At 63.5% G+C, this 56,957-nt stretch carries 53 protein-coding genes (2 of these 53 only partly in view); 15 read left to right on the top strand and 38 right to left on the bottom strand.

What is annotated here, in order from left to right:
- Positions 1–320, top strand: the 3' end of a protein-coding gene (locus CR919_RS18850; RefSeq protein WP_099821309.1) for an EAL domain-containing protein. The gene continues 1,621 nt to the left of window position 1, outside the view; the window shows 320 of its 1,941 coding nt (coding positions 1,622–1,941); its start codon lies beyond the left edge, outside the window; the stop codon is at positions 318–320.
- A gap of 7 nt (positions 321–327) precedes the next feature.
- Here the strand turns inward: CR919_RS18850 and CR919_RS18845 are convergent, their stop codons facing one another.
- Positions 328–987 (bottom strand): O-methyltransferase, encoded by a 660-nt coding sequence (locus tag CR919_RS18845; protein ID WP_099821308.1) that lies wholly within the window; start codon positions 985–987, stop codon positions 328–330.
- A 103-nt stretch (positions 988–1,090) separates the two neighbouring features.
- Between CR919_RS18845 and CR919_RS18840 the strand changes: the two genes are divergently transcribed.
- Positions 1,091–1,723, top strand: coding sequence for a TetR family transcriptional regulator (locus tag CR919_RS18840; RefSeq protein WP_099821307.1), 633 nt, complete (start codon positions 1,091–1,093; stop codon positions 1,721–1,723).
- Positions 1,724–1,739: 16 nt separating this feature from the next.
- On the opposite strand, the gene CR919_RS18835 is transcribed toward CR919_RS18840, so the two are convergent.
- Entirely contained in the window at positions 1,740–2,351 is a 612-nt protein-coding gene (locus CR919_RS18835) for a TetR/AcrR family transcriptional regulator (RefSeq protein WP_099821306.1), read from the bottom strand.
- 103 nt (positions 2,352–2,454) lie between these two features.
- On the opposite strand from CR919_RS18835, the gene CR919_RS18830 reads away from it, so the two are divergent.
- Complete coding sequence (locus tag CR919_RS18830) at positions 2,455–3,531, top strand: MBL fold metallo-hydrolase (protein WP_099821305.1); 1,077 nt, start codon at positions 2,455–2,457, stop codon at positions 3,529–3,531.
- A gap of 21 nt (positions 3,532–3,552) precedes the next feature.
- Here CR919_RS18830 and CR919_RS18825 read toward each other — a convergent pair whose 3' ends face one another.
- Both CR919_RS18825 and CR919_RS21460 read right to left on the bottom strand, forming a co-directional pair.
- Positions 3,553–4,053 carry a DNA-binding protein gene (locus CR919_RS18825; protein ID WP_099821323.1) on the bottom strand — a complete coding sequence of 167 codons (501 nt, stop codon included), beginning with the start codon at positions 4,051–4,053 and terminating at the stop codon, positions 3,553–3,555.
- A gap of 33 nt (positions 4,054–4,086) precedes the next feature.
- Positions 4,087–4,329: a hypothetical protein gene (locus CR919_RS21460; RefSeq protein ID WP_099821304.1), complete on the bottom strand. Its 243-nt coding sequence runs from the start codon at positions 4,327–4,329 to the stop codon at positions 4,087–4,089.
- Positions 4,330–4,635: 306 nt separating this feature from the next.
- On the opposite strand from CR919_RS21460, the gene CR919_RS18815 reads away from it, so the two are divergent.
- Positions 4,636–7,761 (top strand): discoidin domain-containing protein, encoded by a 3,126-nt coding sequence (locus CR919_RS18815; protein WP_099821303.1) that lies wholly within the window; start codon positions 4,636–4,638, stop codon positions 7,759–7,761.
- Complete coding sequence (locus CR919_RS18810; RefSeq protein ID WP_165787291.1) at positions 7,724–8,152, top strand: Imm1 family immunity protein; 429 nt, start codon at positions 7,724–7,726, stop codon at positions 8,150–8,152. The genes CR919_RS18815 and CR919_RS18810 overlap by 38 nt, the downstream gene beginning before the upstream one ends.
- 79 nt (positions 8,153–8,231) lie before the next feature.
- On the opposite strand, the gene CR919_RS18805 is transcribed toward CR919_RS18810, so the two are convergent.
- From CR919_RS18805 to CR919_RS18760, 10 genes are all read right to left on the bottom strand, one after another.
- Positions 8,232–9,206: an ABC transporter substrate-binding protein gene (locus tag CR919_RS18805; RefSeq protein WP_099821301.1), complete on the bottom strand. Its 975-nt coding sequence runs from the start codon at positions 9,204–9,206 to the stop codon at positions 8,232–8,234.
- Positions 9,207–9,224: 18 nt separating this feature from the next.
- Entirely contained in the window at positions 9,225–10,967 is a 1,743-nt protein-coding gene (locus CR919_RS21455) for an amino acid ABC transporter permease/ATP-binding protein (protein WP_099821300.1), read from the bottom strand.
- Positions 10,964–11,524 (bottom strand): GNAT family N-acetyltransferase, encoded by a 561-nt coding sequence (locus CR919_RS18795; protein WP_099821299.1) that lies wholly within the window; start codon positions 11,522–11,524, stop codon positions 10,964–10,966. Before CR919_RS18795 ends, CR919_RS21455 begins: the two co-directional genes overlap by 4 nt.
- Positions 11,521–12,741, bottom strand: a complete 1,221-nt coding sequence (locus CR919_RS18790; protein WP_099821298.1) for a M20 aminoacylase family protein — start codon at positions 12,739–12,741, stop codon at positions 11,521–11,523. The genes CR919_RS18795 and CR919_RS18790 overlap by 4 nt, the downstream gene beginning before the upstream one ends.
- 4 nt (positions 12,742–12,745) lie before the next feature.
- Positions 12,746–14,089 carry an LLM class flavin-dependent oxidoreductase gene (locus tag CR919_RS18785; protein WP_099821297.1) on the bottom strand — a complete coding sequence of 448 codons (1,344 nt, stop codon included), beginning with the start codon at positions 14,087–14,089 and terminating at the stop codon, positions 12,746–12,748.
- A 16-nt stretch (positions 14,090–14,105) separates the two neighbouring features.
- Complete coding sequence (locus CR919_RS18780) at positions 14,106–15,083, bottom strand: LLM class flavin-dependent oxidoreductase (RefSeq protein ID WP_099821296.1); 978 nt, start codon at positions 15,081–15,083, stop codon at positions 14,106–14,108.
- Positions 15,084–15,097: 14 nt separating this feature from the next.
- The gene (locus tag CR919_RS18775) at positions 15,098–15,460 is read right to left on the bottom strand and encodes a DUF3088 family protein (protein ID WP_089240600.1); all 363 of its coding nucleotides are present in this window, start codon (positions 15,458–15,460) and stop codon (positions 15,098–15,100) included.
- Positions 15,461–15,626: 166 nt separating this feature from the next.
- Positions 15,627–16,646 (bottom strand): LLM class flavin-dependent oxidoreductase, encoded by a 1,020-nt coding sequence (locus CR919_RS18770; RefSeq protein ID WP_099821322.1) that lies wholly within the window; start codon positions 16,644–16,646, stop codon positions 15,627–15,629.
- Positions 16,647–16,655: 9 nt separating this feature from the next.
- A complete protein-coding gene (gene msuE, locus CR919_RS18765) occupies positions 16,656–17,237 on the bottom strand; it encodes an FMN reductase (protein WP_089240595.1) in 582 nt (193 codons plus the stop codon).
- 52 nt (positions 17,238–17,289) lie between these two features.
- Complete coding sequence (locus tag CR919_RS18760; protein ID WP_099821295.1) at positions 17,290–19,866, bottom strand: TonB-dependent receptor; 2,577 nt, start codon at positions 19,864–19,866, stop codon at positions 17,290–17,292.
- Between the two features lie 340 nt (positions 19,867–20,206).
- On the opposite strand from CR919_RS18760, the gene CR919_RS18755 reads away from it, so the two are divergent.
- The gene (locus CR919_RS18755; protein WP_099821294.1) at positions 20,207–21,208 is read left to right on the top strand and encodes a helix-turn-helix domain-containing protein; all 1,002 of its coding nucleotides are present in this window, start codon (positions 20,207–20,209) and stop codon (positions 21,206–21,208) included.
- A gap of 27 nt (positions 21,209–21,235) precedes the next feature.
- Here CR919_RS18755 and CR919_RS18750 read toward each other — a convergent pair whose 3' ends face one another.
- The 3 genes from CR919_RS18750 to CR919_RS18740 all read right to left on the bottom strand — a co-directional run bounded on the left by CR919_RS18750 (position 21,236) and on the right by CR919_RS18740 (position 23,485).
- Positions 21,236–21,733: a hypothetical protein gene (locus tag CR919_RS18750; protein ID WP_099821293.1), complete on the bottom strand. Its 498-nt coding sequence runs from the start codon at positions 21,731–21,733 to the stop codon at positions 21,236–21,238.
- A 90-nt stretch (positions 21,734–21,823) separates the two neighbouring features.
- On the bottom strand, positions 21,824–22,411 hold the full coding sequence (locus tag CR919_RS18745) for a TetR/AcrR family transcriptional regulator (protein ID WP_099821292.1): 588 nt from the start codon (positions 22,409–22,411) through the stop codon (positions 21,824–21,826).
- Positions 22,412–22,531: 120 nt separating this feature from the next.
- Positions 22,532–23,485 (bottom strand): AraC family transcriptional regulator, encoded by a 954-nt coding sequence (locus CR919_RS18740; protein ID WP_207761052.1) that lies wholly within the window; start codon positions 23,483–23,485, stop codon positions 22,532–22,534.
- A 101-nt stretch (positions 23,486–23,586) separates the two neighbouring features.
- Between CR919_RS18740 and CR919_RS18735 the strand changes: the two genes are divergently transcribed.
- Positions 23,587–24,432 (top strand): oxidoreductase, encoded by an 846-nt coding sequence (locus tag CR919_RS18735; protein ID WP_099821291.1) that lies wholly within the window; start codon positions 23,587–23,589, stop codon positions 24,430–24,432.
- An 80-nt stretch (positions 24,433–24,512) separates the two neighbouring features.
- Here the strand turns inward: CR919_RS18735 and CR919_RS18730 are convergent, their stop codons facing one another.
- Positions 24,513–26,282, bottom strand: a complete 1,770-nt coding sequence (locus CR919_RS18730) for an oleate hydratase (RefSeq protein ID WP_099821290.1) — start codon at positions 26,280–26,282, stop codon at positions 24,513–24,515.
- Positions 26,283–26,400: 118 nt separating this feature from the next.
- Positions 26,401–27,495: an NAD(P)/FAD-dependent oxidoreductase gene (locus CR919_RS18725; protein ID WP_099821320.1), complete on the bottom strand. Its 1,095-nt coding sequence runs from the start codon at positions 27,493–27,495 to the stop codon at positions 26,401–26,403.
- An 82-nt stretch (positions 27,496–27,577) separates the two neighbouring features.
- Between CR919_RS18725 and CR919_RS18720 the strand changes: the two genes are divergently transcribed.
- Positions 27,578–28,033: a MarR family winged helix-turn-helix transcriptional regulator gene (locus CR919_RS18720; RefSeq protein WP_099821289.1), complete on the top strand. Its 456-nt coding sequence runs from the start codon at positions 27,578–27,580 to the stop codon at positions 28,031–28,033.
- A gap of 12 nt (positions 28,034–28,045) precedes the next feature.
- Here the strand turns inward: CR919_RS18720 and CR919_RS18715 are convergent, their stop codons facing one another.
- Positions 28,046–28,570, bottom strand: a complete 525-nt coding sequence (locus CR919_RS18715; RefSeq protein WP_099821288.1) for a GNAT family N-acetyltransferase — start codon at positions 28,568–28,570, stop codon at positions 28,046–28,048.
- A 165-nt stretch (positions 28,571–28,735) separates the two neighbouring features.
- Here CR919_RS18715 and CR919_RS18710 point away from each other — a divergent pair, with 165 nt between their 5' ends.
- The 5 genes from CR919_RS18710 to CR919_RS18690 all read left to right on the top strand — a co-directional run bounded on the left by CR919_RS18710 (position 28,736) and on the right by CR919_RS18690 (position 31,496).
- Entirely contained in the window at positions 28,736–29,191 is a 456-nt protein-coding gene (locus tag CR919_RS18710) for an SRPBCC domain-containing protein (protein ID WP_099821287.1), read from the top strand.
- Positions 29,192–29,199: 8 nt separating this feature from the next.
- Positions 29,200–29,514: a metalloregulator ArsR/SmtB family transcription factor gene (locus CR919_RS18705; protein ID WP_099821286.1), complete on the top strand. Its 315-nt coding sequence runs from the start codon at positions 29,200–29,202 to the stop codon at positions 29,512–29,514.
- Between the two features lie 2 nt (positions 29,515–29,516).
- On the top strand, positions 29,517–29,975 hold the full coding sequence (locus CR919_RS18700) for an SRPBCC family protein (RefSeq protein ID WP_033830924.1): 459 nt from the start codon (positions 29,517–29,519) through the stop codon (positions 29,973–29,975).
- A 171-nt stretch (positions 29,976–30,146) separates the two neighbouring features.
- Positions 30,147–30,593, top strand: a complete 447-nt coding sequence (locus CR919_RS18695) for a chemotaxis protein CheW (RefSeq protein WP_165787290.1) — start codon at positions 30,147–30,149, stop codon at positions 30,591–30,593.
- 135 nt (positions 30,594–30,728) lie between these two features.
- Complete coding sequence (locus CR919_RS18690) at positions 30,729–31,496, top strand: hypothetical protein (RefSeq protein WP_099821285.1); 768 nt, start codon at positions 30,729–30,731, stop codon at positions 31,494–31,496.
- Here CR919_RS18690 and CR919_RS18685 read toward each other — a convergent pair.
- From CR919_RS18685 to CR919_RS18670, 4 genes are all read right to left on the bottom strand, one after another.
- Positions 31,493–32,275 (bottom strand): 3-hydroxybutyrate dehydrogenase, encoded by a 783-nt coding sequence (locus CR919_RS18685; protein ID WP_099821284.1) that lies wholly within the window; start codon positions 32,273–32,275, stop codon positions 31,493–31,495. The two genes, CR919_RS18690 and CR919_RS18685, sit on opposite strands and share 4 nt — an antisense overlap.
- An 87-nt stretch (positions 32,276–32,362) precedes the next feature.
- Positions 32,363–32,842 carry a hypothetical protein gene (locus CR919_RS18680; protein WP_243380320.1) on the bottom strand — a complete coding sequence of 160 codons (480 nt, stop codon included), beginning with the start codon at positions 32,840–32,842 and terminating at the stop codon, positions 32,363–32,365.
- Positions 32,843–32,926: 84 nt separating this feature from the next.
- Complete coding sequence (locus tag CR919_RS18675; RefSeq protein ID WP_099821283.1) at positions 32,927–33,664, bottom strand: hypothetical protein; 738 nt, start codon at positions 33,662–33,664, stop codon at positions 32,927–32,929.
- 98 nt (positions 33,665–33,762) lie between these two features.
- Entirely contained in the window at positions 33,763–34,602 is an 840-nt protein-coding gene (locus CR919_RS18670; protein WP_099821282.1) for a type 1 glutamine amidotransferase domain-containing protein, read from the bottom strand.
- A gap of 96 nt (positions 34,603–34,698) precedes the next feature.
- Here CR919_RS18670 and CR919_RS18665 point away from each other — a divergent pair, with 96 nt between their 5' ends.
- A complete protein-coding gene (locus CR919_RS18665) occupies positions 34,699–35,622 on the top strand; it encodes a LysR family transcriptional regulator (RefSeq protein ID WP_099821281.1) in 924 nt (307 codons plus the stop codon).
- A gap of 555 nt (positions 35,623–36,177) precedes the next feature.
- Positions 36,178–36,534, top strand: a complete 357-nt coding sequence (locus CR919_RS18660) for a hypothetical protein (protein WP_099821280.1) — start codon at positions 36,178–36,180, stop codon at positions 36,532–36,534.
- A gap of 133 nt (positions 36,535–36,667) precedes the next feature.
- Here the strand turns inward: CR919_RS18660 and CR919_RS18655 are convergent, their stop codons facing one another.
- The 14 genes from CR919_RS18655 to CR919_RS18605 all read right to left on the bottom strand — a co-directional run.
- A complete protein-coding gene (locus CR919_RS18655; RefSeq protein ID WP_099821279.1) occupies positions 36,668–37,018 on the bottom strand; it encodes a hypothetical protein in 351 nt (116 codons plus the stop codon).
- A 70-nt stretch (positions 37,019–37,088) separates the two neighbouring features.
- Positions 37,089–37,658: a hypothetical protein gene (locus CR919_RS21130; protein WP_133119643.1), complete on the bottom strand. Its 570-nt coding sequence runs from the start codon at positions 37,656–37,658 to the stop codon at positions 37,089–37,091.
- 71 nt (positions 37,659–37,729) lie between these two features.
- Positions 37,730–38,047, bottom strand: a complete 318-nt coding sequence (locus CR919_RS21125) for a hypothetical protein (RefSeq protein WP_133119642.1) — start codon at positions 38,045–38,047, stop codon at positions 37,730–37,732.
- A 315-nt stretch (positions 38,048–38,362) separates the two neighbouring features.
- On the bottom strand, positions 38,363–38,659 hold the full coding sequence (locus CR919_RS18650; RefSeq protein WP_099821278.1) for a hypothetical protein: 297 nt from the start codon (positions 38,657–38,659) through the stop codon (positions 38,363–38,365).
- Positions 38,660–39,505: 846 nt separating this feature from the next.
- Entirely contained in the window at positions 39,506–40,852 is a 1,347-nt protein-coding gene (locus CR919_RS18645; RefSeq protein WP_099821277.1) for a hypothetical protein, read from the bottom strand.
- 201 nt (positions 40,853–41,053) lie between these two features.
- Positions 41,054–43,003 (bottom strand): UvrD-helicase domain-containing protein, encoded by a 1,950-nt coding sequence (locus CR919_RS18640; protein ID WP_099821276.1) that lies wholly within the window; start codon positions 43,001–43,003, stop codon positions 41,054–41,056.
- A complete protein-coding gene (locus CR919_RS18635) occupies positions 43,000–45,309 on the bottom strand; it encodes an AAA family ATPase (protein WP_099821275.1) in 2,310 nt (769 codons plus the stop codon). The genes CR919_RS18640 and CR919_RS18635 overlap by 4 nt, the downstream gene beginning before the upstream one ends.
- A 545-nt stretch (positions 45,310–45,854) precedes the next feature.
- Positions 45,855–46,628 (bottom strand): hypothetical protein, encoded by a 774-nt coding sequence (locus tag CR919_RS18630; protein WP_099821274.1) that lies wholly within the window; start codon positions 46,626–46,628, stop codon positions 45,855–45,857.
- A gap of 60 nt (positions 46,629–46,688) precedes the next feature.
- Positions 46,689–47,159: a hypothetical protein gene (locus tag CR919_RS21120; RefSeq protein ID WP_133119641.1), complete on the bottom strand. Its 471-nt coding sequence runs from the start codon at positions 47,157–47,159 to the stop codon at positions 46,689–46,691.
- Positions 47,160–47,184: 25 nt separating this feature from the next.
- Positions 47,185–50,004: a DNA methyltransferase gene (locus CR919_RS18625; protein ID WP_099821273.1), complete on the bottom strand. Its 2,820-nt coding sequence runs from the start codon at positions 50,002–50,004 to the stop codon at positions 47,185–47,187.
- Between the two features lie 950 nt (positions 50,005–50,954).
- Positions 50,955–52,520, bottom strand: a complete 1,566-nt coding sequence (gene guaA / locus CR919_RS18620; protein ID WP_099821272.1) for a glutamine-hydrolyzing GMP synthase — start codon at positions 52,518–52,520, stop codon at positions 50,955–50,957.
- Between the two features lie 108 nt (positions 52,521–52,628).
- On the bottom strand, positions 52,629–54,086 hold the full coding sequence (gene guaB / locus CR919_RS18615) for an IMP dehydrogenase (RefSeq protein WP_032976170.1): 1,458 nt from the start codon (positions 54,084–54,086) through the stop codon (positions 52,629–52,631).
- A gap of 535 nt (positions 54,087–54,621) precedes the next feature.
- Entirely contained in the window at positions 54,622–55,500 is an 879-nt protein-coding gene (folD, locus tag CR919_RS18610; protein ID WP_099821271.1) for a bifunctional methylenetetrahydrofolate dehydrogenase/methenyltetrahydrofolate cyclohydrolase FolD, read from the bottom strand.
- A 173-nt stretch (positions 55,501–55,673) separates the two neighbouring features.
- Positions 55,674–56,957 carry the 3' portion of a monovalent cation:proton antiporter-2 (CPA2) family protein gene (locus CR919_RS18605; protein WP_099821270.1) on the bottom strand. Its footprint extends 546 nt past the window's final position, so the window shows 1,284 of its 1,830 coding nt (coding positions 547–1,830); the start codon falls outside the window, past its right edge; the stop codon is at positions 55,674–55,676.

Below are 56,957 nucleotides of genomic sequence, written 5' to 3'. Positions count from 1 at the left end.
TCGTTCTATTGGCCGCTGGCATGAGCCTGTCACTGGACGACTTCGGCGCGGGCTATTCGACGCTGATCCTGCTGTCACAGCTGTCAGTGGCCGAGGTCAAGATCGAACGGGCACTGATCGCTACGTTGTCCGATGCCAAGTCGCAGTCCATCGTCCGCTTCATCGTGGAGGTGGCGCACCGCTGCGGCGCCGTCGTCGTCGCCGAAGGCACCGAAACCACCGCACAGGAACACCTGCTGCGTGCGCTGGGAGTGGATGTCGGCCAGGGCTATCTGTATGCACACGCCCTGCCGCCGGAACAGTTCCGGCAGCTGGCGTGAGCGTGCTTCAGGCAAGGCGCATCGACAGTTCCACATCCTCAGCGAACGGTAGCGACAGATAGCCGGCGCTCCCCGAGCGCATGCGCTGCTGGTAGCGCGGGCTGTCGTCTGCATTGTCGGCCACCACCAGCGCGCCCGGACGCAGCCGCTCCTGCAGCAGGTCCAGCACATCGTCGTACAGCACTTTGGCGCCATCGAGCAGCACCAGATCGATGGTATCGGGCAAGTCCACTGCCAGGGTCTCCAGTGCATCGCCCACACGGATCTCCACCAGGTCGTCCAGGCCCGCTTCACGCAGGTGGGCGGCGGCGCGGCGCGCCTTCTCCGGCTCGAACTCGGTGGTGATCAGCCGGCCACCGCCGTTGTCACGCAGCGCCGCGGCCAGATGGATGCTGGAGATGCCGAACGAGGTACCGAACTCGACGATGCTGCGCGCGCCACTGCTGCGCGCCAGGAGGTACAGCAGGTTGCCGGTTTGCGGCGACACCGGCAGCCACAGGTCCTTCAGCAGCTCGCCGTACAGGCGCCGGTATTCGGTGCGGCTGCCGAGCAGTCGCTGCCGCTCTTCGGCGGAAACGGGGGTCAGGCCCGGGCTGAGCGCGCTGTCGGCTTCGGTGAACAGGCGCGCCAGCAGGGGCGCGACCGGGGCGGAAATCAGGGTGGACATGGACGGATGTTCCTTTCGGTGGCGGGGTTAGAATGCGAATGATTCGTCGCAATCAAGAATACGGACCATCCCCCGTTCCGCCTATTCGCATTGGAAAACCGCCATGTCCGAGCGCCGCCCGCCGCAGATTTCCTCGAGAAAACAGCCTCGTCAGTCACGATCGAACGACTTGGTCGCGGCCATCCTCGAAGCCGCTGCTCAGGTTTTGAAGCATGAAGGCGCCCCTCGGTTCACCACCGCGCGGGTGGCCGAACGCGCCGGCGTCAGCGTCGGCTCGCTGTACCAGTACTTCCCCAACAAGGCGGCGATCCTGTTCCGCCTGCAGCACGACGAGTGGCAGCAGACCGGCGCGATGCTGCGCGGCATCCTGCAGGACGCGCGGCAACCGCACCTGCAGCGCCTGCGCACGCTGGTGCATGCGTTCATCGAGTCCGAATGCGAAGAAGCGCAGACCCGCGGCGCACTGAACGATGCGGCGCCGCTGTACCGCGATGCGCCGGAAGCGCAGGAAGCGCGCAGCGAAACCGACGATGCGATGCTCGCGTTCATCGCCGAGGTGCTGCCGCAGGCCCCGGCGGCCACCCGGCAGCTGGCGGTTGATCTGATCGACACCACGCTGGGTGCCACCGGCCGCGAATTTTCCAGTGAACCGCGCACCGCAGCGCAGATACGCAGCTATGCCGATGCGGTGGCCGACATGTTCTGCGCCTACCTCCGGCATCTGGGCGCGCACTGATCGCGCAATCCCGGATTTACACCGCGTAGAAGCCCAGGAACATCGCCACCGCCGACTCCGCAACGCGCGTGCGTTCGGCCGGTGCCAGCGGCGCCTGGCCCATCGTCACCTGCGGCCAGAACGCGAAGCTCTTCACCAGCCCCTGCAGCTGATGGCCGGCAAATTCCGGATCGACCTCGCGCAGCCGCCCATCGGCAATCGCCGCACGGATCCACGCGCTGACGCCACTCTCCTTCTCGCCCATGCGGCAGACGATCGCCTGCGCACGCTCGGGCGAATGGATGATCTCGGCCATCGCCACCCGCGCCAGATCGATGAAGTTGGCATCACCCAGCAGGTCCAGTTTCTGCCGCAGCAGCTGCAGCAGCTGCACCTCCAGCGGCTGGTCGGCGCGGTAAGGCAACTCGACGCTGGCCACGCTGCTGTGCCACAGCTCTTCCAGGATCAGCGCGAACAGTTCTTCTTTGCTGGGGAAGTGGTTGTAGACGGTGCGCTTGGAGACACCCGCCACCGCCGCGATGCGATCCATGCTGGTCGCCTCGTAGCCGGCCGAACGGAACTCCTCCACCGCCGCGCGGACGATGGCCTCGCGTTTGCGGTCGGTAAGGCGTTGCGGGGCACGGGACATGGCGGGACCAGACAGCTGAACGGATTCCCCTATTTTACACCCGCCAGTGTACTTTCCGAAATCTGGAAACTACACTGTGCAGTGTACCCTGCGGACGTCACCCATGAAGCGCCTGCTCCTTGTCCTCCTGCTCGGAATCCTCGCCGTGACCGCTTATACCTTCTGCAAATCCTGGTCCCTCCCCGACTTCCCCGATTCGCCGCAGTACCGCGAAGGCAAGTTCCGCAACGCCCTGCCGAAGCCGGCGATGGGCCTGCGCGACGGCCTGGAGATCTGGTGGACCTTCCTGTTCAACAAGCCCAAGGGCACCGTGCCCAACCACCCCATTCCGGTGCAGGCGCTGGACCGCGCCACGCTGGACGCGGCACCTGACCGCAGCCTGTTCCGCCTGGGCCATTCGACGATCCTCCTGAAGCTGCGTGGCCAGTACTGGCTGACCGATCCGGTGTTCTCCGAACGCGCCTCACCGGTGCAATGGATGGGCCCGGCGCGCTTCCATGCACCGCCGATCAGCATCGACGAACTGCCGCCGATTGCCGGCGTCATCCTCTCGCATAATCACTACGACCACCTCGACCACGCGGCCGTGATGAAGCTGGCCGGCAAGACCGCGCGCTTCATCGCGCCGCTGGGTGTGGGCGATCAGCTGATTGCCTGGGGCGTGGATGCGGCCAAGGTTGAACAACTGGACTGGTGGCAGTCCACCGAAGCCGCTGGCCTGCGCCTGACCGCCACGCCCGGCCAGCATTTTTCCGGCCGCGGTCTGGGTGACAGCGATCGCAGCCTGTGGGCCTCGTGGGTGATCCAGGACGGCGACTTCCGCATCTTCTTCAGCGGCGACACCGGCTACTTCGATGGCTTCAAGGCCATCGGCGAGAAGTACGGTCCGTTCGACCTGACGATGATCGAAACCGGCGCCTACGATCAGCGCTGGGCGTTCGTGCACATGCAGCCCGAACAGACCCTGCAGGCGCACCTGGACCTGCGCGGCAAGTGGCTGCTGCCGATCCACAACGGCACCTTCGACCTGGCCCTGCACGAGTGGCAGCAGCCGTTCGAACGCATCAGCGCATTGGCTGCGGCAAAGAACGTGCCGGTGGCCACGCCGATGATGGGCGAGGTATTGGACATGCAGGCACCGACCGCGGGAACGCGCTGGTGGGAACGGGTGGAACTGTAACGGCCTGTCGCGCAGCGACCCTCAGCCAGGATGGCTAATTAGCCGCTCCTGCTCCTTCGCCACATTAATCTGAAGCGCCGCAGCAGCGAGCTCCGCCAGCTCGCTGCTGACCTTCTGGCTGCCGCGCGCCTGCATCCACGAAAGAATATCGGCCAGGTGCCAGATCGACGCGCTGCCCTCGTGCACCGGTGCCGGAAACGTCTGCGGGTGCGCGAGCAGCAACTTGCGCATGTTCTGCCGTGACATGCCCAGCAGATCAGCAACGTCCGTCAGCCCTACCAGATCGGGACTGACTTCGATCAGCTCTGCATCGGGTACGGCACGCTGGACGTCTGCCAGCGCGGAAAGCACGGCCTCCCGCGCACTGGCCGCCTGGCGGCAGAATTCAAGCGCCAACCTGCCCGGCCTGCCAATGCCCAGCAGTGCATCATCACAGCCGGCATCGGCAAGGCGTTGCTCAAGCGAGCCAGCGTCGGTACCTGAATCCGGCAGACGATATTTGAGAATGAAGGTGAATTCCATCATCGACGTGTCCTTGGGAGGATGCCGGGTGCGTCATCGCTCACGGCTGCAGTTCTCGACAGCGCGACACAAGGCTCGCGCATGGTTCAAGGCATTCCGGGGCGTGCTCCATATGCTCACCACACAGAATTCGCCACATCGGCAGTCCTTGTCGTTGTAGGGACAGTACATTCGTCCCCAGGCATGACTGCCGCCGATCCGCAGCCTCCATCCACGCGATTCGGCGAAACGGAGAGCCGCTTCAATGTCTTTGTCTGGATGGCGCGAACGGGGCATTCCTTTCCCTCGAACTCTGGATGTGATTGCACAGGTTGTCAAGTGACAACCTATAATGGGTGAGCTTGGTCGCTTCGACCCTACAGCCTCTCCGCCCCGGTTCCAGAGCCATCCCCGTCAGGGCGTACACGCAGCGTGCATCGCGATCCGGCACATCGCTGGTTGCGCGAACGGATCTGTGCGCATTCATGAAACGTCGGGCCGGAACGCATCCGGGAAATATTGCGACGCGTCATGTAACCGGTTACATCCCTTGCTAGCGTAGGCCCGCCCGTTCCCGGGCCCTGCTGATGTGAGGCCTTCGCAATGACGTTGTGCGCTGACCGCTGGACCGCTCCCCGCCTGCCGGACCGGCGCCTTGCCGCGGCCCTGCTGCTCGGCCTCTCACTGGCCGCCACCGCCACCGCCACCGCACAGAACCTGCCACCGCGCGCACAATGGCAGGCCAGCGCGTCATCGCAGCAGGTTCCGGCGATGGCGATCAGCCACCTGATCGACAACGATCCGAAGACGGTGACCGGTGGAGCGTTCAGTCCCGGCCACTGGTTCCAGATCGATCTCGGCAAACCGGCGATGCTGGCCGGTGCCCGTCTCACCTGGGATGTCTCCAACCCCGAAGGCTATTCACTGCAGACCTCGCTCGATGGCAAGCAGTGGCAGACCGCCTATGTCATGGGCGATTCGCTGGGCGGCATCGAGACCCTGTATTTCGCACCGCGCCAGGCCCGCTATCTGCGCCTGGCCAGCCCGCAGCGCACCTCCGACTGGGGCGTCTCCATCTTCGAAATGGAACCGCTCGATACCGCGCTCACTGCACGCGTGACCGGGCTGGATGCCGCCCAGTCCGCGGCGCTGTGGCAGGGTAGCGGCTCGGTTGCCATCCCCGCGGGCAAAGCAGGCGTGCATACGCTCGACATCACCCTGCCCCGTGCACAGCCCAGCACCGGGCTGGCGGTGGACTGGGCCAACGCGCATGGCGCTGCACGCCTGCAGGCACAGGATGCGCAAGGCCGCTGGCACGAACTGGCCCGCGATGCACAGGCAGCGACCCGGCAGCAGAGCTGGCTGACGGCCGACGCGCCACTCGACCTGCAGGCACTGCGGTTGACCGTGGAAGGCGATGCCCCCCAGGTCAAACGCATCCGCCTGCTCGGCCCGAAGGCGGTGATGACGCCGATGAAGCGCTACCAGATCGCCGCCAGTGGCGCGCAGCGCGCGTTGTTCCCCGCGTCGTTGCACATGCAGCAGACCTACTGGACCGCAGTCGGCGTGCATGCGGGCCGGCAGAAATCGATCTTCGACGAATACGGCAACATCGAGGCCTACAAGGGTGCACCGCTGGTGCAGCCGATCTGGCGCAGTGCCGATGGCCGCGCGACCGGTGCCGCCGAACAACCGGTGCAGCACGCGCTTCGCGATGGTTGGAAGCCGATGCCATCGGCCACCTGGTCACCGCAACCGGGGCTGGAACTGCGCAGCGAGGCCTTCGCCATCGAGCGCGACGGGCAACCGGTCACCTTCGTGCGCCATCGCCTGCGCAACACCGGCAGCACGGCCGTCGAAGGCACGCTGACCCTCGCGGTGCGACCGATGCAGATGAACCCGCCGTGGCAGAACGGCGGGCTGTCGCCGATCCGCGAAGTGGCCGTTGCAGGCAACGCCGTGCGCGTCAATGGCCGCACGCTGCTGCAGTCACTCACTGCGGTGGATGCCGCCGGCGCCGCGCCCTTCGGCAACGAAGGCGACACCGAGATCACGTCGGCCATCGCCAGCGGGCAACTGCCTGCCGCACAACAGGCAAGCGATGCCGCAGGCCTGGCAGCGGCGGCGTTGAGCTATCGCGTCAGCCTGGCACCCGGTGCCAGCGATGCGGTGGTGGTGGCCTTCCCGCTCGGTACTGCCACCGCCGATGCCAATGGCGTGCTGCCGCAGGCAGCGGCCTTCGACCTCGCCTCGCTGCCGCGCGATGGCGACAAGGCCTTCGACACGCTGGCCAACCGTGCCTCCGCCGATTGGCAGGCACGCCTGGGCCAGGTCGGCCTGCGCCTGCCCGACCCGTCGCTGGTGGACATGCTGCGCGCGCAGGCCGCGTACATGCTGATCAACCAGACCGGCCCGGCGATGCAGCCCGGCCCACGCAACTACAACCGCTCCTTCATCCGCGACGGCATGGCCACCTCGGCGGTGCTGCTGCGCATGGGCGAAGCCAAGGTGGCACGCGACTACCTGGCCTGGTACAGCGAACACGGCGTGCACGACAACGGCCTGGTGTCGCCCATCCTCAACGACGATGGCAGCGTCAATACCGGCTTCGGCTCGGACATCGAGTACGACAGCCAAGGCCAGTACGTCACCCTGGTGGCCGACGTTGCACGGCTGGATGGCGGCCCGGAAAGCGTGCGTGCCTATCTGCCCAAGGTGAAGGCCGCACTGCGCTTCCTGCAGGAACTGCGCGAACGCACGCTGGTGCCGGGCTACATGGCCGACCAGCCCGCACCGGAGCGCTTCGCCGGCATTCTTGCGCCGTCGATCAGCCACGAGGGCTACCCCTCGCCCACCCACAGCTACTGGGACGACTACTGGGGCCTGAAGGGCTGGCATGACGGTGCGTGGTTGGCTGAATCACTGGGCGACCACGAAACCGCGAAGTGGGCGCGCGAACAGTACAAGGCGTTGTATGACGCCCTGCATGCATCGATCCGCGCAACGATGGCATGGAAGGGCATCGACTTCATTCCGTCATCGGCCGACCTCGGCGATGGCGACCCGACCGGTGTGTCGATCGCACTGGACCCGACCGGCGCACAGAGCGTGCTGCCCGCCGAGGCCCTGCGCACCACCTTCGCCCGTTACCTGGACGATGTGCGCAAGCGCAACCAGCCCGGTGCGCTGTATGCCTACACGCCGTATGAAATCCGCAACGTGCTGAGCTACGTGCACCTGGGCCAGCCCGAAGCCGCCGACGAACTGCTACAGGGCCTGCTGCACGATCGCAGGCCGCTGGAATGGCAGGTGCTGGCCGAGGTCGTGCATTCGCGGCTGCGTTTCCCGCGCTACCTCGGCGACATGCCGCACACCTGGATCGGCGCCGAATACGGCCGCACCCTGTTCGGCATGCTGATGCGCGAGGACGATGATGCGCTGTCGCTGCTGCCGGGTACGCCGCCTTCCTGGGTGGCCGGTGAAGGCCTGGCCGTGGACCGCCTGCCCACTGCCTACGGCACCCTGCAGATGCAGGCGCGCCAGCGCGATGGCCTCTTGACCGTCTCGCTCGGCAAGGGACTGCGCAAGGGCACGCCGGTACGTGTGTGGTGGCCGAGCCGCACCCTGCCGAAGGACGTGCGCGTCGATGGGCGGTTGGTACAGAATTTCGACAAGGACGGGGTGCTGCTCGATGGCCCCTTCCGTATGCTTGAGGCACGCTGGCAGTGACGCCAATGCAGGAACCGAAGTGATCGAACTTCTACTCAATGGCGGCCCGGTTGCCGCCGCCACTGACCAACAGCTGGCCAGTGCACTGGCGCTGGCCGCATCCATGCCCCAGCTCGAGCTGTGGGCATCGGTGCCCGACGGCCCATCGCTGTGCATGCTGCGCAATGCGGAGCACGCGTGGCTGATGTACCTGCAAGAGCCGGGCGACGGGGGCTTCCATTCCTGTGGAAACGAACACCGCGCCGGCAACGCCTATTTCCGGCTCGACAACGGTCAGGTGGATGGTTATCCGCTGGCATGGTGCATCGACCTCGAGGCGTGCTTCGCTGCGATCCGCTTCTTCCACGGCAATCGAGGTGCCCGCCCGCAACACATCGATTGGCAGTCCTGACTCCAGTAGAGGCCGACCTGGGCCGGCGTGCCCCGCCTGGCATTCCGGTGGGTGCCAACCGTTGGTTGGCACGCCTGCATCAAAACCCCGGCAACCCCGGCGGATTGGTCTGCGACTGCGGCACCGCCTCTTCGGCCACGTTCCAGCGCGCCAGCACCTTCGCGTAGGTGCCGCTGCTGATCTGGGTGTTCAGTGCCTGGGTCACCGCGTCGGCCAGACCGCTACCCTTGCGGGTGGTCACCGAGATCGCCGCCGCATCCGGCCAACCGCCCGGGAACAGGCCGACCCGGCGCACCTTGCCATCACGTGCCGAATAGGCGCCGGTGGCATTCGGCTCGAACGACACATCCGCGCGACCGGTGATCACCGCCAGCCGCCCGATCACCGCGTCATCGAAGTACTGGTACTCCACCGGTTTCAGGCCAGCGGCAATGTTCTGCTTGTCCCATTGGCGCAGGATCTGGTCCTGGTTGGTGCTCGCCCCCACCACCACTTTCAGCCCGGCCACGTCGGCGGGCGTGGCGATCTTCTGGATCGGCCCATCGGTGCGGGTATAAATGCCCAGCAGGTCGAAACGATAGCTGGAGAAATCGAACTTCTTCTTGCGCTCTTCAGTGACCGTCACGTTCGACAGCACCGCATCGTACTTGCCCGATTCCAGCCCCAGCGGCCAGTCGGCCCAGGCCACCGGCACCACCACCAGCTTCAGGCCAAGGCCATCGGCGATCAATCGTGCGATATCGGGCTCCACGCCCACCACTTCCTTGCTGTCGGCACCGTAGTCGGCCAACGGCAGCTGGCCGGGATGGGTGGCGATGGTGAACGCACCCGGTGTGACGAAACGGTAGCCGGCCGGAATCAGCGCTTGTGCCTTCGGATCGGGCGTGCCCTTCAGTATCTCCGCGTTGCTGGCTGCAAGTGATGTCGCCGCAACGGGCACGCCATCGGGGCCCTGGCGCACGCGCGAATAGACGATGCCGGCGATGCCGATGACCAGCACACCGACGATCAACAGGGTGCTGCGTGCGGGACGTCGCTGCGATGCTGGGCTCATGGGGTTTCTCGAAAGGGGTTACAGGGTCTTGGCAAGGAAATCGGCGGTGCGTTGCTGGCGCGGGTGTTCAAACAGCGCGTCCGGCGTGCCCTGCTCGATCACCCGGCCCTGGTCCATCATCACTACGTGGTCGGCCACGCGACGGGCGAAGCCCAGTTCGTGGGTGACGATCACCAGCGTGGTGCCGGAACTGGCCAGTTCCTCGATCACGCTCAGCACCTCCGACACCAGCTCCGGGTCCAGCGCGGAGGTGGGTTCGTCGAACAGCAGCACCTTCGGCTGCAGCGCCAGCGCGCGGGCAATGGCCACGCGCTGCTGCTGACCGCCGGACAGCTGGCGTGGGAAGGCATCGGCCTTGTCGGCCAACCCCACCCGCTCCAGCAGCGTGCGCGCCTGCTGCTCGGCCTGGGCCCGCGAAATGCCGCGTACCGCGATGGGCGCTTCGATGATGTTCTCCAGCGCGGTCATGTGCGGGAACAGGTTGAAGCCCTGGAACACCATGCCGACTTCGGCGCGGCGCCGACGGATCTCGCTTTCCGGCAGCTCGTACAGCGTGTCTCCGTCGCGGCGGTAGCCGATCAGTTGGCCACCCACGGTGACGAAGCCACTGTCAGCGCGCTCCAGGTGATTGATCAGCCGCAGCAGCGTGGACTTGCCAGCCCCGGACGGACCGATCAACACGGTCACGCTGCCGGCCTTCAGCTCCAGATGCACGTCATCCAGCACCGTCTGCTCGCCGAAGGCCTTGCCAACACTCTGCAATGAAACGGCGGCGCCCGTGCCCGCCTCGATCGGCACGGCAAAGGCCGCGCGACTGGGTACGCGTGCGCTGGGCGGCGCTACGGGACGCGGCGGCGTCGACGGTACCCGCGACACGTTGCGCTCATGCTGCAGCTGGCCGCGGGCGAAACGCTGCTCCACCCGCCGTTGCAGCAGCGACAGCACCGTCAGGATCACCAGGTACCAGACCGTGGCCACCATCAGCAGCGGCACCACCTCCAGGTTGCGGCGGTAGATCACCTGCACGGTATAGAACAACTCCGGCAGCGCCAGCACGTAGACCACCGAGGTGCTCTTGGCCAGGCCGATCACATCGTTGAACGCCGCCGGCAGGATCGAACGCATCGCCTGCGGCAGGATGATGCGGCGCACCTGGCGACCGCGCGGCAGGCCCAACGCGGCGGCCGCTTCGTACTGGCCGTGGTCGACCGACAGGATGCCGCCACGGATCACCTCCGCAGAGAATGCCGCCTGGTTCAAGGTGAGGCCCAGTACCGCCGCAGTGAACACGCCGATCAACTGCGTGGTCGGGTACGAGAACAGGCTGATGCCGGTGAACGGCACGCCCAGTTCGATGGTGCTGTACAGGTAGCCCAGGTTGTTCAGCAGCAGCAACAGCACCAGCAGCGGAATCGAACGGAACAGCCACACGTAGCCCCACGACACCGCCGACAACAGCGGTGAACCGGAGACGCGGGCCAAGGCCAGCAGCGTGCCCAGCGCGAAGCCGAGGCCGGTACCGAGCGCGGTCAGCAGCAAGGTCCGTCCCAACCCTTCCAGTACCGGGCGGGCGAAGAACCATTCGGCGAACGTGCCCCAGCCCCAACGCGGGTTGCCCAGCACCGACTGCAGCCCGATCAGGATCAGCGCCAGTGCCAGCACCGTACCGATCACCTGCAGCGGGTGCCGCGCCGGCACGATTTTCAGCGCCGTGGCCGGCTGGCGGGGAATGCCCTCGATGGCGGTGGATGGCGTACTCATGCCACCGCTCCGTGCAGTGCGATGTCGGGCGTGACGCCCACCTGCGGCTGCCGCACCAGCTGTTTTTCGAACGGCAGGTGCGCGATGGTTTCCGGATCCGCATCCAGGTCGAACAGCGCGGTGTAGCCGTGGCTGAGGTACAGGCCAACCGCCTCCGGCTGGCGGAAGCCAGTGGTCAGGAACACGCGCCGATAGCCCTGCCGCGCGGCCTGGTCTTCCAGTTCCTGCAGTACACGACGGGCGATGCCCTGCCTGCGCAGACCGGGCAGCGTCCAGATGCGCTTGAATTCGGCGGTATCCTCATCGCGATGCGGCATGAACGCGCCGCCGGAGATTGCTACGCCGTCGCGCAGCAGCAGCACGAACGCACCCACCGGGGCCGCGAAGGCCTCCGCAGGATAGCGCTGCAGCTCTTCGCGGGCGCTGCCACCAATCCGACGGCGCACGTCCGCGTAGCGGTTGTCGTATTCCTGCTCCAGGCCGTCAAACAGCGGCCGCGCCAACGGGTCATCCACCGTGGTGTACAGAAAGCGATCGTTGTCGTACCGCACGCTCATGCCACGTCCTCCACCAGGTAGTGCTCGGCCAGGCGCGCCCACAGGCTGGCCGCCGGGGCGATGGCCGCATCGTTGAACACATAGCGCGGGCTGTGCAGCGGCGCGCTGTCGCCGTTGCCGACGAACACGAAGCTGCCCGGCCGCGCCTGCAGCAGGAAGGCGAAGTCCTCGCTGGCGGTACGCGGGGCGAAGGCCTCCACCACCTGCCCGGCGCCGAAGCCCTGTACCGCCACCTCGCGGATGTAGGCGGTCTGCTCCGGGTGATTGATCACGCTGGGGAAGCCGCGTGGGAATTCGATCTCCGCACGCGCACCAAACGCGGCGGCGGTCTGCTCGGCAATGTCGGTGACCCGCCGACGCAGCGTATCGCGCACCTCCGGCAGGTACGCGCGCACGGTCAGCTTCAGCTCAACCACATCGGGAATCACGTTGGCGGCCTGTCCACCGTGGATCGAACCGACGGTGACTACGCCCATCTGCCGCGGGTCGACATTGCGCGAGACCACGCTCTGCAGCGCGGTGATGATGTGTGCAGCGGCCAAAATCGGGTCGACGCTGCCCTGCGGCTCGGCGCCGTGGCCGCCCTTGCCGATCACCCGCAGCCGCGCCCAGTCCACCGACGCCATCGCCGGTCCGTCGACGAAGCCGAAGTGCCCTACTGGAACGCCCGGCCAGTTGTGCAGGCCATAGATGGCATCGACCGGGAAGCGCTCGAACAGGCCATCGGCGATCATCTTCGAAGCACCCGACCCGGTTTCCTCGGCCGGCTGGAACACCAGCTGCAACGTGCCATCGAATCGCCCGTGATGCGCCAGGTAGTGGGCGGCCGACAGCAGGATGGCGGTGTGGCCATCGTGGCCGCAGGCGTGCATCAGGCCTTCGCGCTGGCTGGCATAGGCCAGCCCGGATTCCTCATGGATCGGCAGCGCATCGATGTCGGCGCGCAGACCCAACCGGCGACTGCCCTGCCCGCGCTGCAGCGTGCCGACCACGCCGGTGCCACCCACGCCGGTGCTGACCGCGTAACCCCATTGCTGCAGCAGCTCGGCCACGCGGGCACTGGTGCGGTGTTCTTCGAAGGCCAGTTCCGGGTGCTGGTGCAGGTCATGGCGGATCCCGATGGCCTCGTCGGCACGTGCCGCGATTTCGGGCAGTACGCCCGTTGCCGGCGCCTTCCGCCGGGCATGGCCGGGCGCTACCGAAATATCTCCGCTCATTGCCTTATCCCACCTTCCGCGCCGGCTCGGCGTCGGTCGCATACCGGCTTGCCTTGCGCGGCAGGCCCAGGTGGTCGCGCAGGGTCTGTCCTTCCAGCTCGCTGCGGTGGTAGCCGCGCGCTTCCAGCAGCGGCAACACCAGGGTCACGAAATCATCCAGGCCTTCGCGCTGCGCGGCGAAGCCGAGGATGAAGCCATCGCTGGCGCCGGCGTCGAACCAGCGGATCAGTTCGTCGGCCACATGTTCCGGCGTGCCGATGAAGTTCGGCCGCGGGCTCACCGCCTGCAGTGCCACCTGGCGCAGGCTCAGGCCTTGCTCGCGTGCGTCCTGCTTGATGCGGTCAGTGGTGGAGCGGAAGGAATTGGCACCGATGTCGCCCAGCTCCGGGAACGGCGCATCCGGGTCGTACTGGCTGAAATCATGGTGGTCGAAGAATCGGCCGAGATACGCCAATGCATCGTCCAGCCCGGCCAGCGCAGCAATCGCCTGATACTTGGCTTCGGCTTCTTCCGCCGTACGGCCAACGATCGGGCCGATGCCCGGGAAGATCTTGACGTCACCCGCGCTGCGGCCATGGGCTATCGCCGAGTTCTTCACCTTCTGGGTGAACGTACGGGTCTCCTCCAGCGATGGCGCGTGGGTGAACACCGCATCGGCGTACTTGCCGGCCAGCGCAATGCCATCGTCGGAAGAACCGGCCTGGAAGATCACCGGCTGCCCCTGCGGCGAGCGCTGGATGTTGAGCGGACCTTCCACCTGGAAGAAGCGGCCCTTGTGGTCGAGGCGCCGGAACTTCTCCGGCGCAAAGAACGTGCCGCTGTCGCGGTCGCGAACGAACGCATCGTCATCCCACGAATCCCACAGGCCCTGCACCACCTCAAGGTACTCATCGGCAATCTGGTAGCGCAGCGCGTGTTCCGGATGCGGGCGGCCGTAGTTGCGTCCCGAGCCTTCCAGCGGCGAGGTCACCACGTTCCAACCGGCTCGGCCACCGCTGAGCAGGTCCAGCGACGCGAACTGGCGCGCCACGGTGAACGGATCGCTGTACGAGGTGGACAGCGTGCCGGCCAGACCGATCTTCTTCGTTGCCGTCGCCAGTGCCGACAGCAGCGAGATCGGCTCGAAGCGGTTGAGGAAATGCGGGATCGACTTCTCGTTGATGTACAGGCCGTCGGCAACGAAGCCGAAGGCGATGCCGTTGTCCTCGGCGGTACGCGCGATGTCGATGTAATAGCCCAGGTTGACGCTGGCATCGGGCGCGTTGGACGGATGCTTCCAGGCATGCATGTGGCTGCCGGGGCCCTGCAGCATGATGCCGAACGGGATGGGACGCGGGGTCGTGCTCATGGGGTCGCTCCAGCAGTCAGGCCACCGCCGCGCGGGGTGCGGGCGACAGCAGTTCAAGGGACGTCAGGCGTGCGTCGAGGTCGGCCACCGGCGCGTCGAGGATGAATTCACCCACGCCGAAGCGTCGATGCAGCGCATCCAGCTCGCTGCTTACGTGCTGCGCGTCGCCTGAGAGCACGCTGGGGCGTGTTTCTTCGACGCGGAAATCAGTCACGCCCACCTGCCGGGCGTACTCGGCAGCGGCCTCGGGGCTGGGCAGGTTCACCGTCTGTCCGGGGCCCAAGTGCAGCTTGTAGACCCGCAGCGCGCCGATATGGCGCGCAGCGGCATCGCTGGTGGGCGCAGCGAAGGCCACGGTTGCCAGCAGCGGGGCGTGCGCGGACACTGCGCGATACGCTTCAAAGGCGGCCTCGATGTGTTTCGGGTCGCCGTCAAAGTGCGCGGCGTACACGAAGCGCCAGCCCAGTTCCGCAGCCTGCCGGGCGCTCTGCGGGCTGGCGCCCAGCAGGAAGCGCTCCGGCGCCGTCTGTGGAATCGGCCGCGCCTGCGCATCCGCCTGCGCATCGGACAGATAGCCTTCCAGGTCGCGCAGCTGCTGGTCGAAATCGGCGAATGCCGGGCGACCGGCGGCCAATGCGGCAGTCGATGCCGGCAGACCGCCCGGTGCCTTGCCCACGCCCAGATCCACGCGCCCCGGCGCCAGTGCCGCCAGCAGATTGAAGTTCTCGGCCACCTTGTACGGCGCGTAGTGGCGCAGCATCACCCCGCCACTGCCGATGCGGATGCGCCGGGTCTGCGCCAGCACCCACGCCGCCAGCACTTCCGGTGCCGGGCTGGCCAGCGTCGGCGCCGCGTGGTGCTCGGCAAACCAGTAACGGTGATAGCCCAGCTGCTCGGCACGCTGTGCCAGTTGCAGGCTGTTGCGCAACGCCTGTTCCGGCGTGCTGCCGTCGGCCACCGGGCTCTTGTCCAACACGCTGGTGAGGTAGCTCATCGTCACGTCCTCGCTCAGGGATGGGCCACGGGAATGCCGAGCAGGCCGTTCAGTGCCGCCAGGATCGGCTCGGCACCGGAGATGTACTGGCGCTGCTGGTACTCACCACTGGCGTGTTCATTGACCACGCCCTGCGGCAGCACCAGCTTCGGCAGCGACTGGTCCTGCTCGCCGATCTCGGCGATCACCTCGCGGCGCGGCCGGCTGAAGCCGATGCGGCGCACATCCAGCTGCGCGTCCAGGCCGTCGATGCTCGACAGCGCACCTTCCAGCAGCAGGCTGTGCCGGCAGAAGAAGCGTTGTCCGGGCAGCTGGCCGTCCTCGAACTCGCGGTCCAGCAGGAACAGGATGGGTTTGTGGGTTGCGTCTACAGCCACGGAATCGTCCTCGTAGGGGCCGGCAATGCACTGCCGCTTCGATATCGATGCTAGAGAAGGAAGGCTGCATGCCAGCGCCAGAACTCGACAATCCACGGTCGGATCCGGCCATGCAGATGCAGGTTGGCAATAAGCAGACTGCTGGCCGTTATGGGCGCTGGTAGCGTCACGCCGCTTGCGCGGGCGCGCGCCAACCCAGCGCCGGCGCGATGTCCTCGATCACCGTGGTGAGGATGCGCCGGTAGTCCTGCTCGGGCAGCTCATAGGGCAGCTCCACGCGAAGCTCGTCCACCTGCTGCAGTAGCGGATCGGCCTGCAACCGCGCGATGATCTGCGCCGTGCTGCCGACCACGTCGGGCGCAAACATGGTGCGGCGTGGCCCTTGCGGGGCCAGGGTGCGCGCATGCCGCTGCGCACTGAAGGCGTCGATCCGCTGGCGCGTGGCCGCATCCACACCCTCGGTGGGCACCAGCACACGCCCCACCGCTACGCGGCGCGGGCTGTCCGCCGGCAGTGCCGCGCGATAGGCCTGCAGGTGCTGCAGCTGGGCGACGAAGAAGTCATCACTCAGCTCGGCGCGGTTGACGTTGCCCAGCAGCAGATGCAGCCCCTGCTCACCCGCCGCACGCGCCGACTGCAGAGAGCCTGCGCCATACCAGACCCGGTCCACCAGCCCCGGCGCATGCGGCTGCAGTCGCGGGCGATAGCGCGTGGCGGCATTGCCGACCTCGGCATCGGCGGCACCCAACGGCTCACCCCTTAGCGCTTCCAGCAACCGCGCGACCCGGTCATGGGAAAAGTCGATGTGCGCCGGGTCGCTGTCGAACAGCAAGGGCCCAACCAGTTCCCCGTGCGGCGGCGCGCCGGTACTGACGCCCACCTGCAGCCGGCCACCGGCCAGCGCGTCCAGCAACGACAGATCCTCGGCCAGGCGGAAAGGTGTTTCGTAGCCCAGCTGGATGACCGCACTGCCCAGCTCGATGCGGGTGGTGTGCTGGCTGGCCGCCGCCAGGAACACCGCTGCCGAGCTGATACCCGGTTCCAGGTGGCGGTGGCGCACCCACGCGCCGTCATAGCCCAGCTGTTCGGCAAACGCGATCAGCGCCAACGTCGCGTCCAGGCCCGCGCGCGGTTGTTCAGGCAGATAGCTTCCGGGCGTGAGGAACGCCAGGTGCCGCAGCTGCACCGCCACGTCCTAGGCGATCCTACGCAGCGGCGCCGGCAGCGCCGCCGCCAGTGGCGCCAGGTGCCCCGCTGCACGCTCGGCCGCCAGTTGGATGCGCGCCTGCAGTGCAGCACTGTTGATGCGGTCGCCGTCGAAGTCGGCCGGCGTGGCATACACCCCGATCGGCAGCGTATGCGCCTGCAGGAAGCTGAAAAGCGGCCGCAGCTGATGGTCGATCACCAGCGCGTGGCGCTCACTGCCACCGGTGGCGGCCAGCAGCACCGGCGTATCCACCAGCGCGTCCAGTTCAATGAAGTCGATCAGGTGCTTGAACAGGCCCGGATAGGATCCGCGATATACCGGCGTGGCCGCTACCAGCAGCTGCGCCGATTCAATCGTGGCCAGCGCGCGCTCCACCTGCGGCTCCACTTCACTGCGCTGCAGCGCCTGCCCCAGCGAGCGCGCGATCGGCGCCAGCTCGACCAGCTCCACGCTGATGTTGACCCGCTCGCGCAGCTCTTCCAGCAGATGCCGCACCAGCAGCAACGTGCGCGAGTTGGCCGATGCCGTCGGCGAACCAATCAACGCAACCACATTCAATGCAGATGACATGAAACGCTCCCATGTAGCGCCGAGCCACGCTCGGCTGCGTGTTGCATGAACCTCAGAACCGGTAGTTGACGCGCCCGTACCAGAACGTGCCGACGTTGCTCAGCACATCACCGCTGTCCCAGGTGGTCTCGATGCTGGCCACATCGGTGGCGCTGCGTGCGTACGCGGGCACCTTGCGGGTGCGCTTGTCGAACACGTTGTTGATGCCCAGCGCCGCGCTCCAGCCCGCGCCCAGCTCCACCCCACCGGACAGGTTGGTCACCAGCACCGGCGGCTGCTTGTACTCCACGCCGTTGTTCAGGCGCTTGATCGGGCCGTAGTAGGTGAAGTCCACGTTCGAGCGCCAGCGCCCGTTCTGCCAGCCCAGCCCCGCCACCTGCGTGTACGACGGCGTGCGGAAGCGCAACGCATACTCACTCGACTTGGTCAGCAGGTTGATGTTCGGCAGCCCCTGCAGCGCCTGTGGAATCGCGCTCACCTTCTGGATGGTGGTGCGACCCACGTTGGCCGCGTAGGTCCAGCGCAGCTTGCCCCACTGTGTTTCCTGGTTCGCTTCCAGGGTCAGCTCCACACCGCGCGTGCGGGTGTCGCCCACGTTGGTGAAATAGCTGGCGTAGAACGCATCACCGGGCAGGATGCTGATGCCGGCCGTACCCAGCAGCGCATCAATCGTGTTCTTCTGCGCAGCGGTCAGCACGGTGCCGCTGTTGTCGGTCACCCGCGTCGGGTCCTGCGCGTTGTAGCCGATCTGGCTGGACTGGCCGAGTTGGCCGCGAATGTCGATCTGGTACGCATCCACCGCCAGATGGAAGGCCGGGCTCGGGTCCCAGGTCACACCGAGGCTGTAGTTGGTGGCTTTCTCCGGCTTCAGCGGCGTGGCGCCCAGCGCCACCGCTGCCGGCGAAGCGACCTGCGCCACCAGCGTGGTACCGCACGGGCAGCTGCCGGTAGCCTGGTAGAACTGGGCCCCCAGGCTCGGCGCGTGGAAGCCGTTGCTGACCGTGGCACGCACGCCCAGTGCATCGGTGAAGTCGAAGCGCGTGGTCAACCGACCGGTGGACACCGTGCCGAAGTCGGAATGGTCTTCCCAGCGCGCGGCCGCATCCAGGTACCAGCGCGAGGTGATGTTGGTCGCCGCACCTGCGTATACCGCCTTGCTGTTGCGGGTGGCCTTCACCGCATCGGCGGTCGAATAGCCCACGAACGCAGCGGCACCGAAGCCGGTGTAGGACTCCCACTGCCCTGCCCCGCGTTCGTACTGCTCGTGCTGGTACTCGGCACCCGCACTTACTTCCAGCGGCGATGCGAAGGCGGCCACCTCGAAGCCACGGCGCAGGTCGAGGTTGGCGATGCCCTGCTGGTAGTCCAGCTTGCCGTCGTAGAAGTCGGTGGGCGAGCCGGGATATGGCAGCGAATAGTTCACCGAATTGCGGGTGTAGGTACGCACCGTGTTGCGGTTGCCGGTCAGGCTGACGTCGTAGTCCCAGCCCGCAACCTGGCCCTTCACCCCGGCCGTGCCGGTGTACTGTTTCTCCTTGGTTTCCAGCACCGGCAGGAAGCCGTCGGGAAACACGCTCAGCACGCCCGGCGCCCGGTAGGTGGTGAAGATCGTCGCCGGCAGCCGGAAGTTCTGGATCGCCTGCGCGGTACGGTCGCTGGCGGTGGCATTGGCGTAGAACTGCGCGTTCTCACCCAGCCCATGGCCCACGTTCACCGCGAAGGCCTTCAACGCATAAGACGGCGAGCTGAGGATGATGTTGGCCTCCGCATCGCGTCCGGCCTCGGCCGGGTTCGGCGCCGCCCCGGCCGGCAGCCGGTTGTTCGGCCGCAGCGCCACCAGGTTGCCGTTGCCGTCCACCGCCGGATAGCTCAGGTAGCCGTCGATGTAGCGTCGCGTGCGGATTGCATGGTGCTGGCGCGTGCTCTCGCCGGACAGGTTGATGAAGCCATCCTCGCCCCAGGGCAGGCCGATGTTGGCGCGCACGCTGGTGCGGCTGCCGTCGCCATCGGTGCTCTGCCCGCTCTCCACCGACACATCGCCACCGTGCGCCTGCGACTTCAGGATCACGTTGATCACCCCGGTGATCGCGTCCGAACCGTAGATGGCCGATGCGCCATCACGCAGCACCTCTACGTGGTCGATGGCCGATACCGGAATCAGCGCCAAATCGGCCCAGGCGTGGCCCGGATAGCCGCCACCGTTGGCGCCACTGACGTACGCACTGGCGTTGCGGCGCTTGCCGTTCACCAGCACCAGCGTGTAACCCGGCGACAGGTTGCGCAGCTGGTAGCCGCGGATCAGGCTTTCCTGGTCGCTCTGGTAACCACCAATCTGGCTCAGCGATGGCAGGCTGCGCTGCAGCGCTTCAAGCAGGTTGGCCTGGCCGGTAGCCGCCAGGTCCTCGGCGGAAATCACGTCGATCGGCGTCGAGCTGTTCTTCACCGTGCGAGTGCTGGTACGCGAGCCGGTCACCACCACCGCATCCAGCGTGGACGCGGCAAGGTTCGCAGAAGTGGCAGTGGTCGCCGACGGCGCATCGGCATCAGCCGGATACGCCGGGGCAGCGGCCAGGGCGGCCGCAATCAGAAGGGAGAGCGTGGACAGCGCAGGAATATGGGCAGCAGGCATGGGGGCTCGTGGGGGTGGGCCGGAGACACACCTCCATTCAAGGGCCCGCGCCCAACGCGCAACAGCGGATATCGCGTCATGTGACCGTCACATCGCGCCAGCCACATGACCGCTGGTAATGAGGTTAGGCGGCCGCGCCGGTGCACTACTGTCTGTAGAGCCGAGCCCACGCTCGGCTGCTCTTCGCGACCGCGACAGAATGCATCCACCCCCTCCGGTTTTGAGCCGAGCGTGGGCTCGGCTCTACAAGAAGGGAGCGACCGCTCCATATACCCCGCGGGCATCACCTCATGCCCGCGCGCCACTCAGCGGCACGTGCCTGCGTCGGTAGCATCAAGCCATGCCCACCCTGCCTGCCGAACCGAACGCGCCCACCGTCGCCATCGTGGCCTGCCACGGCCAGGGTCTGTTCGAATTCGGCTGCGCGGTCGGCCTGTTCGCGCCCATCCGCCCCGAACTCGGCGTGGCCTGGTACCGCACCCAGCTCTGCGCTGGCGAGCCCGGTGCGCTGCGCATGCTCGGCAGCGCACAGGTACAGCTGCCCTACGATCTGAGTGCGGTCGACGACGCCGACATCATCGTCATTCCCGGCTGGCGCGAACCCAGCGAGCGTCCGCCACAGGCGCTGCTCGATGCCCTCACCCGCGCCCATGCGCGCGGCGCCCGCATCACCTCCATCTGCTCAGGCGCGTTCGTGCTCGCCTGGGCCGGCCTGCTCGACGGCCGCCAGGCCACCACCCACTGGCGGCTCACCGAAACACTGGCCCGCGAGTTCCCGCGCATCCACGTGCGCGACGACGTGCTGTATGTGGACGCCGGCAGCATCATCACTTCGGCCGGATCGGCCACCGGCATGGACATGATGCTGTACATGGTGCGCAAGGATTACGGTGCACGCGTGGCCAACCTCGTAGCGGAGCGGCTGGTGCTGGCGCCGTGGCGCGATGCCGAACGCAGCCAGCGCGTCAGCCGCGCGATCCCGCTGGGCGAGCCCACGCGGCTGGCGAAACTGATGGAATGGATGCGGCGCAATCTGCGCGAGCCGCATTCGCTGGGCAGCCTCGCCGAACAGGCCGCGCTGAGCCAGCGCACCCTGCAGCGCCAGTTCCTCGAAGCCACCGGCCTGTCGCCCATCGACTGGCTCATCCGCGAACGCGTGGCCTACGCCCGCGAGCTGCTGGAAACCACCGATCGGCCACTGCAATGGGTGGCCGAACAGGCGGGCTTTGGTTCGCAGGAATCGTTCCGTCGGCACTTCCGCGGCATGGTCGACGCCAGCCCCATCGAGTACCGCAACCAGCACCGCAGTGGCATCAGCGCCGACCGGCTGGTGGGGTGCTGATCACTGCGGCAATATCGGCCACTGTGGTCAGGAGAGGTTTGCTCTGCGCGAGTGTATCCGCCAGCACTGCGCCACGAAGCCGATCGCAAACACCGCTGCACACCCCAGCAGCGTCTGCAGGATCACCGGCGCCAGCGGCGCGGCCGCAATCGGATGCGCCACCGGCAACCGCGTCAGCGTTTCATTCACGCCCGGCACCAGCGACAACAGGAAGCTGAAAGACAGCGCGAATGTCGACAGATAGGGCGCCAACCGACCAAGGAACCGCAGCCGCGCCGCCAGCACGCCACCGAATGCAATCAGCAGGATCACCACACCAAACGCATGGCCTGGATTGAGGCCCCCGGTGCTGGAGACGGTGAACGACGTCACCACCGACAGCACCAATCCCAGCAGGTAGAGCTTGCCGGCGCGCGTAGCCGGATCAATAGCGCGATGGCGGATGAATCCGTAAACGCCGGCGACGATGGGAATCAGGCTGATCGCGGTGTGTACGACGCCCAAGGGAGAAAGCGGATGACTCATGGCAACCTCAGCTGGAGTTATGAACCTACTAGTAGGTAGATTCGATGGGCAAAAAGAAGACCCGCTTCGCGCAGGCCTTCCGGGAATCACTCAGACCGCCGCGCTCACCCGGGCAATCGACAACCGTGCCAGCGCCGCGAACGTCGCTGCATCACCAAAACCGCGCGCCGCCAGCATCGCGCCATGCACCGACGCCATGAAGGCCTTGGCCTCGTCGGCAGGCGTGCCCTGCAGGCGCAGCTGGCCGCTGGCTACACCCTTCTCCAGCGTCACGGTCAGCCAGCTGGTCAGATCCTCGAAGTGCCCGCGCACTTCGTCGGCAACCTCCAGCGGAATCATCGGTATCTCGGCAGCCAGCATCGCGCAGATGCAGAACGACGCCGTGCCACCGGCAATGCAGGTCGACCAGTAGTCCACGTACGCATTGAGCTCCTGCAACGGGTCTCCCAGCTGCCGGTCCAGCAGCGCCAGGCCCTCGCGGGCTTCGGCGCGGTACAACTCCACGACCGTGCGCACCAGGTCGGCCTTGCTGGGGAAATGGTGGTGGATGCTGGCCTTGCTGATGTTCACCCGCGCGGACACATCGGCATAGCTGAAACCGTTGTAGCCACCGGCCTCCAGCAGCGAACGGGCCTGGGCCAGGATCTCGTGGGCCTTGGGGGAGAGTGACTCTTTCATGGATTCAAACCTACTAGTAGGTAGACATCCTGTCAACCGCCTCGTTCGCCGGACATGGCCCGGCGCTACCTGACACGGGCTTCCCTGGTAGCGCCAGGCCATGCCCGGCGCATGCCGCAATCAATGCGAAGACACATACACCGCATCGGCCGGCGCCGGCGGCAACGCAAAACTTCGCCGCATGCGCGCCACCTCGGCCGCCGGCGGCAACCCGAACAGGCGCTTGAACTCCCGGTTGAACTGCGACGGGCTGGCGTACCCCACCGCCAACGATGCCGCCTCAGCCGTCATGCCCTGCCGCAGCATCAGCAGCCGCGCCTGGTGCAGCCGCGTGGACTTCACGTACTGCATCGGCGAGGTGCCGGTAATGTTGCGGAAGTGATCATGGAACGTGGCCACGCTCATCTCCGCCTGCGCTGCCAACGCCTCAACATCCAGCGCCGTCGAATAGGCCGCATGGATATGCCGCAGCACCTTGCTGATGCGGCCGAAGCGCCCACGCATGGCCAGCGCCTCGCGCATCGCCCCGCCCTGTGCGCCGGTCAGCACCCTGAAATACAGCTCGCGCACCAGCGAGGCGCCCAGCACGTCTGCCTCCAACGGATCAGCCAGCGCTTCCAGCAAGCGCAGCACCGTGGCCTGCATCGCGCCCTGCATCGGGCTGGACATCATGCTCTGTGCCGGCACTTCAGTGCTGGCGGCGCGCTCGCCCAGTTCAATCAGCAGATCCGCCGCCAGTTGCAGGTCCAGATGCAGGTAGATCGCCAGCAGCGGCGCCTCCGCCGTGGCCTCGGTCTCCATCGTGAAGGGCACCGGCACCGACACCGCCAGGTAGTGCTGCGCGTCGTACTGGTAGACCTGCCCGCCCAGATAGCCGCGCTTCACGCCTTGGCAGACGATCACGATGCCCGGGTCGTACAGCACCGGCGTGCGCGCCAGTGGCCGGTTCGAGCGCAGCAGCCGCACACCGGGCACTGCCGTCAGCGTGTAGCCCTCGTCCACGGCCAGCGCCTGCAACAGGCCGACCATGCGCGCCTGTGCGGGATGCTGCAGCGGATCATCGGTCAATTGCATCGGGTGCCCCATAGGAATAGGCAAGAACGACCGAAGCTTAGGCCTGGGCCGCCCCGCGCTCAACCACTAACGTGCAAGACCCCAGCCACGAGCCCTCAGCCATGACCGTATCCCGCCTCCTCCTCGTCACCGGCGTCAGCAGCGGCTTCGGTCGCGCCCTGGCCCAGCAGGCCCTGCTGGCCGGCCATCGTGTGGTCGGCACCGTGCGCAGCGAAACCGCCCGTCAGGATTTCGAAGCCCTCGCGCCGGGTCACGCCTTCGGCCGCCTGCTGGACGTCACCGACGCCGCCGCCATCGATGCATTGGTGGCCAGCGTCGAAGCCGACATCGGCGCCATCGACGTGCTGGTCAACAACGCCGGCTACGGCCACGAAGGCATCCTCGAAGAATCCACGCTGGACGAACTGCGCCATCAGTTCGAAGTGAATGTGTTCGGTCCTGCCGCGCTGATCCAGGCCGTGCTGCCGCACATGCGCGCGCGCCGTCGCGGCCACATCCTCAACATCACCTCCATGGGCGGCTTCATCACCCTGCCCGGCATCGCCTGGTACTGCGGCAGCAAGTTCGCGCTGGAAGGCATCAGCGAAGTGCTGGGCAAGGAAGTCGCGCCGTTCGGCATCCACGTGACCGCTATCGCGCCGGGTTCGTTCCGCACCGATTGGGCCGGTCGTTCGATGGTGCGGGCCTCGCGCAGCATCGGCGACTACGACGCACTGTTCGACCCGATCCGCCGCGCACGCGAGGAAAAGAGTGGCCATCAGCTGGGCGACCCGATCAAGGCCGCGCAGGCCATGCTGCAGGTGATCGACAACCCCAACCCACCGACGCACCTGCTGCTGGGCAGCGATGCCCTGCAACTGGTACGCGGCAAGCTGGCATCGATGGCTGACAGCATCGATACCTGGGAATACCTCAGCCGCTCAACCGATGGCGCAGCGTTGCGGTAGCGCCGGGCCATGCCCGGCGAGCGACGCGGCGCCGCAAGAAACCGCCGGGCATGGCCCGGCGCTACCTACACCGCGCTCGCTCAGTCGTCCTGCACCAGCTTGAACTCACGCAGCAGCCCACCAATCTGGGTCTTGTCCAGCTTGTTCATCAGCAGGTTGCGCAGGAACGCCGGCCCCGGAATGTCCAGTTCCTTGCCATCGCGCAGGCGGCCGGTCGCCGCCAGCAGCGTGCGCACGTCGTAGGTGGAATTGAACACCTCCGGCACGCCGCGCTCGATGCCCAGCAGCGTGTATACCGCTTCCATCGGCGTGCGCACCGAATACTCGGTGGTGAAGATGCAGTCGCGCTGCTTCGATTCGGCAAACTGGCCGATGAAGGCAAAGTTCACCGCGCCCTCCGGCACCACGTCCGGGCGGTCACCGGCCTGGCGCGGCATGAAGAACGCGGTGATGTACGGCATCATCACCGGCACCGTCTTCGCCCCGGTCCCCGCCAGCTCGTCGATCTCGTCCACCGGCACACCCAGGTGGTACAGCCACTCGCGGGTGATCTCCTCGCCCGTGCAGTCCTGCATCGGCTTATTCACGTAATCGCCCGGTGTATCCACGAACAGCGAATACACCCACACCACGATCTGGTCCTTCGGCTGGTTCTTGAAGTGCGGCTGGCGGTTCACCGTCCAGCTCATCAGCCAGCGTGAATCGCGCACGCTCACGATGCCGCCGGTCACCACCCTGCCACTGAACGGATCGCGCTTGGCAATCTTTTCGATGTACGCCGGAATGCGCGCGTCCAGCGTGGTCACCGTCGCCGATTCCCACTTGGTTTCCGCTATATGCGCGCCGAACACATCCGGGTGCCCGAACGCCGCATCCTTGGCTGCGATGCGCCGCCACAGGTCCCATGCCGGTGCCGGGCCTTCATTCAAGCGCGCAGCAGTGTGGTGGTCGCCGTTGTCAGAATTCTCGGTCAGCGAGCCGATCGTCATGAACACCAGATCGTCCGCGCCCAGGTCCACGCCTCCAGCCTGGCCATCCTGCGTCCAGTGGATGCGCGTGGCCTGCTTGCGCCCTTCCTGCAGCGCGAAGTCCACATCGGTCACCTCGGTGCCGTACTGGAACTGCACACCGTGGTCCTGCAGCCACTTCACCAGCGGCAGCACCAGCGATTCGTACTGGTTGTACTTGGTGAACTTCAGCGCAGAGAAATCCGGCAGCCCGCCGATATGGTGGATGAAACGATGCAGGTACAGCTTCATCTCCAGCGCCGAGTGCCATTCCTCGAACGCGAACATCGTGCGCCAGTACAGCCAGAAATTGCTGTCCAGGAAATCGCGGCCCAGCACTTCATTGATGCGCTTGTTCTCCATCTCCTGCCGGGTAGCCAGGAACAGCGCGATGATGTCCTTCTGCGCCTGCTCGCTCAGGGTGAACAGACCATCGGTATGCGCATCCTCGCCCCGGTTAACGGTGGCGCGCTGCAGCGAATAGTTCGGGTCATCCTTGTTCAACCAGTAGAACTCGTCCAGCACGCTGGCATCGTCGATTTCCAGCGAGGGAATCGAACGGAACAGATCCCACAGGCACTCGAAGTGGTCTTCCATCTCGCGGCCACCGCGGATCACGAAACCCTTCTCCGGCACCTTCAGGCCATCGAGAGCGCCACCGGCAATCTGCTGCTGCTCAAGGATGGTGATGCGCTCGCCGGGCATGCGCCCATCGCGCACCAGGAACGCCGCACCGGCCAACGAGGCCAGGCCCGAGCCGACGAACCAGGCCGTCTTGTTGTCCACGCCCGCCGGCTTGCGCGGGCGTGCGAAGGCCTCGTAGTTGCCACTGCTGTAGTACATGGGCGTCTCCTTCCTGGATGGGTATGCCCACTCTAGCGCTGAACCGATGTACCGCATCCTGCAGAGAGGCTGCGACGCAGTGACGCAGGTGCTTCCTGTCCCCGCGTTGCAAGCGGGCTCAACCGCTGTCAGCCGTCGCTTCTGTAGTGAACCAGCGCTGGAACCCCTCGATGGCGTCCGGCATCAGCGCGCGGGCGCGCTCGCAGACCACCGCTTCGGCCTGGCGGATGGCACTCACTGCGTCCGGCTGCGCGCACAACGCCATCGCCACATCCGACGCGTCCAGCATCGCCAGGTTCACGCCCACGCCTACCGGCGGCATCAGATGGGCAGCATCGCCGATCAGCGTCACACCGTTGCGCGGTGTCCAACGGAAATCCGCCAGCAGGCTGTAGATCGGCCGCCGCACGAAGTCGGTGCACGCCTCCAGCAGCCGCCGCAGGTTCGGTGCCCAGGCGGTATAGCTGCCTGTCACCAGCGCGCGCATACCGTGCTGCGCGATCTGCGCATCAAGCCAATCAGAAGGCCGCTTCAGCGCCGCATACACGCAGAACCGATCACCGCTGTTGCGCTGCACGAACAGCGCCTCCTCGCCGCCAAAGCAGAACAGGCTGCCCTGCCCCACCATGGCCGCGATATCCGCCGCAGGCTGTGCGATCCAGCCTTCGAAGAAGGTAATACCGGTCGGCAACGGCTGGCAGGCACTCAGCGCTGCGCGCACTTTCGACCACGCACCATCGGCACCGATCACGATGTCCGCCTCGGCCTGCACACCATTGGCGAAGCGCAGGCTGTGTTGGCCTGCCTGTGCAAGCACCAGCTCGGTCAGGCAATGGCCCCACTGCACCGTATCGGCCGGCAGCGCATCCAGCAGCAGCTGGCGTAGGTCGCCGCGGTCGATCTCCGGCTTGTCCATGCTTCCCTCCGGCCCGAATCCGCCGGCGACAATCTCTCCGGTCCACGGATCGCCCGTCCGCTGTTCCTGTCCCTCGTGGCGTGCCACCGCGCGGAACGCCTCCAGCAGACCGGCGCGCTGCAGCGCCACCTGGCCGGAATCCTCGTGCAGATCCAGCGTGCCGCCCTGGGTGCGCTGCTGCCCCGACGACTCGCCCTCGTACACGCACACGCGCTGGCCGCCGCGATGCAGGATTAGGGCGGCGGTCAGGCCGGCAGGGCCTCCGCCGATGATGGCGATACGTGGAGGGTGCGGCATGAGGCGGCCCATGGAATGGTTGACACATCAACCGTAGAACCTTCTGGTTGACACGTCAACCGCATACGGGCAACGTGGGCTCATGACCTCCCCCACCATCACTCCCGACGAGTGGGCCGCCTGGCGCGGCTTCCGGCGCATGGCCGAGATCACCTCCGGCCGCATCGTCCACGACATCACCCGCAGCACCGGGCTCTCCAGTGCCGACTTCGTCGTGCTGATGGAACTGAGCAAGGCCAAGGACCGCTGCCGCCGCCAGCGCGAGCTGCTGGACTACCTGGAATGGGACAAGACCCGGCTCTCGCACCAGCTTACCCGCATGGCCGGCCGGGGTCTGATCGAGCGCGACACCGACAGCGACAACGTCGTGGTGATCCGCATGACCGCAGAAGGCCGCACCCAGCTTGGCGCAGCAAGGCCGGTCCATGTCACCAGCGTGCGCCGGAATTTCCTCGACCACCTCTCAGCCGATGACCTGGCCGCGCTGCAGCAGATCACCGACAAACTGCATGCGGCGCTGCAGGACGCAGAGAACTGAGACGCCGTCAGTTCACAGACGACGACCCAACACCTGTCCCGGCCAGCCATCCACGTTGAAGGTCGACAGCCGTTCGTAACCGCACGATTCGTAGAAGCGCACCAGCTCGCCATTGCCACCGCCATAGCAATCCACGCGCAGGTAATCCAATCCCGCCGCGCATGCCTGCTCGTCGGCGAACGCCATCAAGCGACGGCCGATACCACGCACCCGCTCATCGCGCGAAGCAATCAGCACGCGCACGTACAGCTCGGGTTCGGTCGCCGCAGGCACATACGGCATGGCCTCGCCCAACGCCAGGAACGCGCGCACCTCGCCCTGCGCGGTTTCCGCCACCCACGCGCCTGGCAGCGCGCAGGCATCGGTCACCTGGGTGATGCGCCGCGGAATGGACGACCACGCCTCGGTACCCCACTGCTGCGGATTGCCGATGGCCACGAACCACGCAATCACCTCATCGAACAAGCCCAGCACCGCAGGCGCATCGGCCACACTGGCGCGACGGATGTTCAAGATGTCCTTTCCAACTTCAGTCACGCACGCACTCCCTGACGTCCCGCAAATCCAGTAGTGCCAGGCCATGCCTGGCAAGCGCCCAGTGCATCGACCGCGCGCCTCACCATCGCACTTGACATGCAGGCATTTGCCTGCCTATTGTGACCCCATGGACGGCACCCCGCCGCCCACCGTGGAGCCGCAGTCATGGTGGATATCGCGCACAGAGTCGGCATCAACGCCCCATCGGCCCAGGTCTACCAGGCCCTGGCCACCCCCGAAGGCATCGCCGCCTGGTGGACCGAAGACACCACCGGCGACCGCCACCCCGGCGGCACCGTCACCGCCCGCTTCACCGCCGAAGGCCAGGAAATCGGCGCCATGCAGATGAAGCTGCTGCAGCTGCAGCCAAACGAGCTGGTGCTGTGGGAATTCATCGATGGCCCGCCGGAATGGATCGGCACCACCGCGCGCTTCGCCCTGCACCAGGACGACGACTACTGCATCGTGCTGTTCACTCACGAAGGCTGGAAGAAACGCGTGGAGTTCATGCACCACTGCAGCACCAAATGGGCCATCTTCCTGATGAGCCTGAAATCCCTGCTGGAAACCGGGCGCGGCCAGCCCAGCCCGCAGGACATCAAGATCGACAACTGGAACTGAAGGCCCCCATGGATGCAGACAAGGTGTTCAAGGCACTGGCCGACCCCACGCGCCGCACCCTGCTGGACCTGCTGTGCGAGCGCAACGGGCAGACGCTCGGGCAGCTCTGCGAGCACCTGCAGATGGCCCGGCAATCGGTCACTCAGCACCTTGGCCTGCTGGAAGACGCCAACCTGATCAGCACCGTCAGGCGCGGCCGCGAGAAGCTGCACTTCATCAACCCGGTGCCGCTGCACGACGTCTATACGCGCTGGGTAAGCAAGTTCGAGCAGCAGCGCCTGAGCCTGCTGCAAGACCTCAAACAGGAACTGGAAGGAGAATGACGATGAGCGCTGAATCCACCCGTTTCATCCACGTGATCTACATCGCCTCCACGCCGCAGAAGGTGTTCGAGGCCATCACCCGGCCGGAGATCGCCCGCACCTACTGGGGCCATGAAAACGTCTCGGACTGGAAACCCGGCTCGCGCTGGCAACACGTCCGCGCCAACGACGAACGCAAGGTCGAACTGGTCGGCGAAGTGGTGGAAAACACCCCACCTTCGCGGCTGGTGATCACCTGGGCGGCCGCCTCGCAGGCGGACAACCCGAAGGCCTACAGCCGGGTGACGTTCGAGATCGTGCCGTATGAGGACATGGTCAAGCTGACGGTGACCCATGACGAGCTGGAACCGGGCAGCGGCATGGATACCGGCATCCGCCAGGGCTGGCCGATCGTGCTGTCGAGCCTGAAGTCGCTGCTGGAAACCGGCAAGGGCCTGGACGTCTTCGCCAAACCCCAGTAGTGCCAGCCCATGGCTGGCAATCCCCCGGTGCAACCTGAACCGTGAAGGCGCCTTGATTCCGCTGAACGACGCATGCAACGCGTGTTGGCCGCTCACCCGTCAAGCACGCGTTACACCACGTCAACACGGCATCATTGCGACGCAGTCTAAATACCCTTCCACAGGTTCCTCTTGCAGCCCTCTTCCCCTTCGGCCGGTGAACCGGCCCCGTCGTCGCCTGCCTTCATTGAAGTTGTTGTTGTGCGGGCCGGTACCCACCTGTTTGCCATCGATGTCGAAGCCGCGATTGAAATCCGCGGGCCGGAAACCTTTGATCGCCCCGGCAGTGGCACGAGTCCGCACCTCACCGTGCGCGGCCACGCCCTGCCGGTGGTCGACCTGCGCCAGGCCATTGGTTTGACCGCGTTCGCGCATGGCTGCCCGGCCATGCTGCTGATGCAGGCCGGCGCGGAGACCCTCGCTCTGGCCGTGGACGAGGTGCGGGACATCGAAAGCGTGCCACGCTCTCAAATGCAGCCCACCAACGGCACACCGTTTGCGTTCTGCAGCCATCGCATCGTGTTGAGCACTTTGGGCGAGATCCCATTGATCGACCATGCACTGTTGAAGATCGGGTGATCCGCCGGTGCTTGGCTGTTGCGCCGGGCGAACGCTGAACGCTGCCCTCGCACTCACTCACGCCAAACCCGGTTCCGACCGCCCTCCGACGGCGCCCATCACAGCATCGCCTGCAGACATTCCAGGCAACCCTCGATGAGCGCTTCAGACACAGGTTCCCTGCACAGCAAAGTGGCGGCGGTCACCCTCGGCTTCTGGGTGATGAAGATCGCCGCCACCACCCTCGGCGAGACCGCCGGCGACCTGCTGTCGATGACGCTCAATCTGGGCTACGTCGCCAGCTCGGCCATCCTGGTGAGCATCTTCGCTGGCTTGCTGGCCGTGCAGCTGTCGGCACGCCACTTCCACCCGCTGCTGTTCTGGTCGGTGGTGTTGGCCACCAGCACCGCCGGCACCACCATGTCGGATCTGATCGACCGCACGCTGGGGCTGGGCTACGCCACTGGTGCCAGCCTGCTGGCCGGCTGCCTGGCGCTCGTACTGCTGGCGTGGCGGCTATCGGAAAAGTCGATCTCGGTCAGCCACATCGCATCGCGCCGCGCCGAAGGCTTCTACTGGACCGCCGTGCTGTTTTCCAACACGCTCGGCACCGCGTTGGGCGATCTCCTCGCTGATGATTCCGGGCTGGGCTTCACCGGCGGCGCACTGCTGATCGGCAGCCTCATCGCGCTCACCGCGCTGGCCAGCCGCATCAAAGGCGTCAACCGGGTGGTGCTGTTCTGGATCGCGTTCGTGCTGACGCGTCCGTTCGGAGCGACCTTCGGCGACCTGCTTACCAAGCCGCTGGAGAAAGGCGGCCTTGGCTTCGGTACGGTGGGCTCATCTCTGGTGCTGTTTGCGATCCTGGCAACGCTGGTGGCAATGCCGATGCTGCAGCGGCGGGCACAGCCGGCCAGCAGCTAGCGGGCTGTCCAGCCACCATCCACCGGCAGCGCTGTGCCCGTAATCTGAGCCGCAGCATCCGAGGCCAGGAACACCACCATCTCCCCCAGCTGCTCAGGCGTCACGAACTGCAACGAAGGCTGTTTCTCTGCCAGCAGAGCGCGCGCCGCGGATTCCTGATCCGTGCCGTCCTTCTCGGCCAATGCCGTGATCTGCTGCTCGACCAGCGCCGTTCGCACCCACCCCGGGCAGATGGCGTTGGCGGTGATGCCCGTGCCTGCATTCTCCAGCGCCGTCACCTTGGTGAACCCAACCACGCCATGCTTGGCCGCCACATAGGCCGACTTGTTCACCGAGCCCACCAGCCCGTGCACCGACGCGATGTTGATGATGCGACCGGATCCCTGCTGCTTCATGTAAGGCAAGGCCGCCGCCGTTGAGTGGAACACCGCCGAGAGATTCAGCGCCAGGATCGCATCCCACTTCGCTACGGGAAACTCCTCGATCAATGCGGTGTGCTGGATGCCCGCGTTGTTCACCAGGATGTCGATGCGCCCCATCTTCGCAACGGCGTTGGCGATCATATCCCGCACCGCCTCACCACGGGACAGGTCGGCGCCATCATGCGCCACCCGTACACCGAACTCGGCCTCCAGGCTGGAACGGATGCGTTCGATCTCCGCCGCATCGCCAAATCCATTCAGCACGATGTCGGCGCCCTGCCGCGCCAGCGCGGTGGCAATGCCAAGACCGATACCGCTGGTGGAGCCGGTAACTACCGCGACTTTTCCATTGAACATGGGCGAGCTTCCATGAGGGCGTAGGTGGCCAGTGTAGCCTCACGGGCCCGCCCCCTTGAATGGCGCTACCCATGTCGCGGACCACGGTTAGAAGATGACGCTCGCTCGATCAACGGTCGCCAGGGGATTGGCTTTCCGCACCGCCTCCAGGAAGAGCAGAAAATCGCGGTTGAACAGCGTCAGGTTGTTGGTGAACGTTACGCTCTTTCTGCCCGCTGCTTTGCTGAAGCACACCTGCCAGACATAACGCCCGTAGATCCTGTCAGACGTTCGTGTGACTGAGGTGATCTGCGAGAGCGGGACCGCCGTGGGCATCGGCCCCCGCCGCATGTAAAAAGATTCCGCATCAAAGAAGTAGTGCTCCCGATCCTCCTTTCCATCCACCATCACCAAGGTCATGGACGTGCCGGAAATCCGGCGAGGGGGATTCAAACGCAGCCCTGATCCCAACGCAGAACGGGCTCTCAGTGACGCTCGCCGATGGATCAACCAGATGGTCAACAACGGAAGCGCCGCGAGGACAATGAAGCCTACGGTCTTCAAAGCAATTTCCAGTGTGCTTGCCACACAGATCTCCACGATAAACTTTCAGGCATTGGCGACGCCCAGTAGATCCGCGCCACGCGTGGATGCTGTTGCCTCAACGCTCCATCACTTCCAATGATCCGGCCCCAAAAACGGCAGGCTCAACACAAACACCGGCACTGCCACAGGCACCAACGCCGCGCCCAGCACCTTCCCGGCCGTCGTCCCCACCCCCGGCTTGTCCGTATCGTCCGGCCGGATCCGCTCAGCCCGCGCGGTAATCGACGGCGTCAGCTTCGCCTTCGCCGCCAGCGCAGCAACTTCCGGCAGCTTCACCCGCTCGCCATCACTCTCGAACAGCGCGCTGTAGTAGCTGCCGCCCTGCCTGGAAAGATTGCAGTCCGGGTTGGCCGCCAGTTCGTAGCGGGTGCGGGCTTCAAGGATGTACGGCCGGCGCGTCAACGCATCGATGGCTTTGGCCACCCGCGGGCTGATCTCCAACCGCTCCAGCTTGAACTGCGCCGCCTGTTCCGGCGTCACCTGCTCCGGCCGCAGCAGCAGCGCGTAGCTGCCATGCACCTTGCTCCTGTCGGCCGGCACGCGCCAGTCCTCACGGAAGTACAGCTGCGCGCAGACCACGGCCTCGCGCAGCGGGCTGTCCATCAGAGCGCGGTAATCACGGAACGGCGCGGCTTCGAAGCGCATCGGCTCGTCATAGACCGGCAGCAGGTACAGCTTGCCGTCGTCGGCCACGAACGCGCCGGTAATCTCGCGATTGGAATGGTGGTAGTCCGGCCCACTGGCGCAGCCAGACAGCAGGGTCAAGCACAAGGCGGAGAGAATGAAGAGGACGGACGTACGCATGTCGTGTTGAATGGATTCCCTGGATAACCGGCCCCGCCCAAAGGAGCGAAGCCAGTCCACCATGGTGCCACGGCGAAGCATTCGATGAAAAAACCGACTTACTTCAACCGCTCAACCAACCGCTGCCCCACCTCCAGCGCCGAAGCCGGGTTCTGCCCGGTAATCAACTCACGGTCCACCACCACATGCCCGGTCCACGGCGTGGCGTTGCTGCTGAACTTCGCCCCCGCCCGCTGCAACGCAGTCTGCGGGTAGAACTTCATCTCACCACCACCCAGCAGCGGCTTGGCCTGTTCTTCTTCCTGGTTGCTGATCACCGTCATCTGGTAACCGCTGTAGATCCACTTCGGCATCGCCGGCATCGCACCGGCTTCCAGCTTCGCCACAAAACCACCCGCATCCGGCAGCGTGGACAGCAGCGCGATCGGCCCGTGGCAGACCAGCGCGGTGGTCTTGTTGCGCTGGTGGAAGTCGGCCAGCAGCCGGCCCAGCGCCGGGCTCTTCAGCAGGTCCTGCATCGGCGCGTGGCCACCGGGAATGTAGACCGCATCGAACCGCGCGTAGCCCTGCTGCTCGATGCGCGCCAGGCTGACCACCGGCGAGGCGGTCGGCGAGGTCAGCGCCAGTTTCTCCAGCAGGTCCTTGTGCAGCGTCAGCTGCGCGGCATCGTTGCCGAAGTACGCCGGCGTCACCGAGGACGCATCCACCGTCGGCGCCCGCCCCTGCGGCGTGGCGAAGGTCACCTCGTGGCCGGCGTCCAGCAACAGCTTGACCGGTTGCATCAGCTCGTTGAGATAGAAGCCGGTGGACAGCACCTTGCCGTCCTTCAGGTCCAGGTGGTTTTCGTCGGACAGCACCACCAGCACGTTGGCGGCATGCGCGCCGGAGGCGGCCAGGGTCAGGGCCAGCGCTGCGGCCAGCCGGGTCATCAGGTTCATGGGGAGCTCCTATCGGGGAATGGCCGCCACTTTATTCATCGCCTCAGCGGCGATAAATTGGCCCCATTGCAAAACATCTGTTCGCCGGAGAGCCAAATGAGCCGCAAGTTCGACTACCTGGGCGATGTGGAGGTGTTCCTGGCGGTGGTCGAGCACGGCTCGTTCACGGCCGGCGCGGTGGCGCTGTCCACCACGCCCTCGGTGCTGAGCCGCGCGGTCACCCGCCTGGAAGCGCGGCTGGGCCGGCAGCTGCTGCAGCGGACCACCCGCCGCGTGGGCCTGACCGACGCCGGGCGGCTCTATCGGGAACAGGTGCGCACGGCCTTCGGCCTGCTGGACGACGCCGAGCGCGACGTACTGGCCCAGGACGGTGCGCTGGCCGGCCGCGTGCGCCTGAGCGTGCCCACCACCTATGGCCACTACCGGCTGCCGCCCGTGCTGGCGCGCTTCGCGCAGCAGTACCCGCAGGTGCAGGTGGAACTGAACATCACCAACCGCAACGTGGACCTGGTGGCCGAAGGCTTCGACCTGGCCATCCGCCTGGGCCAACTGCCGGACAGCGGGCTGGTGGCACGCAAGCTGGAAGACGCCCCGCTGCTGCTGGTGGCCGCGCCGGACTACCTGCAACGCCGCGGCACGCCGCAGACGCTGGACGACCTGCAGCAGCATCTGTGCCTGCCCTTCGTGATGCCGCGCACCGGGCGGCTGGCGCCCTGGATCTTCCGCGACGACGGGCGCGACGTGGACTGGCTGCCGCGTTCGTCCATCGAGACCTCCGACGATGTGCTGGGCGTGGTGTCGCTGGCCGAACAGGGCATCGGTATCTGCCAGAGCTATGAGTTCATCGTGCGCGAGCGGTTGCTGCGTGGGGAACTGGTGGAAGTGCTGCCGCAGTTGCGCGGGCGCTCGCGGCCGTTCTCGGTGATCTATGCGCCGCATCGGCGGCAGTCGGCGGCGGCGCGGGCGATGATTGAGCTGTTGGTGGGGAATGCGGCGGTGGTTGAGGATGGCGTTGGTTGAGGCTGCGGGGCTCGCTAGCGATGTCGCATTTGAACCGATTGTTGGGGTGTGCGGCTGATCGGGCGCCGTTGTCTGCCGACGCTGACTAAGAACTGTTGTAAAGAAGGCCGTCGCGCAATGCGCTTGTGGCATGGGCGATTGCGCCACGTTGATTCGTAATCAGCATGGCATCTGCGCGAATGCGTCTTATGGCGTCGCGTGTTGCACGAATGCTGCGTGCAATAATGGTTCTTCGCTCTCGAATCCCGCGATTTCTTCGCGAATTTCAATTTGCATTCGAAGCCTCAGCGTAAACACCATGGCGCGCCACCGACAACGGGTGGCAACGGGTCTGCAAACCCGCGATGAGAAAAGCACATGTTGTTTACGCTTGCCCGTCGGCACCGTCCTTAACCGGTGCCGGCGGGCAATCCGTCGGCCTATATGGCGGGCGGTGCGTGGGGGCCTTCGGGCCCGCCGGTCTATGTGCTTGCTCATCCCGGTTTGCAGCCACGCATCGTCCGCCACCCCGCTTACGCGGTGGCGCTGTTAAGCACAGCCAAGGAAACCGACGCCATGAACGATTCCGATACCTTCTCTTCGTACACCGTTGTTGAGCCCATCAACGATGACACTCCCCTGCCCGACCTGAACTCCCTGCTCGGCATCCTCAAGCGCATGCGCGGCTGCGAAGGCGCTGATGGGCTGCCCTGGCCGGAGAACGACGTGTCACCTGGGCGACGCATGAGCCTGGCGAGGACTGAGCGGGCATTGGTGGGACTGCTGACGGTGCTGGAGGTTCTGCACTCGGCAGACCGCTGCCGGGTGGCAGCGGAGCCGGAGCGGCATCTGGATGAGGGGGTGGTGGATGGCTTGTTTCTGGCTTGCCGAGGGTTGGTTGAGTGGGCTTGCCACGAGGTGAGACCGGAATGATCTGCCTCCCGGAGCATACTCACGGCAGACTTCGTCTAGCGTCACATTGAAAAACGTCCGCTTCCGGCCAGTAGCGGACGATCAACTCTGAAACTAAGCCGCGCCGCGTAGCGACTTCGGCTGGAATAGATGCTTAGGAAGGCGCCCAATGGTTGTGCACGAGAGTAACTTGATTTGACCAAAAGGTAAGACGTTTGATGGGGTCGCGACTGCCTTTGTAGAGGCCAATCTTCTCGGCAGCAGAAAAGAATCCTTCGCCGGGGTTGTTGTCGTTGCCATAGTGGACGATTAGCGCGGTAAGCATTGGTCGGCAATTCTCATTCTCATACAAGACTATGTCGCCGAGCTTCCTCGCAATCTCATCACGATCTTGATCTTTTGACATATCCAAGTCTATCAGTGGCGCGACGTCGCTGTATGCTGCCAGAGACTTCGTCTTCGCAAGTTGAACAAGCTTTTCGTACAGTATCGCGTCGATGTTCATTAGTGCGTCCACCTTTGGAAACAATCCGCGCCGCAAAGCGGCGTCGATTTGGACGAATAGCTCGGCATCTCTAGAGCCATTTTGGAAAGACGAGCCTTCCTCTGCGAGCACTGGGGAACGTATAGCGAGGAGCGAAGTCGCTGTACCACAGTACTTGGTGCCGGCAGTGTTCTACAAAACCTTCGTCGTTCCAGAGGGCTTTCATTTCCGCCCTTGTGAGGCGAGCACTTACATCTTCAGCGTGCATGGCACTGAACACTCGACCGACATATGGATTCAGCTTTGGCCACTCATTTGTCTTTCTTTTGAAGTGGCCATGCGGGACAGATGGGTAACAATCGCGGTCGCCAACGGTGAACATCCAAGTGCCAATCGCCAGAAACTGCATGTAGGGAGATTCATCATTGACCTCTTCCAGGCTATCTCTTGAACGTGCGTCGTCTCCGGTCTTTTGCTGTTCGATAGGCCCTTCGCGCTCACAGCACTGGCCTTCCTCGCCGTTGTTGAGGCGTGGATCGCGCACTCCGTCACCAAGCTCCGAAAGCCACTTTGCAATCTTCATTCTTTCTACGTATTCGGCGACCCCAATCAGTCCTATCTCATAGCTTAGATCTGTAAGGAGAATAATGTTCGAGTTCATCGGGTCGCCCTTGGGAAGCCTGACTCCTGATCTAAACCGCGCCGCGAAGCGGCGCCGCCTTGAATTAATTTTTAGCCAACGGTGAAAGCACCGCTCGGCTCAATGCCTTCGGACAATATGGCAAGCAGTTGCTTGAAGTAGCTAAGTATCTCGACATATGTAGCATTCGCTGTGGCAATTCCCATTGCGGGCTTGTGAATCACCACCTCGGGTGTCCAGCGACGCGCATCAATGCTCGGCATGGCTTCCTTGGCTAAGGATAGGAGGTTATTATAGTTATCACCGAATTGCTGATGAGGCTTTTGCTCGCGCTCCTTTGAAGAAAGCTTCTCTAGCGCAGAAGCCGCGCCTTCTATCTGGGAGTAAATTTGGTCTGGTGTGACGGACATGGCTTTCCCCTTGGCTAGCTACCCAATAGACGGGCCCATGGGTCCAGTTGTACGACTTACCCACAAAGGACCGTGTGCTGGGCTTTCCCGTTAGTATAGCTCGATCTTAGGACGGCTGGATCAGGCTAACAAGCAACCGTATAACTGGACCCAGCGGTAGGCTCGGCGCACCAATGACCGCTATGAATCGAAAGCGGAGAATAGCACCGGACCGGGCGCCGACGCAGCGGTGATGCCTGCTTCCGGCCAAAAGCGGACATGGACAGATCCTGAATTAAGTCGAACACTTAAATAGGGTTGCAGTTGATTTAATTGTTAGGCCCAAATGTATGGAATGAACTGTAACAACGTGCCTAGCCCGACCAGCCCTAAACCTGCTGCGGTCATGTTACGGTTAGCAAGCAAAGCGTCTGCCAGCTTTACATCTTGGCCCAGGTGGTTATGAGCGCCGGGCGTGTTACCTGCGGCCAAAGCGCTCACGGATTTCTCAAGCTCAACAAGAGCCTTGCGTATGCGAGAAATGAAGCTGGTCAGCGACCAAGCCAGGACACACGTACCGAAGAGGCAGAGGACCAGCCCCACAGAACTGAGATACTGCATAGTCTGTTCCACGTCGATCTCCTTATCTAAATTTGGCCGCCTAATAGTTTAATCCCTGGGTCAGCTATGCGAAAAAGCCATAGCTCCCATATCCCAGCCTACCCCTTGGATACGGCTCGATCTTATGGCAGCCGAGCTTGGTTAACAAGGCGACGTGCAACAAAATTCATTGGACCTGCACTGGCAATATCGGACGTTCGCTTTTGACCATATCACGCCACGCTCTCTAGGCTTTGGATCAGCCTGACCAACCCTCCATCAGAAGTTAGTCATGGCATTTCTTCACACATCGCTGCCTGGCGAGCCTTGGAACAAGAGAACGCTGATTGGCTAGAAAACACCGCTCACGCTTAAAGATGCCTGGGCCATCCGCCAAAATTCTTACGAAGATCCATGATCAGCTCCACTTCAGATGACAGAGCAATCTCGCTGACATCCATCGAAGGTGCCGCTCCCATGGCAGCCACGTAAACGTGGCGCCATGCGGTTAGGACCGCATCTGCCGGCACAGGGCGCATCTTTCCACGTCCATAGTCGTGTTTATAGCTTCCACTGACCCACCCCGACTTGTATAGGTGCTCATCCTCTCACTCATCGCTGTATGCCATTGATGTCGCGCTCAATAGCCCGGCACGAGCAGCGCGAGGAATGAGGGTCAGGCTGCCAGTGCTCTCTTTGCAGACAGGTACTGCGTGCAGATCAGCGATGACCATAAAATGCTCGTAGCTTTGCCAAGGAAGCGACCAGCTTCCTTGTCAGTCATTGTGTCAGACGATACGGCAGCCAACGCGCTGGTGGCCAGCTCGTCCTTGACCAGGGGCGAAAGCTTCCTTCTTGCCGACGTGCGGATGTGGTCCCTTATGGCTGACGATTCTTCGCTGAGCCCGAGCTAAACAGGTCGCCGTTCTCTAAGTAGTGCCGCAAGACCGACTCGGGCTGCTGACCGTGGAACAGCGCTCGGAGGATTATACCCGCTAGCAACATCATTTCATTGCCATCGAGTGAGAACATCAACCCGTTGCCTCGATGGACGATCGGCTCGATACGAGCCACCTTCGCTCGCCCAAGCTCTTTTCGTGTTGCGTAGCGCACATCCATTCCCGCCATTTCACACACTTCGATCAATCGCGGTATAGAAACGGCGATGCAGACATTCATGCGACCAAAGAGCAGATCCATCTTGACCTCATCCGCCAGAACCCCAGAGAACACCGGCGGTGCCAGTGGCGCATGCATGCAATCTGCCAATCGAATGATGTGGTAGTCCTGATCCACATCCCCCTCAATACTCAATGCCATGAGGAACATGAGGTGTCCGCGGGTAGCCAAATCGCCCGCGTAGGCCCCCATGAAAATGGGACCCTGCACGTCATAAGCCCAGCTCTGGGCCTCTTTCGCCTTATTGGTGAGGTTCACCAACGACTCATTCCAGCTTGCCATCTCAAAGAACGGCGCTGGAATTCGGACTTCCTCTCCTGTGTCTGGATCCGTCGCCTCACCCGTGGTCATGACATTTCGCAAGTGAGTCATACGGGCCTTCTGACGTAGCACACGTTGCATTTGCTTTACGGTCTTCGCACTCTCCGTTTTCTCTACGACCTCGCGGAAGGCTTCACATCCAGAAGCCTCGTAGAACATCGCAAGGTCCATGACCTGCTTGTTGTGCTTCCCTTCCTTGACCTCAATGTACGACATGCGCCGGTCCGCCGACACGCTCATGATGTCGCCCACCTGGACAAAGGAGGTCAGGTCTGTAATGAGCGGCATGCAGCCAGGGTCTTGCTCCCGAAGCTCTCGGGCTACACGAAGTACGGACTCGAAGTTTGACTGTGACAGGTCAGGCTGCCTATGGGACTTGTAGATCCGGCGGGCATAACACAACTGGCCGCCCAGCATTCCCCACGCGATGGTGTCAGCGATCGCCCGAAACAACAGCTGCTCGGATAAATCCAGCGGCTCCCCGTTGGTGATACGGTCGGCCATCTTTTCCTGGGCAGCAAACATCCCCTCATGGGCTAGCTCGTGAAACCTGCGCCGCAGGTTCGCGTCCTCCTTCATTCGTTCCGGAGTCAGCTCACCCCACAACCCGCGACTTCCGGCACAAGCCAGCTCTACCAGCTCCCTAGCCAAGGGCTCCAAGTCAGGCCGCAGCGCTCTAAGCCTAAGTCGTTTCTCGATCTTGTCTGGGATTTTGGGCTCGCTCATGTCATTCCTTGACTGGTAGGTAGCTAATCCGACTTGTTCATTCGTCCATGTCCGCTGTCGGCCAGAAGCGGGCACTTGGTGAAGGGCACCTAATTGAGCTTGCCAAATGCAGCAGACGCCAGCACGAGACTTCCATGCACTGATTGGACGTCTCGACAAGGAATCAATTTTAACCAGCAGCCAATGCGATCGAGCAACGAGCTACCGAATTGCCGCAAACTCACCGTCCGAGAACCAATTGCTATCCCTTATTCTGTTTAGCGCGGACGCTGGGTCAGAGGACCAAAGCACAAGGGCCAGCGATTCTTGAGCCCGGCTGCAGGTGACATATAGGAGTCGCAATGTCCGGTCGATGGTCGTCTCCTTTCCTTTCACCACATTCTCCCAGTCCGATTTACTAAGCGCGGCGCCCCCAAAAATCTTGTCATACGAAATCTGATTGCCGCCGGCCAGCTTATCGTCCATCACAACCATGACGTGGAGGAATTCTGAGCCTTTGACCACTTGATGAGTGGCAAGCACTGAGTTTCCGGCGAGATAAGTGCGGTACTTCTGCAGCTGACTCCAAGGGGTAGCGAACAGCGCACACCAACCCCGACGTATGCGGTCCTTCTTGGACTCCTCCTCGCCCCTGGCCGGAGCAGGTGGCGCAGGAGACTTATCGGCAAAGGCATCTAAAAGTCGATGATCGACGTCGAACAGGTTCGCGCCCAGCACCGGCGTGAGGACTTGTTCAACAGTAGCGCCAAGATTCTGACTGGCAGTAGCAAACGCGGAAATGGCTTGAAGCATCTCGTCAGAACGCCTAGCGCGCTCGGCGGCGTGTTCTGGCATGTTCTCGAGACGACCGAAGCAGCGAAAGACTTCGGTGGCCTTGAGCTCGTCTATAGCACCACCAGGGCCAACGCAGGCTTCCAACTGGGCGAGCTCATTCAAAAGCACTTGCACAGCAGTGGGCCCGTTATTCTCACCGCTGCCCGTAGGCGCGGCCGAATTTGGATCGATCAAAACCATTGCACTGTACGCGTCGAGGAACGAACCGCGAGTTGCGACGAGCTTGTGCTCCAGAGCGAGCAGCTGATAGACACCTTGGCTCCAGGCATCAGAACCGCTGGCTTGCCGCATCTGATCTGCACACCAGCGTTCGCCTGCGACCTTTTCCTCCGGCGAGAGCGATGTGTCGCCGACAAAGAGTCGGACCACTCCGCCGGCCTTCTCAGTTCGCGGATGCTGCTCGACGCCGTTGGCAGGCTGCGTTCTGCCCTCGATCTCTGCGCCCCATATTCTGTTGATGAGCGTGACGATTCGACGTTGACTGCGATGATTCATTTGCAGCTCTGGCGTCGCCCAGCTCACCGGAACTAGGCTCGGAAGGTCCGAGTGACCATCCGTGTATATGCGCTGCCGATGGTCGCCAAGCAGCCCAAGGGTGAGGCCGAAGCTCCTCGGCTCCGCGAAGCCCATCAAGGCGTCTAGGATGCCCTTCATAGTGTCTTGCGACTCATCGATAAGAATGATGGGGTGGCGGTCTTTCAAAATGGTCTGCAGCGTAGATCTGTGCTGCAGCAGCCACGCCGTTGCATCCAGCACGTGTTTGTGGGCGAGCGCGCCGGCGCCATGCGTCTCGCGATCCGGGTTGTAGATGAACACATCTGTCAGCCGAAATGCCTCGATGTCTGCCCTTATTTCATCCAAGTCCCGCTGCTTCGCTGCAGTGATCCCCCTAGGCTTGGCAACCGCCTCTGCAGTTTCCTTCTCGAGCTGAGCCTGCTTGATGGCGACGAGTGCTTCTCGGATGTCGTCGTTGAATCCGCTAATGAGCTCCCAGCAGAACGCGTGGATTGTGGAGACTTCCACCAGGTCGTTGTCTCCAAGGCGTCCATTGATGACCGCGACAGCGTTCTTTGTGTATGTGACCACGCGTATCGAGCGGCCATAGATCTGCAGTCGCCGAGCGAGCTGCCCCCCTTTTTCGTGCTCCACAACGCCGGTCATTCGACGCAACACCTCTACCAATGTGCGCGTCTTTCCGGACCCCGCGCCAGCAAAGAGGAAGTAGCTGCGAGGCGGCTCCTCAGTGAGATAGCCGCAGATTTCCTCGACAACCCCGTCATCGCGTTCGTTGTTGCCAGAGATGGCGAGCGCGCTCATGTCACTGGTTCCTTGCTGGGCTCAAGCTGCGCCTGTAGCCAGGCCAAGGCATCGGCGATGTACTTCGGGCAGGCAACTGGCTCATCAGAAGAAAGCTGCTCGAAGATGCTTGCAGCAAACTCGCCCTTGTTGAGCGAGCTATGCATTATCGTATGGAGTGCCTTGACCATCTCAGCAACGCTGCCAGCATCGGCCGCCGCCTTTGCCACAGATCCAAGCGCGCCAGTCGGTGGCTCAGCCTCAACGCCATCATCATCGACCTTGCCTTCCATGAGGCCCTTGAACCAAGGCATGTTCGTAAGAACGAGGGAATCTTCAAAGGAGCTGGGCCAGCTGCCGTTCGCCTCAGCAACCGGCAGCTGCCAAGCGAATCGCACGAGACCCGCTGCGGCCTCACCCCATACCAACTGAGCGTCGGTCGGATCCTTCAAATCATCGAGCTTCTGAAGCCTTGGGTGCCATCCACGGAGCGTCGGATTGCCGCACTGGAGACCGGTTTGACCGGTGTTTGCGACCGCGACCAGCCTCTTGGTTGGCTCGCCGTTCTTCTTGGGTTTGCCGTCCTGTTCCTCGCAAGGGTCGACGTCGGTGATGATGACAGTAGGAATTCGCAGCTTCTCGACGAGTGGCCTGAGTCGGTGGGCATGACTCCCTCCGATATCAAGAAAGGACACATATCGACTGTTCAGCTCCTTGAAATCTCGCTCCATGAAAAGAGGGATAAGCATGCGCTCAGCAACGCCTTCGACGAAGATGGCTGCATTGGCGAATAGCAGGTCGGTGTGTTGGACACGGAAGTACCGCTCTGCGAACTGACGCGTCTTCTTGTCATCACCAAAGACCTGCCCGAGATTGACTACTTCGGTGGTTGGCATTGGGCTCGCCGCACTCTTTGCAACGCGGCGCACATACCGGAGGCGGTCAAAGTCCTCAGCGTGTGCGAGATGGCTCGAGTGGGTGCTGATCAGCAACTGGCTCTTGAGCGCCGAGGCGTCTGCCCCCATTGGACTTATGAGCTTGTGTGCCTTGTCGGGAAAGATGCGCTGTACTTGGACATGAAGGTGTGCCTCAGGCTCTTCAATCATCACAAGGTGAACGGGCGCAGGAGATCCTTTATCGGGCTTTAGCCTAGCGGCTTTGAATGACACCAGCTGGTAACTGAGGGACTGGAGGTTCTGGTAGCCGAGTCCGATGGAGTGTTCAGGGAGGAGTTCTTCAAGCGACTCTTTCTGCATGCTGTACTGCACCGCAGTTCCATGGTCTAGCAGGTCAGCCGTCTGGATGCGCGTGCGAAAGCGAATTTCCTGGGGATCATGCAGACCGGGATAGCCAAGCTGCTTCACTTCCTCAACCGAATCGGCGATGGCTTCGTGAATCTTCTTGTCAAGGTCTCTTTGCGCCTCTGCCACCGCTTTGATGAGATCCGCGCGGTGACCATGCCCTGTGCTGGCGACGTTCAAGTGTTGACGGGCGAACTTGAGGAGTTGGCTGGAGAACATGCCAACTCGATGCGGTCCGGATGCGGACCGCGACTCAGCCTCTTCACTGCCCAGCCCACGCTGAGCGGCAACAAAGTCGACTCGTATGACCTTGGACAGATGCTTCCGATCAATGCGGCTGGCATTTTCAGCAAGCGCCGGGCTAGCGTAGGTCTTGAAGCCGGTAATCGGGTTGTTTTCTGCATCGAGTTTGTATACACGAACCTGGCCGAGTTTCGAAGGTTCACGGAGCCAAAAGTCCAAAAGGTCTATGGGCCAAGCCAACGAGTCAGCGCCCATTTCCTTCACGGGTCCGCGCGCCGTACGATACGCCCAGGCGAGTTGCTTTAGCTCTTCAACGGTCGACGCCGGTTCCAAGCGAAGCCGGATACCGACTGCACCGCCCTTCCAGCTGAACATGGAAAGGAACGGTGCGACATAGTGGTACATGCCCGCCTCGGCATCGAACCAGAGGTCCAGCGTTGGCATGGTCGAGAGAAGAGCCTGAAGCTGCTGTTTCCACTGCTCCTCGTCACCTGGCACGGTTAAGGGGTCTTCCGCTAGGGCTTCCCATGCTTTTCCAAGAGCTCGAAGTGTTGGCCATTGCGAGAGGCTGATGTCAAAAGAGCCAAAGGACGAACTTTCCGCGAGGAAGTGACGGAGAGCGGTGAGTACCGAGGTCTTCCCGCTATTGTTCGCTCCGACCAAAATAGTGGTCTTCTTGTCGACGTCCAGTTGAACCTTGCCGAGGCGGCGGAACTGGCACAACTCTAGAAATCGAAGTGTGATTTCTCCGGAGACCGGAATGATTGGGCCCGCGTCTGGCATTGAGTCACCTTTCAACTGGAACTTAGCGAGGCACTACTATATAGCAGACAACTAGGGTTTCGAGGGACGAGGCCCTCATGTTACCAATGGTTGCGAAAGCGATGTAGCCGGTTAGCATTGACAGCGGCATATCTGTCTGGATGGCGGCGAATCGTACATTCTTCTGACCTGACCGAATAAGGTATCGCTGGCTGGATCGGCGCATGTGGTCAGATCAACCTGATCGGACTGACTCCAAGTATCCCGCGCAACGCGAGCATTCGAGCAGTAGGATGGCCAATGGGCGAGCGCAGCGTTTCGCCCGGTAATGACGCAGCAACACATCGGGCGGATGCCGCGCCAGGCGCAGTGTGCTACTGCGCGACCCAATCACTGTGACGCAACACGAGGAGCGATATTTCGGACACAACGGAACGTCGCGTGCCTGATGCGAAAGAGCGTGCATTTAAGTTCAATTTTGAAACGCAACACATCCCATTTATGGCAACATTGCAAAATCAAGCCCCCCCCCCCCCCCGCATGGCGTCGTTGGCTTGGATGAATTTTTAGGCCACCGCTTTGCGTAGTTGCACGACCTGACTCTGCATGAGCTCCCGTAGACTCTGTCCATTCTTATAAAGCTCCTTGTCGTAGCGTGAATGCGAAAGTAGATCTCGCTCAAATCGCTCGATACCATCTGTGATCTGATTTATTAATCCTACCGCTCTTGGAGTCTTCCACGCGACCTTTTGGTGATTAAGCCTTCCAATGAACGTGCCCAGATGACCCGCAAGCTCTTCAATATGGTAGCTACAACGCGTGAAGCGCTCCCTGAGCAGATCTTTTTGCTCCAATGTGGCAGCGTAAGACGCATAGCCGATTAGCATATCCAAGGATCTGCGGGCTGGATAGAACGGATTTCCGCGATTTAGGATGAACTCAGATGAGTCAATATCAGCCGACGATTTTACTTGCCTACTCCTATCGGCAAGTTCTTCTTTAGCTTCCCGAAAGGAGTCAATGCACTCATCAAAGGTTTGTACCAGCTTGGTGCTAAGCAACGTTGCCAAGTTAGTTGTTTGCGCGTCCAGACGTGCAATCGCATCAGACACACGAGCCTCAATAAATGTAAGCGTGGTTGAAACATGCTCTTGCTTCCTGACCCTAAAGTACTGCGCTGTCAGCCAACTGACGAAAAAGAAGGTTGGCGCTGCGACGTTTACGAATTTCGTAATTGACCAACCTGCCTCTCTAGACACCCAGACATTAATGATCGTCCAAAAGAGTGCAATGGCGAAAGGCAGCCAGAATTCCTTCAGCAACTGGCGCACAGTGTTCATTTTTTGACTTAGCTCCGGAATTAAGCCGCATAACGAAGCGGCGTCGAGTCGAATGAACTATTACTCGCACTCCACGATGGCCTCAATAATCCTCGCCCAATCTTGTGCGTAACGGCGACTAGAATCAGTGTAATTGATGTTCCTCTCCGAGTAGCGTGCGACGAATTTGTACAATGTATCTCCACCACTCCTCACTGGGCGAAGATCCTCCGTTGGAACTATGAAGAATGTTGATCTATTGAACCAATAAGCAATCAGAAATCGAGCCGAGAATCTTTCCTTCTCCGTTACCGTAAAATTGCAAACATTCTCATCCCCAGCGACAGCGATTGTTTGTCGCGTCTTCACCTCAACATTGATCTGCTTTCCGTGTCCAACGATAACAATGTCGCAACCTTCGTCCACGTAGTTTCGGAAAGCTTTCCATCCCTCAACTCCTTCATCCGCAATTAGTAATGAAAGATAAAGAAGGGCGGAAAGCTCTCCGACTTCTTGAAGTGCTGTTTTCAGGTTCTGGGAGAGTTGCTTCATCGCATGACTAGCATTGGCCACCCCCTCACCTCCCTGTCCGTTCCTGATTCAGTGCGAAAAGCCGCCGGAGAACTTCCTCATTCGATAGAGGCCATTCCCAGCCGTAGGCCTGTGCTACGACCGCATCCAGCGTGGCATGTAGATTAGACAACCACGACGGTCGCTCGTTGTAGAGGTTGGTTAAGGTCCGCTTCTTAAGGGCGGTCTCGCAGCCCGGCTTGGCGACTGGACGGACCGGAAAATTGGCTGCTTCCTCATCAGCGGATCGAACCCATTCCACCCACGCCGGAGGATTGAGCCAGCGATCTCGCGCTTCAAGCAGCGCCGTCGTGCACACGGCGATCCGCTGGGCCCGAGCGTCAGAGGCGTAGTCCCTGGCTGCGAGATCAAGTGTCAGGCCAGCAGGGAATGGGAACGTCTCAAACGTAGTTGATGGCGTGTAGCGCGGGCGGTCTTCCAGGCTGGTGCCCTGCTTCAAGGACCAAAGTTCATGAATTCGCGAGTGCAATATGCCGAAGCTGGTGTCATCCTCCCGAGCAATGGCGTAGACCGAGCCGCTGGGGAGAACTTCAGCGGTCATGAAAGTGAAGACGCGATGTTTCGACACCTCAGGGGTCGCAATCCATCGCGACAGAGGGCGCAGCGCCGCCCGCATTTCAGGTCGCGGGCGCTGATGGCGCCACCAAAACTTGGCGGCCGAGGCCTCTCGCCGTGCGCTTCCAACCGCCACCGCTTCCTTCAGGTGTCGATACGGCAACTCGAAGCATGCGGCCTCTTCTTCGGTCGCATCCGTTCCGAAGTCGATAACCCAGCCATCGCCCGGCCGCCGAACGATATCCATTCCATTGACCCAACGTCGGAGAATTTCGCAGTTGGGCCGCCCATTCACATTCGGCTCGGCCAGCCAAGCCAACCCGGTAACCGCGTCGACCTCGAATGGACCTCCGAACTTGGCGCCCTGGAAGCAGACTCCCGCATTTTGTGCTAGCCGCTTTGCATGGGTGACATCAACACTTTCTGCGCCCCCAGCCGTCAGATCGGGATAGATGGACGAAACAGCGATGCCGTTCAAGCGTGGCGATTGGCCAGAATTTCCAAAGCAAACCATCGAAACACGGACCGCCGTTCCCCTATCCCACCAATCTTCGTCGCTCCATGCATCGAATATCGGAACGTCTTTGGCGATGCGCCGGATGACCTCGCGGTTGGTTCCTCCGCGAATGCTATTCGTTGTGACGAGACCCGCCCGCTGAACTACTCTCGTACTCAGCGCATCGTGCGCCTTCGCGAACCAATAGCATACGAGGTCCACTCCGTCCTCAACTCTACCTTGGTACGCCTTGCGAACCCTATCCATGTACTCCTGCGTCAACTCGCGGATTAACTTCTTGTTTCCCACGAACGGCGGATTGCCAACAATCGCATCGGCTTGAGGCCATTGCGCCTCGCTTCCGTCATCGTTGACCAAGGCATCGCGGTTCTCGATGCTGCCAAGCGAGCGCAGGATCGGATTGCGACGCGCCCCATAGCCATTGGAGATCATCCACTGGATCTCGCCGATCCAGACAGTTATGCGCGCGAGTTCCGCGGCGTACTCGTTCAGCTCAATACCAAGGACGTTCGCCGGTCCTACGCCAGGCGCCTGACGGGGCAAGCCCATGGTTTCGGCATCGAAAATGACGTATTGCTCCAGATCCTTCAACGCGCGTAGGGCGACGAAGAGAAAGTTGCCTGACCCGCAGGCCGGGTCCAGCACACGGAACGAACGCAGACGCTCCAAGAAGACGTTAAAGCGCTGCTGCGCAGCCTTAGGAATGCCGCGAACCTTTGACTTGGCCAAGATGTCAGCAATGGCCTGCTTTTCCTTCTCCCACTCAGCTGTCAACGGATCGACCACCACCGGGCCCACGATCTTCATAATCGTTTCCGGGTCGGTATAGTGGGCTCCCAACTGACTGCGCTTGGCGGGGTCCAAACCACGCTCGAACAGGGTGCCGAAGATGGAAGGGTCAATCTCGGACCAGTCCAGTTTCGCCGCCGTGTTCAGGATTTCCAGCTCAGGGGCTTCGAGGCGCAGCGTCGCCGCGTCCTCGAACAGGCCGCCGTTGAACCACTCGATGGTGTTAAGGGCAAAATCACCACCATCCCTCATTGCCGCGAACAGTTCCGCCGTTCGGGCCTCGAACTTGTCAGGTTGCGCCTGCGAACTGTTGACCAACTTCGTGAACACATGCTCGGGTAGAAGGCCAATGTCCTCGGCGAACATGCAGAACAGCAGCCTGTTAAGGAAGTGGGCCACGGCGTGAGGATCATGGTGACGCTTGCGCAGGTCCTCGGCCAGCGCTGCAAACAGCCCCGCCGCCTCTTCCGTAATAGCGGCGCGACTGGTTCCAGGCTTCAGCTGCTGCGGGTCATTGAATGCCGCTGACAGGAGCCGGCGTGCCTCCGGATCGGCAAGGTCTTCGACCGTGAACGCATAGACCTTCTTTACCGTGGCTGTGAAGTTGGTGTGGACCTCGAAGCGTTGAAGGTCGGACACGATAAGAAGCGGCGGGTTCTCCAGGGCGTCGGCGTACATCTTCAATTGCTGGTAGGCCTTCGCTAGATCCTTGTGTGTACCCTTCGCCTCCCAGCCGAAGCACCCCTTTTTCCACGCATCGGCCCAACCACTGCCCCCGCTAGTCTTGCTAGCGCCGTACTCGTATGTGAACCACTCGTGGTTGGGATCGGCCTCGCGCGGGGTCTTGTGGCCCAAGAGCCGGCACAGGTCCTCAAAAAAAGGCTGAAAGTCGCGGCGCTCGTCGCCGCCGTTCTTCCACTTGGCGATAAAGTCGTGTGGCGTCATGCCGATCAGTGCTCTGGTCCCCGGTTACCTGATTATGCATCGCCAAGTCCGCCCGAGTACTATGCCAACAGTCGTTCGGGCTCGCCTGATGGCCCGTACTCGAGGACCCTGCTGGCCCTTCAGCACTAACTACAGGGCGGCCTATGGACACTAGGAAGCATGGGGCCGATCTTGGGGCGCTGGCTTTGGCTGCTTTGGACATCGCGCCAGCCGCTGACCCGCCATAGCCGTTCGGCGACCGCGTTAACAATGCAGTGGTGAACGGCCGACTCATCTACGAGTGTATGCCGCTGGAAAACGGGCTGTTGACCTACTCACCCGCTAGTACAGACCATTGACTCCTCACTGCATCATCTTCCGCGACGGCAAGTGCAGGGCTTACTCGTCATCATGACGGAGTGAACTCCCGCAGAGAGGAGTCGGTATCCGCAAAGAATGCAACAGGCTTATGTGGCCTATCGTATAGCCCTTACACTCGCCTGAACAATGGCCCCTTTAGATCAAGCTCGATAGGGCGTCTCGCACGCCATCGAACGACGAGGGTCTGCTTTGCAATGTCGAATGTCGTGTCGGTGTAAAGCAGCCATCCTCCCCCTTGGATACTTAGCATGAACGTGGCCGAAAAAGCGGTGACTCGCCACGTACGGGTGGGGACGCATTCGCACGGAGATTCTGATCGAACTCACCACAACCATCTGTGCGCCCAACTCATGCTTCTTGCTTCCGACAACGCGCGAGTATCTAACAACTAATGGCCAGAGCGCTTATACAGAAGGCCGGCGCTCAATCATCCCAGCCAAGCAGATGACCTGCCCACAACTCGCTCAATGACGCCAAGAGCCTATGACTGATGCAAGTTCAATACGATGCGCCAGGAGACTCGCAACGGGAACGTGTGAGTAGACTCCACAAACAACAAGGGCGCCTCTCGGCGCCCTCGTTCTTTCAACTCATTCCCACTCAATAGTCGCCGGCGGCTTCCCCGAGATGTCATAGACAACCCTTGACACCCCCCGCAACTCATTGATGATCCGGTTGCTCACCGTACCCAGGAACTCATACGGCAGATGCGCCCAGTGCGCCGTCATGAAGTCAATCGTCTCCACGGCCCTTAGCGCAATCACCCACTCATAAGCCCGCGCATCGCCCACCACGCCCACCGACTTCACCGGCAGGAACACGGCAAACGCCTGGCTGGTCTTGTCGTACAAATCCGCCTTGCGCAGCTCATCAATGAAGATGGCATCGGCCTTGGCCAGCAGCTCGGCGTATTCGCGCTTCACTTCACCCAGGATACGCACGCCCAGGCCCGGGCCCGGGAACGGATGGCGGTAGACCATGCTGCGCGGCAGGCCCAGCTCGACACCCAGGCGGCGCACTTCGTCCTTGAACAGCTCGCGCAGCGGCTCCACCAGGCCCAGCTTCATGTGCTCCGGCAGGCCGCCCACGTTGTGGTGGCTCTTGATCACATGCGCCTTGCCGGTCTTGCTGCCGGCCGACTCGATCACGTCCGGGTAGATGGTGCCCTGCGCCAGCCACTTGGCGTTCTTCAGCTTGTTCGATTCTTCGTCGAAGATCTCAACGAACAGGTTGCCGATGATCTTGCGCTTGGCTTCCGGGTCGCTCACGCCTTCCAGCGCGGCGAAGTAACGGTCGGCGGCATTTACGCGCACCACCTTCACGCCCATGTGCTCGGCGAACATCGCCATCACCTGGTCGCCTTCCTGCCAGCGCAGCAGGCCGGTATCCACGAACACGCAGGTCAGCTTCTCGCCGATGGCCTTGTGCAGCAGTGCGGCCACCACGGACGAATCGACGCCGCCGGACAGGCCCAGAATCACTTCGTCATCGCCCACCTGTTCGCGCACGCGGGCGATCTGGTCGTCGATGATGTTGGCGGCGGTCCACAGGGTCTGGCAACCGCACACGTCCACCACGAAGCGGCGCAGCAGCGCCTGGCCCTGCAGGGTGTGGGTCACTTCCGGGTGGAACTGCACGCCGTACCAGCGCTTTTCTTCGTTGGCCATGGCGGCCACCGGAATGCGGTCGGTGGTGGCGGTGATGGTGAAGCCCGGCGGTGCAACGGAGACGTGGTCGCCGTGGCTCATCCAGACATTCAACTTCGGCTCGCCGCCGTGGTCGCTCAGGCCCTTGAACAGCGCATCGGGGTTGATCACGTTCACTTCGGCGTGGCCGAACTCGCGCTGGTCAGCCGCTTCGGTGGCACCGCCCAGCTGTGCGGCCAGGGTCTGCATGCCGTAGCAGATGCCGAAGATCGGCAGGCCGCTGTCGAACACTTCCTGCGGTGCGGCCGGAGCGTCCGGCAGCGTGGTCGATTCCGGGCCACCGGACAGGATGATGCCCTTCGCGCCGAAGCCGGCGATCTCGGCCGGGTTGTGGTCCCACGCCCAGATTTCGCAGTAGACGCCCAGCTCGCGGATGCGGCGGGCAATCAGCTGCGTGTACTGCGCGCCGAAATCGAGGATGAGGATCTTGTCGTTATGGATGTTGGTCATGGCGCCCCGGCAATGCAGTAGGGAAAACGAAAACGTCAGATTTTTCAGCGGCAGATGGAGAAAGAGGAACGGGAATCAGCTTCCTCGTTCCTCTTTGCTCGTCCCGCATCAGGAGCGGTAGTTCGGCGGCTCTTTGGTGATCGTCACGTCGTGGACGTGGCTCTCGCGCTGGCCGGCGCCGCTGATCTTCACGAACTTGGGCTTGCTGCGCATGTCCTCGACGGTGGCGCAGCCCACGTAGCCCATGGTGGCGCGCAGGCCGCCCATCAGCTGGTGGATGATGCCGCCCACCGGGCCGCGGTACGGCACGCGGCCTTCGATGCCTTCGGGCACCAGCTTGTCGGCGGTAGCGGCGTCCTGGAAGTAACGGTCCTTGGACCCCTTCTCCATCGCGGCCAGCGAACCCATGCCGCGGTAGCTCTTGTACGAACGGCCCTGGAACAGCTCGGTTTCGCCGGGCGACTCTTCGGTACCGGCCAGCAGGCCACCAATCATGATGGTCGAGGCACCGGCGGCCAGCGCCTTGCCGATGTCGCCGGAGTAGCGGATGCCACCGTCGGCGATCAGCGGGATGCGGTCCTGCAGCGCTTCGGCTACCAGGTCGATCGCGGTGATCTGCGGCACGCCCACGCCGGCCACCACGCGGGTGGTGCAGATCGAGCCCGGGCCGATGCCCACCTTCACTGCGTCCGCGCCGCTGTCCAGCAGCGCCAGCGCGGCTTCACCGGTGCAGATGTTGCCACCGATGACCTGCACGTTCGGGAAGTTCTTCTTGACCCAGCTGACTCGGTCCAGCACGCCCTGCGAATGGCCGTGCGCGGTATCGACCACGATCACGTCCACGCCGGCAGCGACCAGCGCTTCCACGCGGCGATCGGTATCGCCGCCCACGCCGACGGCCGCGCCGACCAGCAGGCGGGTGGCGATGTCCTTGGCAGCGTTGGGGAAGTCGGTGTTCTTCTGGATGTCCTTGACGGTGATCAGGCCACGCAGGGCGAAATCATCGTTGACCACCAGCACCTTTTCGATGCGGTTGCGGTGCAGCAGCTGCAGCACTTCATCAGACGCGGCGCCTTCCTTGACCGTGATCAGGCGATCCTTCTTGGTCATGATGTGGCGGACCGGATCGTCCAGCTCGGTCTCGAAGCGCATGTCGCGATGGGTCACGATGCCGGCCAGCAGGCCGTCGCTGCCCACCACCGGCACGCCGGAGATGTTGTGCGCCTGGGTCAGGGCCAGCACGTCGCGGATGGTGGTTTCCGGGCCGACGGTGATCGGGTCGCGGATGACACCGGCCTCGAACTTCTTGACCTTGGCCACTTCGGCGGCCTGCTGCTCCACGCTCAGGTTCTTGTGGATGATGCCCATGCCGCCCAGCTGTGCCATGGCGATGGCCAGGCGCGCTTCGGTGACGGTGTCCATGGCTGCGGACAGGATCGGAAGCTTGAGCTTCAGGTCGCGCGTCAACCGCGTTTCGAGGTTGACGTCCTTGGGCAGGATGGTCGAATGAGCGGGGACGAGCGAGACGTCGTCGTAGGTGAGAGCTTCAGCCTGGATGCGCAGCATCGGCATACCCGAGATGTGGGGAAGCGCGACATTTTACCCTGTTTTGGCGGCCTGTGGCAGGGGGTAGATGCGACGCAGTGTCGCGCGGGCGAAGATCTGTTCAGGACGTCCGGGTCACTGCCCTTGGCGGGTGAGGAACACCGCCCTTGGTGGGTGCGGACCGTTGGTCCGCACTATCCATCAGACACCTGTACCCCAGCAGGAATCCCACCCTCTGGCATTGTGCCGACCAACGGTCGGCACCCACCTTGAGAAGAACATCCGAGCCAGCTCTGGTGTGCATTTGGTGGGTGCGGACCGTTGGTCCGCACTATCCATCAGACATCTGTGCCCCAGCAGGAATCCCACTCTCTGGCATTGTGCCGACCAACGGTCGGCACCCACCAACAGCAGATCTCCTCAACAGCCCCCTGGGGACAGATTCCCCCGCCTTAGGAGGGTGCGGACCGTTGGTCCGCACAATCCCTCAGACACCTGTACCCCAGCAGGAATCCCGCCCCTCTGGCACTGTGCCGGCCAGCGGCCGGCACTACCGTCAGACCCCGGCTTCCGCCGCTTCCAGCGTGTTCTGCATCAACGTGGCCACGGTCATTGGGCCCACGCCGCCCGGCACCGGGGTGATCCAGCTCGCCCGCTGCGCTGCGGCCTCGAACCCGACATCGCCCACCAACCGGCCGTCGTCCAACCTGTTGATGCCCACGTCGATCACCACTGCACCCGGCTTCACCCACTCGCCCGGCACGATGCCCGGGCGACCCACCGCCACCACCAGGATGTCGGCGTTGCGCACGGCCTGTTCCAGCACGTCCTTGGGGGTGAACTTGTGGCAGCTGGTCACAGTGCAGCCGGCAATCAGCAGCTCCAGGCCCATCGGCCGGCCGACGTGGTTGCTGACGCCGACGATGGTGGCGTTGCGGCCGCGCACCGGCTGGTCGGTGTGGCCCAGCAGCGTGGTGATGCCGCGCGGGGTGCACGGGCGCAGGCCGAATTCGCGCAGGGCCAGGTGGCCGACGTTTTCCGGGTGGAAGCCGTCCACGTCCTTGCGCGGATCGATGCGCTGGATCAGCCGGCGCGCATCGGGAATGCCCGGCAGCGGCAGCTGGATCAGGATGCCGTTGATCTTCGGGTCGGCGTTGAGCTGGTCGATCAGGTCGAGCAGCTCGGCCTCGGTGGTACCGGCCGGCAGATCGTAGTCGTAGGCCTCGATGCCAACTTTCTCGGCGGCGCGGCGCTTGTTGCGCACGTACACGGTCGAGGCCGGGTCGCCCCCCACCAGCACCACGGCCAGGCCCGGGCGGCTGCCACCGGCGGCAACACGGGCGTCGACCCGCACCTTCAGGCTGTCGAGCAGGTCCTCGGCGATACGGCGGCCATCGAGGATGCGGGCAGGAAGCTGGGAGGCGGAGTCGGTCATCGGGGGGCAGGCGTGGGGCGGCGGGGACGCTATTGTCCCCGATTCACGCCCCCTCGCCCACCGCCACGGCGCCGATCCGCCCACTCCTGTAGAGCCGAGCCTGCGCTCGGCTCGCGCGCGCAGCGCGGGTCCAGCGCGACCCGGCTGAAGAGCAGCCGAGCGTGGGCTCGGCTCTACTCTTCTTCCGGCACTTCATCCGCATTGAGCGTGCGTGCCTTGCGCTTGGGCGCGGTGAACGGCGTCGGTGTCGGCACACCCGGCAGCGCGCTGCCGAACACCATGTGCGCGCCGGCCCTCAGGCTGCCACCGGCCATTTCCAGTTCAAAACGCTCGGCGTCGCGCTCGCGGATCTGCTCGGCGATCTCGCGCGCATCATCTTCCTCCGCGCCCAGCTCCACCAGCGCGGCCTGCCCGAACAGCAGCGCCGACTCGAAGGTTTCGCGGATCTGGAAATCCACGCCGGCATGGATCAGCCGCAGCGAATGCTCGCGGTCGAACGAACGCACCAGCAGCTTGGCCTGCGGGAACTGATGGGCCACCAGTTCGACGATGCGGTCGGCATCCTCGGCATTGTTCACGCACACCGCGACCGCACGCGCACTGCCCGCGCCGGACGCATGCAGCACGTCCAATCGAGTGCCGTCGCCGTAATAGATCTTGAAACCGAAGCGCTCGGCGTTATGGATCATCTCCACATCGTTGTCGATGATGGTCACGTCCACGTCGCGGGCCAGCAGCGACTGGCTGGCCACCTGGCCGAAGCGGCCAAAGCCGATCAGCAGCACGCTGCCGGACAGGCCATCGGCGGTATCCACGCCTTCCAGGCTGACGGTCGGCTTCGGCGCCACGCGCTTGTAGACCAGCACCACCAGCGGCGTCAGTGCCATCGACAGCACCACTACGGCGGTGAAGTTGGCATTGATGTCCAGGCTGATCACGCCGGCGCTCGCAGCGGCCGAGAACAGCACGAAGGCGAACTCGCCGCCCTGCGCCATCAACACGCCACGGTCCAGCGCCTGCGCATGGTCGCTGCCCATCAGTCGCGCCACCACGTAGATGCACAGCGCCTTGGCCGCCATCAGCGCGACCACCAGGCCGAGGATCATCGGCCAGTTGCCGGCCACCACGCCCAGGTCCAGCGCCATGCCCACGCTGAGGAAGAACAGGCCCAGCAGGATGCCGCGGAACGGCTCGATGTCCGCTTCGATCTGGTGGCGGAAGGTCGATTCGCTCAGCAGCACGCCCGCAAGGAACGCGCCCATCGCCATCGACAACCCGGACAGCTGCATCAGCAGCGCCGCACCCAGCACCACCAGCAGCGCGGCGGCGGTCATCACTTCGCGCGCCTTCGATTCGGCCAGCACGCGGAACAGCGGATTGAGCAGGAAGCGGCCGACCAGCACCAGGCCGACGATGGCACCCACGCCGATCGCCACCGACATCCAGCGCGAGCCCTC

This window comes from Stenotrophomonas sp. LMG 10879, from assembly GCF_002750935.1.
GTDB lineage: Bacteria > Pseudomonadota > Gammaproteobacteria > Xanthomonadales > Xanthomonadaceae > Stenotrophomonas > Stenotrophomonas lactitubi_B.
Note: the sequence above shows the minus strand (reverse complement) of the source record. Positions and strands in the feature narration are given on the sequence as shown.

Excerpts from the sequence above, each read along its gene's own strand:
- CR919_RS18845 (WP_099821308.1), bottom strand. The coding sequence starts at position 987 with ATGTCCACCCTGATTTCCGCCCCGGTCGCGCCCCTGCTGGCGCGCCTG.
- CR919_RS18840 (WP_099821307.1), top strand. The coding sequence starts at position 1,091 with ATGTCCGAGCGCCGCCCGCCGCAGATTTCCTCGAGAAAACAGCCTCGT.
- CR919_RS18835 (WP_099821306.1), bottom strand. The coding sequence starts at position 2,351 with ATGTCCCGTGCCCCGCAACGCCTTACCGACCGCAAACGCGAGGCCATC.
- CR919_RS18830 (WP_099821305.1), top strand. The coding sequence starts at position 2,455 with ATGAAGCGCCTGCTCCTTGTCCTCCTGCTCGGAATCCTCGCCGTGACC.
- CR919_RS18825 (WP_099821323.1), bottom strand. The coding sequence starts at position 4,053 with ATGGAATTCACCTTCATTCTCAAATATCGTCTGCCGGATTCAGGTACC.
- CR919_RS21460 (WP_099821304.1), bottom strand. The coding sequence starts at position 4,329 with ATGCCCCGTTCGCGCCATCCAGACAAAGACATTGAAGCGGCTCTCCGT.
- CR919_RS18815 (WP_099821303.1), top strand. The coding sequence starts at position 4,636 with ATGACGTTGTGCGCTGACCGCTGGACCGCTCCCCGCCTGCCGGACCGG.
- CR919_RS18810 (WP_165787291.1), top strand. The coding sequence starts at position 7,724 with ATGGCCCCTTCCGTATGCTTGAGGCACGCTGGCAGTGACGCCAATGCA.
- CR919_RS18805 (WP_099821301.1), bottom strand. The coding sequence starts at position 9,206 with ATGAGCCCAGCATCGCAGCGACGTCCCGCACGCAGCACCCTGTTGATC.
- CR919_RS21455 (WP_099821300.1), bottom strand. The coding sequence starts at position 10,967 with ATGAGTACGCCATCCACCGCCATCGAGGGCATTCCCCGCCAGCCGGCC.
- CR919_RS18795 (WP_099821299.1), bottom strand. The coding sequence starts at position 11,524 with ATGAGCGTGCGGTACGACAACGATCGCTTTCTGTACACCACGGTGGAT.
- CR919_RS18790 (WP_099821298.1), bottom strand. The coding sequence starts at position 12,741 with ATGAGCGGAGATATTTCGGTAGCGCCCGGCCATGCCCGGCGGAAGGCG.
- CR919_RS18785 (WP_099821297.1), bottom strand. The coding sequence starts at position 14,089 with ATGAGCACGACCCCGCGTCCCATCCCGTTCGGCATCATGCTGCAGGGC.
- CR919_RS18780 (WP_099821296.1), bottom strand. The coding sequence starts at position 15,083 with ATGAGCTACCTCACCAGCGTGTTGGACAAGAGCCCGGTGGCCGACGGC.
- msuE (WP_089240595.1), bottom strand. The coding sequence starts at position 17,237 with ATGTCATCTGCATTGAATGTGGTTGCGTTGATTGGTTCGCCGACGGCA.
- CR919_RS18760 (WP_099821295.1), bottom strand. The coding sequence starts at position 19,866 with ATGCCTGCTGCCCATATTCCTGCGCTGTCCACGCTCTCCCTTCTGATT.
- CR919_RS18755 (WP_099821294.1), top strand. The coding sequence starts at position 20,207 with ATGCCCACCCTGCCTGCCGAACCGAACGCGCCCACCGTCGCCATCGTG.
- CR919_RS18750 (WP_099821293.1), bottom strand. The coding sequence starts at position 21,733 with ATGAGTCATCCGCTTTCTCCCTTGGGCGTCGTACACACCGCGATCAGC.
- CR919_RS18745 (WP_099821292.1), bottom strand. The coding sequence starts at position 22,411 with ATGAAAGAGTCACTCTCCCCCAAGGCCCACGAGATCCTGGCCCAGGCC.
- CR919_RS18740 (WP_207761052.1), bottom strand. The coding sequence starts at position 23,485 with ATGCAATTGACCGATGATCCGCTGCAGCATCCCGCACAGGCGCGCATG.
- CR919_RS18735 (WP_099821291.1), top strand. The coding sequence starts at position 23,587 with ATGACCGTATCCCGCCTCCTCCTCGTCACCGGCGTCAGCAGCGGCTTC.
- CR919_RS18730 (WP_099821290.1), bottom strand. The coding sequence starts at position 26,282 with ATGTACTACAGCAGTGGCAACTACGAGGCCTTCGCACGCCCGCGCAAG.
- CR919_RS18725 (WP_099821320.1), bottom strand. The coding sequence starts at position 27,495 with ATGCCGCACCCTCCACGTATCGCCATCATCGGCGGAGGCCCTGCCGGC.
- CR919_RS18720 (WP_099821289.1), top strand. The coding sequence starts at position 27,578 with ATGACCTCCCCCACCATCACTCCCGACGAGTGGGCCGCCTGGCGCGGC.
- CR919_RS18710 (WP_099821287.1), top strand. The coding sequence starts at position 28,736 with ATGGTGGATATCGCGCACAGAGTCGGCATCAACGCCCCATCGGCCCAG.
- CR919_RS18705 (WP_099821286.1), top strand. The coding sequence starts at position 29,200 with ATGGATGCAGACAAGGTGTTCAAGGCACTGGCCGACCCCACGCGCCGC.
- CR919_RS18700 (WP_033830924.1), top strand. The coding sequence starts at position 29,517 with ATGAGCGCTGAATCCACCCGTTTCATCCACGTGATCTACATCGCCTCC.
- CR919_RS18690 (WP_099821285.1), top strand. The coding sequence starts at position 30,729 with ATGAGCGCTTCAGACACAGGTTCCCTGCACAGCAAAGTGGCGGCGGTC.
- CR919_RS18685 (WP_099821284.1), bottom strand. The coding sequence starts at position 32,275 with ATGTTCAATGGAAAAGTCGCGGTAGTTACCGGCTCCACCAGCGGTATC.
- CR919_RS18675 (WP_099821283.1), bottom strand. The coding sequence starts at position 33,664 with ATGCGTACGTCCGTCCTCTTCATTCTCTCCGCCTTGTGCTTGACCCTG.
- CR919_RS18670 (WP_099821282.1), bottom strand. The coding sequence starts at position 34,602 with ATGAACCTGATGACCCGGCTGGCCGCAGCGCTGGCCCTGACCCTGGCC.
- CR919_RS18665 (WP_099821281.1), top strand. The coding sequence starts at position 34,699 with ATGAGCCGCAAGTTCGACTACCTGGGCGATGTGGAGGTGTTCCTGGCG.
- CR919_RS18660 (WP_099821280.1), top strand. The coding sequence starts at position 36,178 with ATGAACGATTCCGATACCTTCTCTTCGTACACCGTTGTTGAGCCCATC.
- CR919_RS18655 (WP_099821279.1), bottom strand. The coding sequence starts at position 37,018 with ATGAACATCGACGCGATACTGTACGAAAAGCTTGTTCAACTTGCGAAG.
- CR919_RS21130 (WP_133119643.1), bottom strand. The coding sequence starts at position 37,658 with ATGAACTCGAACATTATTCTCCTTACAGATCTAAGCTATGAGATAGGA.
- CR919_RS21125 (WP_133119642.1), bottom strand. The coding sequence starts at position 38,047 with ATGTCCGTCACACCAGACCAAATTTACTCCCAGATAGAAGGCGCGGCT.
- CR919_RS18645 (WP_099821277.1), bottom strand. The coding sequence starts at position 40,852 with ATGAGCGAGCCCAAAATCCCAGACAAGATCGAGAAACGACTTAGGCTT.
- CR919_RS18640 (WP_099821276.1), bottom strand. The coding sequence starts at position 43,003 with ATGAGCGCGCTCGCCATCTCTGGCAACAACGAACGCGATGACGGGGTT.
- CR919_RS18635 (WP_099821275.1), bottom strand. The coding sequence starts at position 45,309 with ATGCCAGACGCGGGCCCAATCATTCCGGTCTCCGGAGAAATCACACTT.
- CR919_RS18630 (WP_099821274.1), bottom strand. The coding sequence starts at position 46,628 with ATGAACACTGTGCGCCAGTTGCTGAAGGAATTCTGGCTGCCTTTCGCC.
- CR919_RS21120 (WP_133119641.1), bottom strand. The coding sequence starts at position 47,159 with ATGAAGCAACTCTCCCAGAACCTGAAAACAGCACTTCAAGAAGTCGGA.
- CR919_RS18625 (WP_099821273.1), bottom strand. The coding sequence starts at position 50,004 with ATGACGCCACACGACTTTATCGCCAAGTGGAAGAACGGCGGCGACGAG.
- guaA (WP_099821272.1), bottom strand. The coding sequence starts at position 52,520 with ATGACCAACATCCATAACGACAAGATCCTCATCCTCGATTTCGGCGCG.
- guaB (WP_032976170.1), bottom strand. The coding sequence starts at position 54,086 with ATGCTGCGCATCCAGGCTGAAGCTCTCACCTACGACGACGTCTCGCTC.
- folD (WP_099821271.1), bottom strand. The coding sequence starts at position 55,500 with ATGACCGACTCCGCCTCCCAGCTTCCTGCCCGCATCCTCGATGGCCGC.